At 72.0% G+C, this 55,329-nt stretch carries 55 protein-coding genes (1 of these 55 only partly in view); 29 read left to right on the top strand and 26 right to left on the bottom strand.

The genetic code is table 11. From position 1 onward, the window contains the following. Nucleotides 1-821: the 3' portion of a DUF6597 domain-containing transcriptional factor gene (locus ABFX46_RS35935; RefSeq protein ID WP_346048423.1), read on the top strand. Its footprint begins 19 nt before the window's first position; the window shows 821 of its 840 coding nt (coding positions 20-840); its start codon lies beyond the left edge, outside the window; it ends in the stop codon at nt 819-821. Continuing rightward, nucleotides 818-1,465 carry an NUDIX hydrolase gene (locus ABFX46_RS35930; RefSeq protein ID WP_346048422.1) on the top strand — a complete coding sequence of 216 codons (648 nt, stop codon included), beginning with the start codon at nt 818-820 and terminating at the stop codon, nt 1,463-1,465. Before ABFX46_RS35935 ends, ABFX46_RS35930 begins: the two co-directional genes overlap by 4 nt. Before the next feature lie 3 nt (nt 1,466-1,468). On the opposite strand, the gene ABFX46_RS35925 is transcribed toward ABFX46_RS35930, so the two are convergent. The 3 genes from ABFX46_RS35925 to ABFX46_RS35915 form a co-directional block, all read right to left on the bottom strand. Next, complete coding sequence (locus ABFX46_RS35925) at nt 1,469-2,230, bottom strand: SDR family NAD(P)-dependent oxidoreductase (protein ID WP_346048421.1); 762 nt, start codon at nt 2,228-2,230, stop codon at nt 1,469-1,471. 84 nt (nt 2,231-2,314) lie between these two features. After that, nucleotides 2,315-3,325 (bottom strand): methyltransferase, encoded by a 1,011-nt coding sequence (locus tag ABFX46_RS35920; protein WP_346048420.1) that lies wholly within the window; start codon nt 3,323-3,325, stop codon nt 2,315-2,317. Between the two features lie 103 nt (nt 3,326-3,428). Continuing rightward, entirely contained in the window at nt 3,429-3,929 is a 501-nt protein-coding gene (locus tag ABFX46_RS35915; protein ID WP_346048419.1) for an HAD domain-containing protein, read from the bottom strand. Nucleotides 3,930-4,022: 93 nt separating this feature from the next. Between ABFX46_RS35915 and ABFX46_RS35910 the strand changes: the two genes are divergently transcribed. Both ABFX46_RS35910 and ABFX46_RS35905 read left to right on the top strand, forming a co-directional pair. Continuing rightward, nucleotides 4,023-4,877, top strand: a complete 855-nt coding sequence (locus ABFX46_RS35910; RefSeq protein ID WP_346048418.1) for a class II glutamine amidotransferase — start codon at nt 4,023-4,025, stop codon at nt 4,875-4,877. A gap of 55 nt (nt 4,878-4,932) precedes the next feature. Beyond that, nucleotides 4,933-5,745 carry a PIG-L family deacetylase gene (locus ABFX46_RS35905; RefSeq protein WP_346048417.1) on the top strand — a complete coding sequence of 271 codons (813 nt, stop codon included), beginning with the start codon at nt 4,933-4,935 and terminating at the stop codon, nt 5,743-5,745. Nucleotides 5,746-6,106: 361 nt separating this feature from the next. Here the strand turns inward: ABFX46_RS35905 and ABFX46_RS35900 are convergent, their stop codons facing one another. After that, nucleotides 6,107-6,628: a GNAT family N-acetyltransferase gene (locus ABFX46_RS35900; RefSeq protein ID WP_346048416.1), complete on the bottom strand. Its 522-nt coding sequence runs from the start codon at nt 6,626-6,628 to the stop codon at nt 6,107-6,109. A gap of 68 nt (nt 6,629-6,696) precedes the next feature. Here ABFX46_RS35900 and ABFX46_RS35895 point away from each other — a divergent pair, with 68 nt between their 5' ends. Continuing rightward, a complete protein-coding gene (locus ABFX46_RS35895; protein WP_346048415.1) occupies nt 6,697-7,776 on the top strand; it encodes an amidohydrolase family protein in 1,080 nt (359 codons plus the stop codon). On the opposite strand, the gene ABFX46_RS35890 is transcribed toward ABFX46_RS35895, so the two are convergent. The 3 genes from ABFX46_RS35890 to ABFX46_RS35880 all read right to left on the bottom strand — a co-directional run bounded on the left by ABFX46_RS35890 (nt 7,764) and on the right by ABFX46_RS35880 (nt 10,129). Then, on the bottom strand, nt 7,764-8,126 hold the full coding sequence (locus ABFX46_RS35890) for a VOC family protein (RefSeq protein ID WP_346048414.1): 363 nt from the start codon (nt 8,124-8,126) through the stop codon (nt 7,764-7,766). The genes ABFX46_RS35895 and ABFX46_RS35890 overlap by 13 nt on opposite strands. Before the next feature lie 85 nt (nt 8,127-8,211). Next, a complete protein-coding gene (locus ABFX46_RS35885) occupies nt 8,212-8,844 on the bottom strand; it encodes a TetR/AcrR family transcriptional regulator (RefSeq protein ID WP_346048413.1) in 633 nt (210 codons plus the stop codon). Further along, a complete protein-coding gene (locus ABFX46_RS35880; protein WP_346048412.1) occupies nt 8,837-10,129 on the bottom strand; it encodes an acyl-CoA dehydrogenase family protein in 1,293 nt (430 codons plus the stop codon). The genes ABFX46_RS35885 and ABFX46_RS35880 overlap by 8 nt, the downstream gene beginning before the upstream one ends. 105 nt (nt 10,130-10,234) lie before the next feature. Between ABFX46_RS35880 and ABFX46_RS35875 the strand changes: the two genes are divergently transcribed. The 3 genes from ABFX46_RS35875 (at nt 10,235) to ABFX46_RS35865 (ending at nt 12,928) form a co-directional block, all read left to right on the top strand. After that, nucleotides 10,235-11,302, top strand: coding sequence for a phosphotransferase family protein (locus ABFX46_RS35875; protein ID WP_346048411.1), 1,068 nt, complete (start codon nt 10,235-10,237; stop codon nt 11,300-11,302). After that, the gene (locus tag ABFX46_RS35870; RefSeq protein ID WP_346048410.1) at nt 11,302-11,850 is read left to right on the top strand and encodes a GNAT family N-acetyltransferase; all 549 of its coding nucleotides are present in this window, start codon (nt 11,302-11,304) and stop codon (nt 11,848-11,850) included. Before ABFX46_RS35875 ends, ABFX46_RS35870 begins: the two co-directional genes overlap by 1 nt. A 139-nt stretch (nt 11,851-11,989) precedes the next feature. Next, entirely contained in the window at nt 11,990-12,928 is a 939-nt protein-coding gene (locus ABFX46_RS35865; RefSeq protein ID WP_346048409.1) for a TIGR03621 family F420-dependent LLM class oxidoreductase, read from the top strand. On the opposite strand, the gene ABFX46_RS35860 is transcribed toward ABFX46_RS35865, so the two are convergent. From ABFX46_RS35860 to ABFX46_RS35850, 3 genes are read right to left on the bottom strand one after another with little or no spacing between them, the layout of a single operon-like run. Beyond that, nucleotides 12,925-14,418, bottom strand: a complete 1,494-nt coding sequence (locus ABFX46_RS35860) for a sugar ABC transporter ATP-binding protein (protein ID WP_346048408.1) — start codon at nt 14,416-14,418, stop codon at nt 12,925-12,927. The genes ABFX46_RS35865 and ABFX46_RS35860 overlap by 4 nt on opposite strands. Before the next feature lies 1 nt (nt 14,419). Then, the gene (locus tag ABFX46_RS35855; protein WP_346048407.1) at nt 14,420-15,496 is read right to left on the bottom strand and encodes a sugar ABC transporter substrate-binding protein; all 1,077 of its coding nucleotides are present in this window, start codon (nt 15,494-15,496) and stop codon (nt 14,420-14,422) included. Next, nucleotides 15,493-16,536 carry an ABC transporter permease gene (locus ABFX46_RS35850; RefSeq protein ID WP_346048406.1) on the bottom strand — a complete coding sequence of 348 codons (1,044 nt, stop codon included), beginning with the start codon at nt 16,534-16,536 and terminating at the stop codon, nt 15,493-15,495. Before ABFX46_RS35850 ends, ABFX46_RS35855 begins: the two co-directional genes overlap by 4 nt. 102 nt (nt 16,537-16,638) lie before the next feature. On the opposite strand from ABFX46_RS35850, the gene ABFX46_RS35845 reads away from it, so the two are divergent. The 3 genes from ABFX46_RS35845 to ABFX46_RS35835 all read left to right on the top strand — a co-directional run bounded on the left by ABFX46_RS35845 (nt 16,639) and on the right by ABFX46_RS35835 (nt 19,972). Next, nucleotides 16,639-17,391: an SDR family NAD(P)-dependent oxidoreductase gene (locus tag ABFX46_RS35845; RefSeq protein ID WP_346048404.1), complete on the top strand. Its 753-nt coding sequence runs from the start codon at nt 16,639-16,641 to the stop codon at nt 17,389-17,391. 62 nt (nt 17,392-17,453) lie between these two features. Then, nucleotides 17,454-19,115 carry a thiamine pyrophosphate-binding protein gene (locus tag ABFX46_RS35840; protein WP_346048403.1) on the top strand — a complete coding sequence of 554 codons (1,662 nt, stop codon included), beginning with the start codon at nt 17,454-17,456 and terminating at the stop codon, nt 19,113-19,115. Between the two features lie 62 nt (nt 19,116-19,177). Next, nucleotides 19,178-19,972 (top strand): IclR family transcriptional regulator, encoded by a 795-nt coding sequence (locus ABFX46_RS35835; protein WP_346048402.1) that lies wholly within the window; start codon nt 19,178-19,180, stop codon nt 19,970-19,972. A 73-nt stretch (nt 19,973-20,045) separates the two neighbouring features. Here ABFX46_RS35835 and ABFX46_RS35830 read toward each other — a convergent pair whose 3' ends face one another. From ABFX46_RS35830 to ABFX46_RS35815, 4 genes are all read right to left on the bottom strand, one after another. Then, entirely contained in the window at nt 20,046-20,708 is a 663-nt protein-coding gene (locus tag ABFX46_RS35830; protein WP_346048401.1) for a hypothetical protein, read from the bottom strand. A gap of 598 nt (nt 20,709-21,306) precedes the next feature. Continuing rightward, nucleotides 21,307-21,825: a hypothetical protein gene (locus ABFX46_RS35825; RefSeq protein ID WP_346048400.1), complete on the bottom strand. Its 519-nt coding sequence runs from the start codon at nt 21,823-21,825 to the stop codon at nt 21,307-21,309. A 148-nt stretch (nt 21,826-21,973) separates the two neighbouring features. After that, nucleotides 21,974-22,738, bottom strand: coding sequence for a siderophore-interacting protein (locus ABFX46_RS35820; RefSeq protein ID WP_346048399.1), 765 nt, complete (start codon nt 22,736-22,738; stop codon nt 21,974-21,976). Nucleotides 22,739-22,775: 37 nt separating this feature from the next. Further along, nucleotides 22,776-24,311, bottom strand: a complete 1,536-nt coding sequence (locus ABFX46_RS35815) for an MFS transporter (RefSeq protein ID WP_346048398.1) — start codon at nt 24,309-24,311, stop codon at nt 22,776-22,778. 171 nt (nt 24,312-24,482) lie between these two features. Between ABFX46_RS35815 and ABFX46_RS35810 the strand changes: the two genes are divergently transcribed. Together ABFX46_RS35810 and ABFX46_RS35805 are read left to right on the top strand one after the other, a co-directional pair. Continuing rightward, nucleotides 24,483-25,397: a LysR family transcriptional regulator gene (locus ABFX46_RS35810; RefSeq protein ID WP_346048397.1), complete on the top strand. Its 915-nt coding sequence runs from the start codon at nt 24,483-24,485 to the stop codon at nt 25,395-25,397. Then, nucleotides 25,394-26,488 (top strand): winged helix DNA-binding domain-containing protein, encoded by a 1,095-nt coding sequence (locus ABFX46_RS35805; RefSeq protein ID WP_346048396.1) that lies wholly within the window; start codon nt 25,394-25,396, stop codon nt 26,486-26,488. Before ABFX46_RS35810 ends, ABFX46_RS35805 begins: the two co-directional genes overlap by 4 nt. A gap of 19 nt (nt 26,489-26,507) precedes the next feature. Here ABFX46_RS35805 and ABFX46_RS35800 read toward each other — a convergent pair whose 3' ends face one another. Next, entirely contained in the window at nt 26,508-26,969 is a 462-nt protein-coding gene (locus ABFX46_RS35800) for an AMP-binding enzyme (RefSeq protein ID WP_346048395.1), read from the bottom strand. 255 nt (nt 26,970-27,224) lie between these two features. On the opposite strand from ABFX46_RS35800, the gene ABFX46_RS35795 reads away from it, so the two are divergent. Then, entirely contained in the window at nt 27,225-27,497 is a 273-nt protein-coding gene (locus tag ABFX46_RS35795; protein WP_346048394.1) for a hypothetical protein, read from the top strand. A gap of 143 nt (nt 27,498-27,640) precedes the next feature. After that, nucleotides 27,641-28,984: a DUF2786 domain-containing protein gene (locus ABFX46_RS35790; protein WP_346048393.1), complete on the top strand. Its 1,344-nt coding sequence runs from the start codon at nt 27,641-27,643 to the stop codon at nt 28,982-28,984. An 83-nt stretch (nt 28,985-29,067) separates the two neighbouring features. Here ABFX46_RS35790 and ABFX46_RS35785 read toward each other — a convergent pair whose 3' ends face one another. Further along, nucleotides 29,068-29,280 carry a helix-turn-helix domain-containing protein gene (locus tag ABFX46_RS35785; RefSeq protein ID WP_067638627.1) on the bottom strand — a complete coding sequence of 71 codons (213 nt, stop codon included), beginning with the start codon at nt 29,278-29,280 and terminating at the stop codon, nt 29,068-29,070. A gap of 422 nt (nt 29,281-29,702) precedes the next feature. Further along, nucleotides 29,703-30,704 carry a class II glutamine amidotransferase gene (locus ABFX46_RS35780; RefSeq protein ID WP_346048391.1) on the bottom strand — a complete coding sequence of 334 codons (1,002 nt, stop codon included), beginning with the start codon at nt 30,702-30,704 and terminating at the stop codon, nt 29,703-29,705. 182 nt (nt 30,705-30,886) lie between these two features. Between ABFX46_RS35780 and ABFX46_RS35775 the strand changes: the two genes are divergently transcribed. The 4 genes from ABFX46_RS35775 to ABFX46_RS35760 all read left to right on the top strand — a co-directional run bounded on the left by ABFX46_RS35775 (nt 30,887) and on the right by ABFX46_RS35760 (nt 35,681). Next, complete coding sequence (locus tag ABFX46_RS35775) at nt 30,887-31,420, top strand: 2,4'-dihydroxyacetophenone dioxygenase family protein (RefSeq protein WP_131938998.1); 534 nt, start codon at nt 30,887-30,889, stop codon at nt 31,418-31,420. 55 nt (nt 31,421-31,475) lie between these two features. Continuing rightward, nucleotides 31,476-32,417 carry a helix-turn-helix domain-containing protein gene (locus ABFX46_RS35770; protein ID WP_346048390.1) on the top strand — a complete coding sequence of 314 codons (942 nt, stop codon included), beginning with the start codon at nt 31,476-31,478 and terminating at the stop codon, nt 32,415-32,417. Nucleotides 32,418-32,508: 91 nt separating this feature from the next. Further along, entirely contained in the window at nt 32,509-33,465 is a 957-nt protein-coding gene (locus ABFX46_RS35765) for a hypothetical protein (protein ID WP_346048389.1), read from the top strand. Between the two features lie 1,361 nt (nt 33,466-34,826). Further along, the gene (locus ABFX46_RS35760) at nt 34,827-35,681 is read left to right on the top strand and encodes a hypothetical protein (protein ID WP_346048388.1); all 855 of its coding nucleotides are present in this window, start codon (nt 34,827-34,829) and stop codon (nt 35,679-35,681) included. A gap of 1,147 nt (nt 35,682-36,828) precedes the next feature. On the opposite strand, the gene ABFX46_RS35755 is transcribed toward ABFX46_RS35760, so the two are convergent. After that, nucleotides 36,829-37,614, bottom strand: a complete 786-nt coding sequence (locus ABFX46_RS35755; protein ID WP_346048387.1) for a hypothetical protein — start codon at nt 37,612-37,614, stop codon at nt 36,829-36,831. 176 nt (nt 37,615-37,790) lie between these two features. Here ABFX46_RS35755 and ABFX46_RS35750 point away from each other — a divergent pair, with 176 nt between their 5' ends. Beyond that, complete coding sequence (locus ABFX46_RS35750; protein WP_346048386.1) at nt 37,791-38,720, top strand: aldo/keto reductase; 930 nt, start codon at nt 37,791-37,793, stop codon at nt 38,718-38,720. A gap of 76 nt (nt 38,721-38,796) precedes the next feature. Further along, a complete protein-coding gene (locus ABFX46_RS35745; RefSeq protein ID WP_346048439.1) occupies nt 38,797-39,693 on the top strand; it encodes a serine/threonine-protein kinase in 897 nt (298 codons plus the stop codon). A gap of 9 nt (nt 39,694-39,702) precedes the next feature. On the opposite strand, the gene ABFX46_RS35740 is transcribed toward ABFX46_RS35745, so the two are convergent. Beyond that, nucleotides 39,703-40,365 carry a thiaminase II/PqqC family protein gene (locus ABFX46_RS35740; RefSeq protein WP_346048385.1) on the bottom strand — a complete coding sequence of 221 codons (663 nt, stop codon included), beginning with the start codon at nt 40,363-40,365 and terminating at the stop codon, nt 39,703-39,705. 128 nt (nt 40,366-40,493) lie between these two features. Here ABFX46_RS35740 and ABFX46_RS35735 point away from each other — a divergent pair, with 128 nt between their 5' ends. The 3 genes from ABFX46_RS35735 to ABFX46_RS35725 all read left to right on the top strand — a co-directional run bounded on the left by ABFX46_RS35735 (nt 40,494) and on the right by ABFX46_RS35725 (nt 43,674). Then, on the top strand, nt 40,494-41,777 hold the full coding sequence (locus tag ABFX46_RS35735; RefSeq protein ID WP_131943889.1) for a citrate synthase: 1,284 nt from the start codon (nt 40,494-40,496) through the stop codon (nt 41,775-41,777). 144 nt (nt 41,778-41,921) lie between these two features. After that, complete coding sequence (locus ABFX46_RS35730) at nt 41,922-42,827, top strand: hypothetical protein (protein WP_346048384.1); 906 nt, start codon at nt 41,922-41,924, stop codon at nt 42,825-42,827. A 124-nt stretch (nt 42,828-42,951) separates the two neighbouring features. Beyond that, nucleotides 42,952-43,674: a nucleoside triphosphate pyrophosphohydrolase gene (locus ABFX46_RS35725; RefSeq protein ID WP_346048383.1), complete on the top strand. Its 723-nt coding sequence runs from the start codon at nt 42,952-42,954 to the stop codon at nt 43,672-43,674. Between the two features lie 73 nt (nt 43,675-43,747). Here ABFX46_RS35725 and ABFX46_RS35720 read toward each other — a convergent pair whose 3' ends face one another. Beyond that, nucleotides 43,748-44,338 carry a DUF4291 domain-containing protein gene (locus ABFX46_RS35720; RefSeq protein WP_346048382.1) on the bottom strand — a complete coding sequence of 197 codons (591 nt, stop codon included), beginning with the start codon at nt 44,336-44,338 and terminating at the stop codon, nt 43,748-43,750. Between the two features lie 35 nt (nt 44,339-44,373). After that, nucleotides 44,374-45,135 (bottom strand): TetR/AcrR family transcriptional regulator, encoded by a 762-nt coding sequence (locus ABFX46_RS35715; protein ID WP_346048380.1) that lies wholly within the window; start codon nt 45,133-45,135, stop codon nt 44,374-44,376. Nucleotides 45,136-45,469: 334 nt separating this feature from the next. On the opposite strand from ABFX46_RS35715, the gene ABFX46_RS35710 reads away from it, so the two are divergent. Further along, entirely contained in the window at nt 45,470-46,372 is a 903-nt protein-coding gene (locus tag ABFX46_RS35710; RefSeq protein ID WP_346048379.1) for a TIGR03620 family F420-dependent LLM class oxidoreductase, read from the top strand. 120 nt (nt 46,373-46,492) lie between these two features. On the opposite strand, the gene ABFX46_RS35705 is transcribed toward ABFX46_RS35710, so the two are convergent. From ABFX46_RS35705 to ABFX46_RS35695, 3 genes are all read right to left on the bottom strand, one after another. Then, nucleotides 46,493-47,887 carry an IS256 family transposase gene (locus ABFX46_RS35705; protein ID WP_428831348.1) on the bottom strand — a complete coding sequence of 465 codons (1,395 nt, stop codon included), beginning with the start codon at nt 47,885-47,887 and terminating at the stop codon, nt 46,493-46,495. A gap of 392 nt (nt 47,888-48,279) precedes the next feature. Then, a complete protein-coding gene (locus ABFX46_RS35700; RefSeq protein ID WP_346048376.1) occupies nt 48,280-48,936 on the bottom strand; it encodes a response regulator in 657 nt (218 codons plus the stop codon). A gap of 8 nt (nt 48,937-48,944) precedes the next feature. Then, on the bottom strand, nt 48,945-50,075 hold the full coding sequence (locus tag ABFX46_RS35695) for a sensor histidine kinase (protein ID WP_346048375.1): 1,131 nt from the start codon (nt 50,073-50,075) through the stop codon (nt 48,945-48,947). A gap of 157 nt (nt 50,076-50,232) precedes the next feature. On the opposite strand from ABFX46_RS35695, the gene ABFX46_RS35690 reads away from it, so the two are divergent. From ABFX46_RS35690 to ABFX46_RS35680, 3 genes are read left to right on the top strand one after another with little or no spacing between them, the layout of a single operon-like run. Further along, nucleotides 50,233-51,138 carry an ABC transporter ATP-binding protein gene (locus ABFX46_RS35690; RefSeq protein WP_346048374.1) on the top strand — a complete coding sequence of 302 codons (906 nt, stop codon included), beginning with the start codon at nt 50,233-50,235 and terminating at the stop codon, nt 51,136-51,138. Beyond that, nucleotides 51,135-52,025, top strand: a complete 891-nt coding sequence (locus ABFX46_RS35685) for an ABC-2 transporter permease (RefSeq protein ID WP_346048373.1) — start codon at nt 51,135-51,137, stop codon at nt 52,023-52,025. Before ABFX46_RS35690 ends, ABFX46_RS35685 begins: the two co-directional genes overlap by 4 nt. Beyond that, complete coding sequence (locus tag ABFX46_RS35680) at nt 52,025-52,804, top strand: ABC transporter permease (protein ID WP_346048372.1); 780 nt, start codon at nt 52,025-52,027, stop codon at nt 52,802-52,804. The genes ABFX46_RS35685 and ABFX46_RS35680 overlap by 1 nt, the downstream gene beginning before the upstream one ends. A 120-nt stretch (nt 52,805-52,924) precedes the next feature. On the opposite strand, the gene ABFX46_RS35675 is transcribed toward ABFX46_RS35680, so the two are convergent. Then, on the bottom strand, nt 52,925-53,239 hold the full coding sequence (locus tag ABFX46_RS35675) for a hypothetical protein (RefSeq protein ID WP_346048371.1): 315 nt from the start codon (nt 53,237-53,239) through the stop codon (nt 52,925-52,927). Between the two features lie 588 nt (nt 53,240-53,827). Between ABFX46_RS35675 and ABFX46_RS35670 the strand changes: the two genes are divergently transcribed. After that, nucleotides 53,828-54,694 carry a helix-turn-helix domain-containing protein gene (locus ABFX46_RS35670; protein WP_239067321.1) on the top strand — a complete coding sequence of 289 codons (867 nt, stop codon included), beginning with the start codon at nt 53,828-53,830 and terminating at the stop codon, nt 54,692-54,694. A 25-nt stretch (nt 54,695-54,719) separates the two neighbouring features. Here ABFX46_RS35670 and paaI read toward each other — a convergent pair whose 3' ends face one another. Beyond that, on the bottom strand, nt 54,720-55,250 hold the full coding sequence (paaI, locus tag ABFX46_RS35665; RefSeq protein WP_346048370.1) for a hydroxyphenylacetyl-CoA thioesterase PaaI: 531 nt from the start codon (nt 55,248-55,250) through the stop codon (nt 54,720-54,722). Between the last annotated feature and the right edge of the window lie 79 nt (nt 55,251-55,329).

The raw sequence follows: 55,329 nt of genomic DNA, 5'->3' as shown, positions 1-55,329 counted from the left end.
GCGGGACGCGGGGCATCCTGCGGGCGCGGGAGGCGCTGGAGCGCTTCCGGGTGGAGCGGATCGCCCCTCCCCCGGCGCTCGCCCCCTTCGTGGACAACTTCTGGGTGCTGCGCTGGGACCTGCGCGGCAAGGCCCCGCACCGCCAGCAGGTGCTCACGCGGCCGTCCGTCCACATGACGTTCACGAGCTACCTGACCGGCGGGGCGACGCGGGCGCGGATCGTCGGCGTGGTGCGGGACGACTTCGTCGAGGAGATCCACGACGAGGGCCGCGTGGTCGGCGTCGCCTTCCGGCCGGGCGGGTTCCGGCCCTTCACGGACACCGCCGTCTCCAAGCTGACCGGCCGGTTCGCGGGCGTCGACGAGGTGTTCGGCGCGGCGGGCCTCGCGCTCGCCGGCGAGATCTTCGCGCTGGCCGACGCCGGGGAGGCGGTCGGGCGGCTGGAGGCGTTCCTCACCGGGCTGGCGCCCGAACCCGATCCGGCGGCCGAGCGGGCCGCCGCGATCGTCGGGCGGATCGCGGCGCGGCCGGGCCTCGTCCGGGTGGACGAGCTGGCCGCCGATGTCGGGCTCGGCACGCGCGCGCTGCAGCGCCTCTTCCAGGAGTACGTCGGGATCGGCCCCAAGTGGGTGATCCGGCGGTTCCGGATGCAGGAGGCCGCCGAGCGGGCCGCGTCCGGCGCCGGCGAGGACTGGGCCCGGCTGGCCGCCGAACTGGGCTACGCCGACCAGGCGCACTTCACCCGCGACTTCACCGCGGCGGTGGGGATGCCGCCCGCGCGGTACGCCCGCGAGGCGGGCCCTGGCAGTATCGATGCATGACCGCCCCCCTCGACCCCCTCGACGACCCCCTTGACGACCTGGACGCCTTCCGGACGGTGGCGGCCGGCCGGCTCGGCTCGTTCGCGTACACGTCCGTGCCCGACGCGCCCGGCCTGCGCCGGGCCGGGGTCGTGCTGTGCGCGGTGCGGCACGGCGGCGTTCCCGCCGTCATCCTGATCAAGCGCGCCTACCGGGGGCGGAACGCGGGCCAGTGGGGGCTGCCGGGCGGGCGCATGGAGGACGGCGAGACGCCCGAGGACGCGGCGCTGCGGGAGCTGCACGAGGAGATCGGGCTGGCCGCCGGATCGGCCGACGTCCTCGGCCGGCTGGACGACTTCCCGGCCAGCTCGGGCTTCGCGATCACGCCGGTCGTGGTGGCGCTGGAGGATCCCGGGCCGCTCCTGCCGAACCCGGACGAGGTCCACTCCGTCCACCACGCGAGCCTGCGGCGGCTGGCGGCCGACGACACGCCGCGGTGGGTCCCGCAGCCGGACGGCGGCAGCCTCCTGCAGATGCGGCTCGGGCCGAACTGGCGCGTCCACGCGCCGACCGGCGCGATGCTGTGGCAGTTCCGGGAGGTGGTGCTGCTCGGGCGGCAGGTCAGGGTCGCCGACTTCCTCCAGCCCGACTGGACGCGCCACTGACCGTCAGAACGTCCCGCCGTCCACGACGACGCGCTGCCCGGTGACGTAGGACGCGCCGTCCGAGACGAGGAACCGGACCACGTCGGCGACCTCCTCGGGCGAGCACACGTGCCCGTAGGGCGACACGGCGTCCTGCTGGCGGATGTCCTCGACGCCGGCCGTGGCGCGCACGAGGCGGCGCCCCATGTCGGTGTCGACGAGGCCGGGCGCGACCACGTTGACGTGCATGCCGTTGCCGCGCTCCTCCTTGGCCAGGACCCCCGCCAGCGCCTCCATGGCCGCCTTGCCCATCGCGTAGGGGCCGCCGAACGCCGGCATGAGGTCGGTGATCACGCTGGACACGAACACGATGTCGCTGCGCTCGGCGCGGCGCAGCAGCGGCAGCAGCACCCGGCTGACGTGGTGGGGCCCGAACGCGTGCACGCGCAAGACCCGCTCCAGCTCGGCGGGATCGGTGTCGGCGACGCTGTTGCCGCGGCTGGCGATCCCGGCGCTGTGCACGAGGATGTCCAGCGCGCCCAGTTCCGCCTCCACCTGCGCGGGCAGGCGCTCGCACTCGTCCGCGCTGTCGACCGAGACCTGGAACGCGCGGCCGCGCACGCCGGCGGCCTCGATGTCGGCGACGGTCTTGCGGGCTGCCTCCTCGTCCCGCCGGTAGGCGATGCCCACCGACGCCCCGTCCGCGGCCAGGGCGAGCGCGACGGCCCGCCCGATCCCGCGGCCGCCTCCGGTGACCAGGGCGGTACGGCCGGCGAGAGGACTCATGGGGCACTCCTTCGTCAGGGGACGCTGACAACGGTCCCATCCTGCACGTTCACGGCCCTCCGCAGGAAGCGCCCCCGGCGCCCGCTACCTCCCGGGCCCCGCCTCGATGACGTGGTACGCCGAGGGAGGCAGCGGCCCGGTGAACGAGACCCCGGTGAAGCCGGCCGCGTCCAGCAGGTCGCGGAAACCGGCCTCGGTGCGCTCGCACCCGCCCGTCGCGACGAGCATGTTGAGGTCGTTGCGGACGATCCCCGCCGTCTCGGGCGTGACCATCTCCGGCATCACCTGCTCCAGGATCACCAGCCGGGCGTCCGGGCGCATCGCCCGGCGGACGTTCCGCAGGATCGCGGCGGCCTTCTCGTCGTTCCAGTCGTGCAGGACGCTCTTGAGGACGTAGGCGTCCGCACCCTCGGGCACGGACGCGAAGAAGTCGCCCGGGACGATCTCGACCCGTCCGGCGGCGTCACCGAGCGTCCCGGCCGCGGCGGCGAGGCCGGCGGGCAGGTCGAACAGCAGGCCGCGCACGCTCCCGTGCGCGCGCAGGATCGCGGCGAGCAGCGTGCCGTCGCCGCCGCCGAGGTCGGCGACCGTCCCGTAGCGGGAGAAGTCGTGGGCCCCGATGAACCCGGGCGCCACCGCGCGGGTGTGCTCGGCCATCGCCTCGTTGAACGTCGCCGACAGCTCCGGGTCGGACGCGAAGGACTCGAACGACGTCCTGCCGGTCACGCGTTTCCACGCGTACTCCCCGGTGCGCACGGTCTCGGCCATGTCGCCCCACGACCGCCACACGTCGGGGCCGCAGAACAGCCTGATCAGCGCGCGGACCGAGTCGGGCGCGCCAGTGCGGAGCCGGCGCCCCTCGGCGGTCAGCGCGAACAGGTCCCGCTCGCGCTGCTCCACGGCGCCGAGGGTGGCGAGGCCCCGCAGCAGCCGGTGGAGGGACGGCGCGTGCGCGCCGATCTCCTTCGCCAGGTCCTCGCTCGATCTCGGCCCGTCCGCCAGCGCGTCGGCCAGCCCCAGCTCGGCGGCCACGTGGACGATCTGCGCCGGCATGTATCCGAAGGCCAGGTCCATCAGCGGTGATCTCGACATCATCGGCTCCCCTCGTCGTCGCCGCCGACGCTACGGAGCCCCGCCGCACGCCGTCTTGGACGAATGAAACCTCCGCGCCCGTCCGTCGAAGGGCGGGGCGCCCCGGTCAGCGGGCGAGGGCGCGGAGCCAGGTCGCGGCGATGTCGAGGTGCTCGTCGGTCAGCCCGGTCAGCGGGTCGATCTCCACGAGCAGGTGCTCGGCGACGCCGGGCTCGCCGGCGATGCACTCGGTGGCGTCGGGCTCGTCCTCGAACCAGACGAACGGGCGGCTCTCCGCCCACGCGGCCACGTGGCGGGCCTTCCACGCGCCGAGCGAGCGGCCCTCCTCGCTGCCGGGGTACTGCGGGATGGGGACGAAGGGCAGTTCCGGCAGCCCGACCCTCGGAGCGATCCAATCGTTGGCGTTGCCGCACCAGTAGCTCGCCCAGGCCAGTTCCGCCCCGGTCGACTCGGCGAGTTCCAGCAGGGCCGGGCCGTGCGCCCGGTTGAGCCACAGCCGGAACGTCCTGCCGTCCGGCGAGCACCTATGCCGCTTGAAACCGCTGTGGGGCCTTTCGAAGGGATTGAGAACTCCGTCCACGTCCAGCAGCACCACAGGCGACCCCATACACCGGACGGTACGTCATGGAGGCCCCGCCGTAGAAGGCCCTTTCCCGGGTGCCCGAGTCATAGAGGGCGCCCGGGTGGGCATCCTCCAGTCATGTGCCGCCTCTTCGGTATGACGACCGGCAGTGCGCGCGTCCGCGCCACGTTCTGGCTGCTGGACGCGCCGCTCAGCCTCAGCCTGCAGAGCCGCCGCATGCCCGACGGGACGGGGCTCGGCTGGTTCTCGCTCGGCGAGGAGCCCGTCCGCGACCGCGCGCCCATCGCCGCGTTCAAGGACGCCGACTTCAACGCCGAGGCGCGCAACGTCGTCTCCCACACCTACGTCTCCCACGTCCGCTACGCCTCGACGGGCGCGGTCGACGTGCACAACTCGCACCCGTTCGTCATGGACGACCGGCTGTTCGCCCACAACGGCGTGGTGCGCGACCTCGACGTCCTCGACTCGTGGCTCACCGACGTCGACCGGGCGCTGATGCAGGGCGAGACCGACTCCGAGATGGTCTTCGCCTACATCACGGCGGAGATCCGGCGGCACGGCGACACCACCGCCGGGCTGATCGCGGCCGTCCGGCGCATCGCCGCCGAGCTGCCCGTCTTCGCCCTCAACGTGCTGCTGGCCGAGTCGGGCCGGCTGTGGGCGCTGCGCTATCCGGAGACACACGAGCTGTGGGTGCACTGGCCGCGGCTGGGCGAGCCCGGCGACACCCGGCATCTGGACTCCGACCGCGAGCCCGGCCACGTGCGGGTCGCCTCGCACCGGGAGGCGTGCTCCGCGCACGTGGTGGCCAGCGAGCGCATGGACGACGACCCCGGCTGGCGGCTCCTCGCGCCGGGCGAGCTGCTCGTGGTGGACGGCGCGAACGCGGCCTCGCAGTTCCCGTTCGACCCGCCCGCGCGGCCGCTGACGCTCGCCGACCTCTCCCCGGCGGAGTCGACGTCCCAGACCTGATCAACCCCGGGATCGGGGACGTAGGGTGGACGGCCGAACCCTTTGAGGAGCCCGGATGACGCACGAACTCACGCTGATGGCCGTCCACGCCCACCCGGACGACGAGGTCCTCGGAACCGGCGGGCTGCTCGCCCGCAGCGCCGCCGAGGGCGTCCGGACGGTCCTGGTCACCTGCACCAACGGGGAGCAGGGCGACGACTCCGGCGGAGTGAAGCCCGGCGAGCCCGGCCACGACGCCGAGGAGGTCGCGCGGCGCCGCCTCGCCGAGCTGCGCGAGTCGGCCGCCCTGCTCGACATCGGCCACGTGGAGCTGCTCGGCTACCGCGACTCCGGCATGGACGGCTGGGCGGCCAACGACGACCCGCGCGCGTTCGCGAACATCCCGCTCGACGAGTCCGCCGGGCGGCTCGCCGAGCTGATGGAGCGCTACCGCCCGCAGGTCGTCGTCACCTACGACGAGAACGGCGGCTACGGGCACCCCGACCACATCCGGGCGCACCGCATCGCGCTGGCCGCGGCCGAGAAGAGCGGCGTGCCGGACAAGCTGTACTACACCGCCATTCCCCGCTCGGGCATCAAGCAGATGTTCGACGCCGTCCGGGAGTCGGGCGTGGAGATCGACTTCGACCCGCCGGACGACTTCGGCACCCCCGACGAGCTGATCACCAGCGTGGTCGACGTGTCCGCGCACGTGGACGCCAAGCGCAAGGCCCTGGAGGCGCACGCCAGCCAGGGCGAGAACATCTTCCTGCTGCGCATGCCGGAGGAGATGCAGCGGGCGGCGTTCTCGTTCGAGGCGTTCGTCCGCCACTTCTGCCGTGTCGAGGCCCCCGGCAAGGAGGAGGACCTCTTCGCGGGCCTCAGGTAGCGCGCCGCTGCGCCCGGGAGTGGTCGAGGACGTACCAGCAGGTACCCCGGCCCGTTCCAGGCGCAGCACCAGGCGCGGCCTGGCCCCGGCCACTCGTCGCGCGGCGGTACGCGTTGTCTGTGACAGTTCGGCCCGTCGCCCGGCCCGCTCGTGCAGCGGGAGGGACAGCGCGTACGACGCGAGCCTGGTGAGCGGCATCGGCCCCAGGTCGGCCTCGACGCCCCCGCCCTGCATGCGCAGCCGCTCCGGCCGCGTCATCCGGTGCTCGATGCGCTCCTGGAACACCTCGCACCGAAGTCCCGCGGCCGGCTCCCGAACCGTAACACCGGGCCCGGTCCCGCGGCCTTCCGATAACGGCGGATCAGCGGCCGCCGGTCGCGGCGGGGTCGATGGCCCAATGGTTCGCCCGCAGGGCCCTGCCGGCGAACACGACCTCTTCCTCCGCGACGAAGGTGAAGCCGAGGGAGCGGCATATGCCGTTGGACGGGCCGTTCGCCGGCGCCGGGAACGCGTGGACGAGGCCCCAGCGGCCGTCGTCGCCGGCGGCTTCGAGGAGCGTGCGGACGGCGTGCTTGGCGACGCCCCGGCCCTGCCATTCGGGCAGGACCATCCACCCGATCTCGGAGAATGCCTCGCCGTCCCCGGCATGGGACCAGAGCGACACCGTCCCGGCGACCGCGGCGCCGTCGCCGGCGGGGACGATCATCTTGATCCAGGACCTGTCGGCCTCGGCGTCGGCGACATCGCGGGCGACCTTGGCGGCCATGCCCTCCGGCGGCAGCGGGCCGCCGAGTTCGGCCATCATGACCGGATCGCAGCGCATCCGGATATAGGCGTCGAGGTCGCCGGGGCGGACGTCCCGCAGGTTCAGCGCCGGATTCATGGTCCTCGATCATTCCAAATGATCGCGGCGTCTTCCGGCGGGCCGGACATGGTCCTAGATTCGACGCCATGGCGGGGTGGCGGATCGAGGGCGTGTTCCTGCCCGACGGACGGGCGGGTGCCGGCGGGATCGACGAGCGGGGGCGGTGGACGACGGCGCCGCCGGACGGCGGCGAGCCGGTCCCCGGGCGGTTCTTCCTGCCCGGCCTGGTCGACGCCCACTGCCACCTGACCGTGGGCACCGGCTCGGACGGCTGGCCGCGCCCGCTCAGCTTCGGCGAGGCCCGCGCGAACCTGCACGCCGCGCGGGAGGCGGGGATCACGGTCGTCCGGGATCTCGGCAGCCCCGGCAGCATGACGCTGCGGCTGCTGGAGGACCCGGAGGGCGTGGGCCTGATGGCCTGCGGGCGCTTCCTGGCGCCGGAGGGCCAGTACTTCCCCGCGCTGCACTCGCCGGTGTCGCCGGACGGGCTGATCGAGGCGGCGCTGGCGGAGATCGGCGCCGGAGCGCGCTGGGTGAAGCTGATCGGCGACTTCCCGCTGATGGAGAGCGGTGCGCTGCGGCCGAGCGACGCGGTCCCGACGTACTCGGTGGACGACGTCCGGAGGCTGGTGAGCGCCGTCCACGAGGCCGGGGCGAGGGTGGCGGCGCACACCACCACCGCGTTCGCGGGCGCGCTGGTCGCCGCGGGCGTCGACTCGATCGAGCACGGCGACGGCATGAGCGAGGCGGACATGGCGGCGCTGGCGGAGACGGGCGGGGCCTGGACGCCGACGCTGTGCGCCGCGCTCGCGCCGCGTCCCGGCGAGGACGCCGAGCGCCGGGAGCGGCGCCTGCGGCAGCGGGAGCGGACGGCCGCCCTGCTGCGCGTCGCCGACCGGCGCGGGGTGCGGATCCTGGCCGGCACGGACGTCGTCGGCAGCGTCCCCGAGGAGGTCGCGCTGCTCGTCGAGCTCGGGCTGCCGCCGGAGAAGGCGCTGGCCGCGGCGAGCACCGCCGCCTGCGAGTTCCTCGGCGTGTCGGGGCTGCGGCCGGGGCTGCCGGCCAACCTCGTGGCCTACCGGGACGACCCGCGCGACGATCCCGGGGTCCTGGCGCGTCCGGCCGCGGTGTTCGTGGCCGGGCGGCGCGTCGTTCAGGGCCGGTAGGTCCCGAAGTACCACTCGTTGCCGTCGGGGTCGCGGGCCGCGTAGTCGCGGGAGCCGTAGTCCTGGTCGGTGAGCGGGCGGATGATCTCGGCGCCCGCCGCCCTCGCGCGGTCGTGGTGGGCGTCCGGGTCGTCGACGGCGACGTAGACGGCCGCCGCCGGGGTCTCGGCCGCGCCGAGCATGACGATGCCGGTGTCGAACACCAGCTCGGCGTGGACGATGTTCCCGGCGTCGTCCTTGTGGGCCGCGATCTCGGTGAAGCCGAACGCCTCCTCCAGCCACGCCATCGTCCGCGCCGGGTCGGCGGCCCTGATCAGCGGGTAGAAGGTGCGGCGGATCTCGCTCGTCATGTCGTCCTCCCTGTGACGTCGGCGGCGGGGTGAGACATGCCCAGTCTGCGGCGGGCGGACCCGCGCGTCTTGGACGAATGGCACCTCAGCGGCGCGCGGCGTCGCGTTCGGCGGCGAGGCGGCGGGTCTCGGGCGAGACCGGGGCGCCGAGGATCGCGGCGACGACGTCGACCAGGTAGCTGGTGAACAGGCGGTCGTCGGTGCGGGGGCCCGAGCGGGCGCGGCGGGCGAGCTCGATCGACGCGTACAGGATGGCGGTGAAGCGGCGGTGCAGGCGTGCCGCGTCCTCCTCCAGGAGCGGCTCGACGAGGGCCCGCCACCGGCACAGGCTGTCGCGCGGGTCATCGAGCACGGCGACGGGGACGATCGGGTCGGGGCGGTTCACCGCGTCCGCCCAGATCTGCAGGTAGGCGCGGCCCGACGGGTCGCCGAGGCGCGCGGCGAGGGGGCGGACGAGGGCGGCGGCCAGCGGCCGGACGCCCGGCTCGCCGTCCTCGTAGGCGTCGAGCAGGGCGTGCCGGCGGGCCTCCACGTCGGGGGCGTGCCGGGCGAAGATCGCGCGGAGGATCCCGGCGCGGTCCCCGAAGTGGTACTGGACGGCCGTGGCGTTGCGGGCGCCGGCCTCCTGGAGGATCTCCCGGAGGCTGACGGCGTCCACGCCGCGCGCGGCGTAGAGGGCCTCGGCGGCGTCCAGTAGCCGTTCGCGGGTGTCACTCATCGCCGATCGCGAGCTCCAGGGCCTCGGCGAAGCGCTCGCGGGCCGCCTCCCGCAGGGTCGGCAGGTGCTGGGACGGCCACAGGCCCTCGACCGGCTCGGCATCGCGCAGCAGCTGCCGCGCGACGGTGATCTTGTGGACCTCGGTGGGGCCGTCGGCGATGCCGAGCGCCTCGGCGGCGAGCAGCATGCCCGCGAACGGCATCTCGTTGGAGACGCCGAGCGCGCCGTGCAGGTGCATCGCGCGCTGCACGACGTCGTGGTAGACCTTCGGCATCGCGGCCTTCACGGCGGCGATGTCCTTGCGGACCTTCTTGTAGTCCTTGTGCTTGTCGATCAGCCAGGCGGTGCGCAGCACGAGCAGCCGGAACTGCTCGATCTCGATCCAGCTGTCGGCGATCTTCTCGCGGGTCATCTGCATCTTGGCGAGCGGCCCGAACCGGGTCTCCCGGGACACCGCCCGTTCCAGCATCATGTCGAACGCCCGGCGGACCTGCGCGATCGTCCGCATCGCGTGGTGGATGCGGCCGCCGCCGAGCCGGGTCTGCGCGATGGCGAACGCGCCGCCCTCGTCGCCGAGGAGGTTCTCGGCCGGGACGCGGACGTCCTCGTAGCGCAGGTAGCCGTGCGAGCCCTCGCGCTCGCCGCCGACGCCGACGTTGCGGACGGTGGTCAGGCCCGGCGCGTCGGCCGGCACGATGAACATCGACATGCCCTGGTAGGCCGACACGTCGGGGTTCGTCACGGCCATCACGATCAGGAAGGTCGCGTGGCGGGCGTTCGAGGAGAACCACTTCTCGCCGTTGACGACCCAGCCGTCGCCGTCCCGGACGGCGCGGGTGGTGAACAGCGTGGGGTCGGCTCCCCCGTGCGGCTCGGTCATCGAGTAGGACGAGGAGATCTCGCCGTCCAGCAGGGGCCGCAGGTAGCGCTCCTTCTGCCCGGGCGTGCCGAAGTGGGCGATGATCTCCGCGTTGCCGGAGTCGGGCGCCTGGCACCCGAACACCGACGGCGCCCACCGGGAGCGTCCGAGGATCTCGTTCAGCAGCGCCAGCTTCACCTGGCCGTACCCCTGCCCGCCGAGCTCGGGGCCGAGATGACACGCCCACAGCCCCTTCTCGCGCACCCGGTCCTGCAGCGGGCGGACGAGCCGCTTGTAGCGGGGGTCGTCCTTGTCGTACGGGCTGCCGAGGACGAGGTCGAGCGGCTCGACCTCGTCCCGGACGAAGGCGTCCGCCCAGTCGAGGAGTTCCTGGTAGTCGGGGTCGGTCTCGAAGTCCCAAGCCATCGCGAGCCTCCTGCGTCGTCTCCCCCGATAATCGGCACACCTCAGTAAGTAATGCAAGTGCATGACTGTTACTCTCCGGGTGACCTTGTCGGAAAGGGACCCGCCGTGCAGCCTGAGCAGATCGACCGCGCCCTCGTGGACTTCGACGTCCTCGCCGGGTGGATGGACGGCCGGGACCTGCCGGGCGGCCCGTTCGAGGACGTCCGGTCCCTCGCGGGCGGCACGCAGAACACGCTGATCCGGTTCTCCCGGGGCGGCCGCGACTACGTGCTGCGGCGCGGGCCGGCCCATCTGCGCGCGCGGACGAACGACGTCCTGCGCCGCGAGGCCCGGGTGCTGGCGGCGCTCGACGGCACCGACGTCCCGGCGCCGCGCCTCATCGCGGCCTGCCCGGACGAGTCGGTGCTGGGCGGCGCCGTCTTCTACCTGATGACGCCGGTCGAGGGCTTCAACGCCACGGTCGCGCTCCCCGGGAAGCACGCCGGCGACGCGTCCGTCCGGCGGGAGATGGGCCTGAACGCCGCACGCGCGCTGTCGGCGCTGGGCGCGGTCGACCACGAGGCCGTCGGCCTGGGCGACTTCGGCAAGCCGGAGGGGTTCCTGGAGCGGCAGGTGGGCCGCTGGATGTCCGAACTCGACTCCTACGGCGTGCTCGACGGCTACCCGGGCCCCGACATCCCCGGCCTGGACGACGTCGCCCGCTGGCTGGAGGACAACCGCCCCAAGGTGTGGCGGCCGGGGATCCTGCACGGCGACTACCACCTGGCCAACCTGATGTACTCCTTCGACGGCCCCGAGGTCGCCGCGATCGTCGACTGGGAGATGTGCACGATCGGCGACCCGCTGCTCGACCTCGGCTGGCTGCTGGCCACCTGGCCGGACCGCGACGACCAGAGCGCCGCGCTGGCCGGCCCGCTGGGCGCGGCGGGCGGCCTGCCCACGGCGGACGAACTGGTCGCGACCTACGCCGAACGCTCCGGCGCCGTCGCCGGACGCGACCTGTCGTCCATCACGTGGTACGCGGTGCTCGCCTGCTTCAAGCTCGGCATCGTCCTGGAGGGCACGCACGCCCGCGCGTTCGCCGGGAAGGCCCCGAAGGAGACCGGCGACCTGCTGCACGCGATCACCCTGGGCCTGTTCCAGCGCGCCCACGGCTTCATCGGGTCGTCGTGATGGAGATCCGCAGGGGCGGCGCGGGCGACGCGCCGCTGATGCTCGCGATGCTGGACGGCGCGGTGGCCTGGCTCGCCGCGAACGGCCGGACGGGGCAGTGGGGCAGCGAGCCCTGGTCGCTCGACCCGGCCCGGGTCGAGCGGATCAGCGGCATCGCCCGCGACGACGAGATCTGGGTCGCCGAGGTGGACGGCCGTCCCGCCGGGGCCATGGCGGTCTCCTCCCGCCCGCCGCGCTACATCGACCCGGTCGACGAGCCCGAGCTCTACATCACGCTGCTGGTGACCGACCGCGCGTTCGCCGGGCACGGGGTGGGCGGCGCGCTCATCGCCAAGGCGAAGGACGAGGCGCGCGTGAAGGGCGCCGGCCTCCTGCGCGTCGACTGCTACCGCGGCGGCGACCGGCGGCTCGTCGAGTACTACCGGCGCCACGGCTTCGAGCCCGCCGCGGAGTTCTCGGTCGGCGACTGGCCGGGGCAGCTGCTGTCGCAACAGGTGAAGCCCGCGATGCTTGAAAATCCGGGCGGCCGGACGCAGCCTGGAGAGTGACCGGCGCGAACGGGGCAGTCGGTGACGCCCTTACGCCGCACGGACGGCGACCGAGCCGCTCGCCCCGTTCCGCCGGTCGACGAGGCTCACGTCGGATTCCCGCCAGCGGACACGCCCGGTGCGCGGGCAGGCTCGGGGAATGGCAGAGAACTTCCGCTTCGGCGTGGTCGGCGAGTCGATCCGGTCGGGCGCCGACCTGGCCGGGACCGCGCGCCGCGCCGAGGAACTCGGATACGACGTCCTGACGCTGCGGGACCACTTCGTCGCCGAGCCGTTCGGCGACCAGCTCGCCCCCATGGTGGCGCTGGCGTCCGCCGCGTCGGTCACGAGCGCGCTGCGGCTGGGCACGATGGTCCTCGCCAACGACTACCGGCATCCGGTGCTGCTCGCCAAGGAGGCCGCCACCCTCGACCATCTGTCGGGCGGGCGGTTCGAGCTGGGCATCGGCGCCGGCTGGCTGCGCGAGGAGTACGAGGCCGCCGGGATGCCCTTCGACCCCGCCGGGACGAGGGTCGGGAGGCTGGAGGAGTCGCTGCGGATCCTGCGCGGCCTCCTGGACGGCGAGGAGACCGCGTTCACCGGGGAGCACTACCGGGTCGGCGGGCTGACGGTGTTCCCGCGTCCCGCACGGCGCCCTCCGCTGGCCGTCGGCGCCGGCAGCAGGCGCATGCTCGGCATCGCGGGGCGGCTCGCCGACACCGTCGGCGTCCTCCCCCGCGCCCTCCCCCACGGGGCGATCTCCGACGAGGTCGCCGAGCGGCTGCCGGACACCATCGCCCGCAAGGTGGACTGGGTGCGGGAGGCCGCCGGGGAACGCGACATCGAGCTGAGCATGATGGTGACGCCGACCTTCGGCGCCGATCCGCGGCGCACCGCCGCCCGGGTCGCGGTGACGCGCGGCTGGGGCACGTCGTCGGCCGATCTCGTCCTGGACATGCCGTCGCAGTTCGTCGGCCCGCCCGAGCACATCGCCGAGCAGATGCTGGCCCGCCGCGACCGCTACGGCTTCACCTACTACCAGGTCCCGGACGCCTGCATGGAGGAGTTCGCCCCCGTCATCCCCCTGCTGGCCGCCTAGACGGGGTCGGCGAAGCCCGCGTTCATGGCGAGGCTCAGCTCCGGCTCGGTGAGGCGCTCGCCTTCCAGCGCGGCGACGATCCGGCCGTGCTGGAGGACGACGACCCGGTCGCACAGCTCGACCAGCTCGGCGAGGTCGCTGGAGGCGATCAGCACCACCTTTCCCTCGGCGGCCAGGCCCCGGACGATGCCGTGCAGCTCGCTGCGGGCGCCGACGTCCACGCCGCGCGTCGGGTCGTCCAGCGCGAGGACGGCAGGGTCCGCGTCGAGCCACTTGGCGAACACGGCCTTCTGCTGGTTGCCTCCGGACAGGCTGCTCGCACGGGCGTGGACGTCGCCGCGCACCCGCAGCCGCTCCAGGTGGCCGCGGGATCGTGCGACGAGGCGGGAGCGGCGCGGCAGGAGGCCGCCCCGCCCCTGCCCGAGCCAGCTCACGGACGTGATGTTCTCCCAGAGCGTCGTGTCGAGCATCAGCCCGCGGCCCTTGCGGTCGCCCGAGATGAAGGCGACGCCCTCGGTGACGGCGTGCCGGGGCGAGCGCGGCGACCGGCCGCCGGGAAGACGGACGGTCCCCGCCGACGGGCGGGCCCGGCCGCAGACGGCGTCGAGCACGGCGAGGTGGCCGGAGCCCTGCAGCCCGGCCAGCCCGACGATCTCGCCGCCCGCCGCGGTGAGCGACACGCCGCGGAGCCGTCCCGGCACGGTGACCGAGGTGAGGGCGACCGCCGCCCCGCCGGGGCGGCGCGGGGCGGCGGTCGCGGGGGCCGCGTGCCGGGCGGGCTGCCCGAGCATCGCGGTGACCAGGGAGTCCAGGCCGACGGCCGCGGCCGGTTCGCCCGGCAGCACGACCCGGCCGTCGCGCAGGACGGTGATCCGGGTCGCGACGCGCATGACCTCCTCCAGGAAGTGCGAGATATAGAGGACGGCGAGGCCCCGCCCGGCCAGCCGCCGGGTGACGGCGGCGAGCCGCGCGGCGGCGTCGCGGGGCAGTGCCGAGGTGGGCTCGTCCAGGATCAGGACGCGGGGGTCCTGCAGCAGCGCCCGGCAGATCTCCAGGAGCTGCCGGTCGGCGAGGGGCAGTTCGCCGGCCCTGGCGTGCGGCGGCGGGTCGAGGCCCAGCTCGTCCAGGACCGGCTGGGCGAGCCGCCGCATCTCCCGGGTGCTGACCAGCCCGCGGCGGCGGGGCGCCCCGTACGGGAAGAGGTTCTCCAGCACGGTCAGGTCGTCGTAGGTCATCAGCTCCTGCGAGACGATCGCGACGCCCTGCGCCGCCGCCCGCCGCGCGTCGGTGAACCGGACGGGCGCGCCGTCCAGCTCGACGGTGCCGCCCTCGGGTCGCACCACCCCGGAGAGGATCTTCACCAGGGTCGACTTGCCGGCGCCGTTCTCGCCGACGAGGGCGTGCACCTCCCCCGCGTCCAGGGTGATGCCGACCCCGTCGAGCGCGGTGACGCCGCCGTAGTGCTTGACCAGCCCCGACGCGACCAGCATGTCAGCGGGCTTCCTTCAGCGGGCGGATGCTCGCGTCCGGGTCCGCCAGGAGCCGGTCGAGCTGCGGCTTGTACCACTGGTAGGCGTTCTGCACCGACTGCTGGCGCTTGAGGATCTCGTCGATGTTGGACACGTCCATCACCAGGCCCGGTGTCTTGAACCAGCCGTCCGGCAGCTCGCCGTCGTGCTTGCGCACCGAGGTGATCAGGGTCGCGGTGGCGATGTAGCCCTTCAGGTAGTGCTCGGGGTCGATCCCGGCGAAGTTCGTGCCCCTCTTGATGTATTCGAGGGTCTTCGGGTCGACGTCGAATCCGGCGGTGAGGTACGCGCCCTTCCTCTGCTCCTTGAGCCGGCCGAGGTTGTAGCTGTCGGCGTCCCCGACGCCGAGGAAGGCGAGGGCGTCCGGATTGGCGTTCACCTGCGACTGCCATGCGCCGTAGTTCTGCGCCGGATCGCTGTAGGTCTGGAACGGGCCGAGGACGCGGATGCCGGGCGCCAGCTTCGCGAACGTGTCCTTGATGCCCTTCGCCCGGCTGTCGAGGACGGGCGTGCCCGGGTTCGGGACGCCGACGACCACGGTGCCCTTCGCGTCCTTGCCGAGCTTCTTCACGGTCGCCTCGGCGAGCATCCCGCCGAGCTCGTAGTTGTCGTTGCCGACGTAGAACGTGACCTTGCTGCCGTCGGTCGGCGCCGTGTCGAGCGCGACGATCGGGATGCCCTTCTCCACGGCCTGCGCGGCGGGACGGGTGAAGATCGGCGGGTCGAGGTTCTCCAGCACGATCCCGTCCGGGTGGGTGACGGTGAGGTTCTGGAAGAGCTGCTGCTCGGCGGGCCCGTCGGTGTTGGGCGGGCCGACGACCTTGAAGTCGATGCCGCCCGCCTTGCCGGCCGCCTCGGTCGCGCCCTCGTACATCTCGCGCGCGAAGTTCAGGCTGTAGTTGGCGACGGCGATGCCCATCCGGAGCCGGCCGCTCGTGCCGCCGGAGCCGCCGCCGTCACCGCACGACGCGGTGCCGAGGGCGACGCCGAGCACGAGGGCGACGGCCGCCGCGACGGGCCCGCGGGGACGCGGGATCATGGGTTCCTCCCTGGAGAGCGCAGGTCACGGACGCGGCGCAGCAGCGGCGCGGCGCCGACGGCGGCGAGGATCACGCCGCCGGTCGCGAAGGTCGTCCAGTTGATGGGGACCTCGAAGAACACCAGCGCCGCGGTGACGGCGCCGAGGATGAGGGTGCCCGCCGCGGCGCCGACGACGGAGCCGGTTCCGCCGCTCAGCGGGGTGCCGCCGATGATGGCCGCGGCGATGGCGGTGAGCTCGTAGCCCTGGCCGATCGTGGGGTCCCCCGCGATGAAGAACGCCAGGGCGAGGACGGCCGCCACCCCCGCCATCAGGCCGGACAGCGCCAGCGCGGCGATGCGGGTGCGGGTGACGGGCAGACCGCCGAACGCGGCGGCCTCGGGGTTGGAGCCGATGGCCCGCACCCGCGCGCCGAACCTCGTCCGGGTGAACACGACGGTCAGCACGGCCACGGCGGCGGCGAACACCCACACGGCGTTCGGGACGCCGAGCGACTCGCCGCCGCCGAGCACGCGGAAGAACGCGTGGTCCTGCGGCAGGTCGGTGACCTGCCTTCCCTCGGCCAGCGCCAGCCCGATCCCGCGCAGCAGCATCAGCGTGGCGAGCGTCACGATGAACGACGGCAGCCGCAGATAGGTCGTGACGGCGCCGTTGGCCGCGCCGAGCAGCGCCGACAGCGCGAGGACGGCGAGCGCCGCGAGCCACGGGTTCCAGCCGTCCCGGATGAGCAGGGCCCCGACGACGATCCCCATGGCGTACATGCCGCCGACCGACAGGTCGACCTCCCGCATGGCGAGCGCGAACACCATCCCGCACGCCATCAGACCGACGTAGACGGAGTTGTGCGCGGTCGTGAGCAGGTTCCCGGTCTGCAGGAAGTCCGGCTTGAGCAGGCCGACGCCGAACACCAGGAGCACGAGGACGCCGACGACCCCGGCCTCGTCGGGGAAGGGCCGCCGCGGCCGGGCGCGCCGGGCCGGGGTGCCGCCCTCGCCGTCGTTCTCCGAGGCCGGCCTGGCCGCGGGCTTTCGTACGGGCATGCGGCGAGCATGTGACCCGCGCCACGGCGCCACAAGGAAGCCGTTTCACCCAATGAAAACGGGGTCTTGCCGGGGTGGCGGGGACGGCGCACGCTGCGGTTCATGAGCGAGACGCCGTCCAGGGACGGAACGCGCCGGGTCGCGCTCGTGACCGGTGCCGCGGGCGGGCTGGGGCGGGAGTTCGCCGTCGCCCTCGCCGCGCGCGGGCACCGCGTCGCGGGCCTCGACCTCGCCGACATGTCGGGCACCGCGGAGCTGGTCGGCGGCGGCTTCCATCCCCTGCGCGCGGACGTGACGGACCCCGGCGAGGTCGAGGCCGCGGTCGCGGAGGCCGCCGCCCGGTTCGGGGGCCTGCACATCGTCGTGAACAACGCGGGGATCTACCCGCCGCTGGAGTTCGAGGAGACCGCGCTGGAGGACTGGCGCCGGATCATGCGGGTGAACCTCGACGGCCCGTTCCTGGTGTCGCGGGCCGCGCTCCCCCACCTGAAGGCCGCGGGATGGGGCCGGATCGTCAACATCACCTCGGCCGTGGTGTTCCTCGGGCCGCCCGATCTGGTCGCCTACACCACGTCCAAGGCCGGGCTCGTCGGGTTCACGCGGGCACTGGCGAGCGCGGCCGGCCCGTACGGGATCACGGTCAACGCCATCGCGCCCGGCCTCACCCGGACCGCGACCGCCGCGCGCACCACGGGCGCGGACGGCGGGTTCGAGCGGGTGCGGGACCTGCAGGTCGTCCGGGCCGTGGAGGAACCCCGCGACGTGGTGTCCACGCTGCTGTACGTGTGCGACGAGGGCAGCGGCTTCCTCACCGGGCAGACGATCAACATCGACGGCGGCTCCGCCATGCACTGACCACCGGGCACTGCACACCGGGCACTGCACACCGGCCCCCGCCGGCAAGGGAGAGGCAGGACATGAGGCCGATCGAGGCGCTGCTGGAGATCGCGCGGGACGAGGGCGTGACGCGGATCTTCGGCAACCCCGGCACGACCGAGCTCCCCCTGATGGACGCGCTGGCCGAGGCTCCCGGCCTGCGGTACGTGCTCGGCCTGCAGGAGGCGTCGGTGGTGGCGATGGCGGACGGGTACGCGCGGGCGTCGCGGCGGACGTCCCTGGTCAGCCTGCACGTGGCGGCCGGCGTCGCCAACGGGCTGATCGGGATGCTGAACGCGCGCCGGTCCCGGACGCCGATGGTGGTCGTGGCGGGCCAGCAGGACCGGCGGCATCTCCGCCAGGACCCGATGCTGTCGGGCGACCTGGTCGGGCTCGCGGCGGCCGCGACGAAGCAGGCGGTGGAGGTGCAGCACGCCTACGACCTCCCGATCGTGCTGCGGCGGGCCTTCGCGCTCGCGGCGCGGCCCCCGGCGGGGCCGGTGCTGGTGTCGGTCCCCGCGGACCTGCTGGAGGAGGACGCCGACGTCGCGGTGCCGGCCCGCTCGCCGGTGACGGGACCGGGCCCGGCCGACACGGCCGACGCGGCGGCGCTGCTGGCGGGCGCGGAACGTCCGGTGGTGATCGCCGGCGACGGGGTGGGACGGGCGGGTGCCGTCGCCGAGCTGGTCGCGGTCGCCGAGCGGCTCGGCGCGGCCGTCCACCACCATCCGATGAACGACGGGATCGACTTCCCCACCGGGCATCCGCTCTACGCGGGGATGCTGCCGCCGCGCAACGCGGCCATCCGGGAGACGCTCGCCGGGCACGACGCGGCGCTCATCGTCGGCTGCCACGCGTTCACGCCGCACCACTACACGCCCGGCCCGCCCGTCCCCGCGGGGCTCGCGATCGTGCAGGTCGACGAGGACCCCGCCGAGATCGGCCGGAACTTCGCCGTCCGGCACGGCCTGACCGGCGACCTGGCGGGGACGCTGCGGGCGCTCGCCGACCGGCTGGACGGGCGGGTCCCCTCCGCGCGGGACCGCATCGAGCGGCTCGGAGCCCGGCACCGCCGGGCGCGGGACGAGGCGGACGCGGCGGCGCGCGCGGCCTACGGGCCCTCCCCGATGGATCCGGGCGCCGCCGCCCACGCGGTCGCCGCCGGCCTGCCGGACGGGGCGGTCGTGGTCGAGGAGGCGATCACCACCGGCCTGAGACTGCGGACGGTCCTGCGGCAGAACCTGCCCGGCTCGTACGTGCACACGGTCGGCGGGGGCCTCGGCTGGGGCATCGGCGCGGCCGTCGGCACCCGGATGGCGGCACCGGACCGCCCGGTCGTCGCGGTCCTCGGCGACGGGAGCGCGGTGTTCGGCGTGCAGGGCCTGTGGAGCGCGGCCCGGTACGAGGTCCCCGTCGCGTTCGTCGTCATGAACAACGGCGAGTACCGGACGCTCAAGGACACCCTCGACGAGGACGGCGGAACCTCCGCCGAGCACGGCCGCTACGTCGGCATGGACCTCGCCCCGCCGGCGATCGACTGGCGGAGCGCCGCGCGGGCGTTCGGCGTCGACGCGCTGCGCGCGGGCTCGGCGGCCGAGCTGCGGGACGCGGTCGCCGGGGCCCCGTACCTCGCCGCGCCCCTGCTCATCGAGGCCCCCATCACCGGGCACGGCCCGGGCGGCGGCGCCGGGCACGGCGGATGAGCGCGGCGCCCGCCCGGTTCCCGGCCCTTGCCGACCGGCACGATCGCGGACACCATCGGGGCATGGACGCTCGCACCCCGGGCGAGGAGCCGCCGAGGTCGGTACTGGCGCGCGGACTCAGTCTGCTCGACGCCTTCGGCTCCGCCGACACCGAGCTGACCCTCACTGAACTGGCGGGCCGCACCGGGCTGCCGAAGCCGACCGCGCACCGCCTGCTGGGCGAGCTGGTGCGGTGGGGCGGCGTCGAGCGGACCGCGGGCGGCTACCGGCTGAGCATGCGGCTGTTCGTGCTCGGCCAGCGGGCGCCCCGGCCGCGGGGCCTCCGCGAGGCCGCGCTCCCCTACCTGGAGGACCTGTACGAGGCGACGCACGAGAACATCCACCTGGCCGTCCTCGACGGGACGGACACGCTGTTCCTGGAGAAGGTGAGCGGGCGGCGCTCGATGCCGATCGTGTCCCGGGTGGGCGGGCGCCTGCCCGCGTACTGCACGGCGACCGGGAAGCTGTTCCTCGCGCTCGGGCCGCCCGCGCGGCTGGAGGACGTGCTCGCGCGCGGGCTCGTCCGCCACACCCCGCACACGATCATCATGCCGGGGCTGCTGCGGCGGGAGCTGGACCGGACGGTCGACCGCGGCTACGCGGTGAACCGGGAGGAGTCGGAGGCCGGGGTGTCGGCCGTGGCCGCGCCGGTCCTGGACCACCGGCGCCGCGTCATCGCCGCGATCTCCATCACCGGGAACGTGTGCCGGCTGGACCTCGACCGGCTCGCGCCCGCGGTGCGCACCGCGGCGCTGGCGCTGTCGAGGGAGCTGGCGCGGGAGGCGGCCGGAGAGCTGAAAATGGGGATCCCCCGGTGATCTCGCGATACCGGGGGATCCCCTTTTCCCATGCACCGGCAGCCCTGTGCCGGGTCTGTGCGGGACGTCCGGGTCAGGAACCGAAGGGCTGGGGCTTGCCCTTCTCGCCGGCGCCCTTGCCCCAGGAGAGGACCTCCCACTTGACGTTCTTCAGGTGGCCCTCGCCGGTTCCGGCGTTGTACTTGCTCTTCGGCTTCCCGCCGTCCAGCAGGTAGCGGAAGGTGTAGGTGTCGAGGTCGAGCATGACACCGCGGTGCGACGGCTTCCCGGGCCCGCGGTCGCCGACGAAGCCGGTGACGCTGCGGCCGTCGTAGCTGACCTTGACCTTGGTGTGCAGGGGCCAGCTCGGGCTGGCGAACAGCCCCTTCTGCATCGGCTTGCCGCCGGCCGGGGCGCCGGTGTCGCCGTTCACGCCGGAGCCGTCGTCCCAGAAGTAGGACGCGGTGGTCCTGCCGCTGAGCAGGACCTTGGAGTCCTTCTTCTCGCGCTGGGCGTCGGACTTGGAGCCGGTCTCGGACTCGGCCTTCGAGCCGGAGCCGGCCGTCGCCTTGTCGACGCTCTTCTGCGGGTGGTCCGCGGGGGTCTGGTGCTCCTGCGAGGCCACGGCCTGCTGCGCCAGGAACTGCTTCTCCGGAGCGGAGTCGTCGCTGGCCGCCGCGACGCCTGCGACCAGCATGCCCGCGAGGGCGGTACCGGTCACGCCGGTCAGGACGACATTGATCGCTCGCTGCTGCATGGATTTCCTTCGTTCGGGGTACAGGGCTGCCGCTCCGCGCCGGTGGCACCGCCGTTCCGTACAGGAGGCGACGCGCTGTTTCCGGGCAGGGGAGAGCGGCTCCGAGACTCGGGACTCGGGAGATGCCGCCGCGGGGAAGGACCCGCTTGGAACGATCCACGGGCATGGCGGATCGCGCCCGCGCTCACTGGCGCACGACCGTCCTCGGGCGTGCGTGTGTCACGGACTCAGATGAAGCGGAAGGATGCCGACCGGGGGCTCACGGGCCCGACTCGGTGTACGGCCGGTGCATGGTACGGCCGCGATTCGGCGAAGGATCCCGCCTGGCGGGCGGGAGGCGACGGCTATGCGATTGGCCAGGTCAAGGGTTCTTTGACCCGAACCTGAGCTTGACTATATACGGCATTACCGTGCTTTCGCCAAACTCGGGTTTTCTTTACCTTTGCCCAGGTAGATCCTTTTCTCGGGTGGTCCCGAGCTGGGCGGTGGGCCGGGGAGACGCTGGACCATGCGGTCGCAGCATCACCACGACAGCGTAAAGAACACCAAGACCCTCACGGGCATTCCAGCCCGCACCCCAGGGAAGGTAAAGCCTCGCTCAGTGCGTGCGGTAGACCGTCGGCACGAGCGGCGTCGGGCCGGTGCCGCCGGTGAAGACCGGGGCGTCCGGCTGCTGCGGCACGAACGGCGCCTCGGCGTAGCCGGGGCCCTGGTACACGGTGTCCTGGTACGCAGGGTCCTGGTACGCGCTGTCCTGGTACGCGGTGTCCGGGTACGCGGTGTCCGGGTAGGCGGGCCCGCCGTAGGGGCCGGCCGCCGCCACGATGGGCCCCTGCGCCGCCGGCACGGCCTGCGCGACGGGCGGTGGAACGTGGGAGCCGTCCGCCCGGCGGGGCTCGGCTCCGGGCACGCCGCCCTGCGCCGCCCGGCGCTCGGCCAGCACGGCCATGAGCGCGTGGGCGGTCTCGGCGTCCATCTTCAGCAGGACGCTGGGCATCCCGGACTGGTCGACGAACGGGGAGACCGAAGGGGCGGCCGGCAGCTGCGGTAGGGCCGCCAGCATCTCCTCGCGGAGATCCTGGGCCAGCCGCAGCGCCTGTCGGTCACTGTCGCTCAAGTGTGCGTTCATCGCGATCTCCGGGGAGTTCACGTGCGGGGGTCCGGGGATCATCCTGCTAGGGATGGCGTGCAGGTGCAAGGGCTGATGCACGTGCATTTCAAGAAATATCACCCCGTAACCCCCGCCCTCCTCGATCGTTCCAGGGTCACTCCATCCCGCGCCTGCCCGGCGTCCAGAACGGCTTGACCAGCACAGATCTGCGCGGCCAGCCCCGTTCGCGGACGAGATGGGCACGCACCGCCTGCACGGTGCGTGCCTCTCCGGCCACGTAGGCGATTCCCGGCTCCGCCGGGAGATCGAGACCGCGCACGGCCTCCACGAGCGAGGCGGAGCCCGCGGCGGAGGCGTCCCCGCGATGGCACCAGGTCAGGTCCCCGCCCCTCGGCACGGGGAGCCCGTCCTCGGGGCGGGAGACCTCGATCACACCGTGCACGACATCGTCGGCCTTTGTGGCGCGCAGCATGGCGCCGAACGGGACGGAGGCCGTCTCCTCGCCCGCGAAGAGGTGGTAGGCGGCCGGGCGAAGGCCGAAGTCCCCCTCCGGCTTGCCGAAGACGACCTCCTGCCCAGGCCGGGCGTCCCGTGCCCACCGCTCGCCGGGCCCGCCCTCACCGTGGTTGAGAACACACAGCTCCATGAGGCCGGCGGACGCGTCGTAGTCCCACACCGAGTAGGTGCGCAGTGCGTTGCGGACCGCTCCGCTGACCCATGTCCGGACGGACGTGATGTCCGCCACGTGCACCCTGACCTGCTGGCCGGGCGTCCAGTTCAGGCCCGGCACGCCGCCGATCCGGATCCAGCGCATGCGGCCGGGCGCGGGGCGGACGTCCTCGACGCGGCCGCGCACGAACACCAGGTCGAGCAGCCGGCCCCGCACGCCCCGCGCCTGCGCGCTCTCTTCCGTGGGCACCCTCACACCTCCGAGCATTCGCGATATATCTCGTGAGTCACGATATATCTTCTTTACCCTGCGAACCAGGCGTCTGGCGTGCACGCCCCGGGAGTCCCAGCGCGACCAGGACGGCGCCGAGCGCGACGGTCGCGGCCACCACCTGGAAGCCGGCCCCCATCGCACCGGTGAACGCCTCGACCACCCGCGCGTGCGCCCCGGAACCGGCACCCGCCGCCTCGGCCGCGGCCAGGGCCTCCCCCGCCGAGTGCGCGTGCCCGGCCGGCGCGGGCGGCAGGCCGTCCGCGAACCGCCCGGTGAGGACGGTCCCCAGGACCGCGACGCCGAGCGCGCTGCCGATCTCGCGGGCCGCGCCGTTCAGCCCGGACCCGAGCCCCGCCCGTTCGGGCGGCAGCGCCGCCATCACACCGACCGACAGCGGCGGGACGCAGAGGCCCATCCCGACGGACACCACGAACAGGTCCGCCGCGTAGAGCGCGTAAGGGGTCGACGCGTCCGCCAGCGACAGGAGGCCGAGGCCGGCGGCGAGCGTCAGCATGCCCGCGGCGCACACCGCCCGGCTCCCGAAGCGCCGGGCCAGGCCGACGCTCCGCCTGGAGACCGCGATCATCCCGACCACGAGCGGAGCGATCGCTGCGCCGGTGAGCAGCGGCGAATACCCCTTGGCGTACTGCAGGTACTGGGCGTTGACGAAGAAGAGCGCGAACAGGCCGAAGAACGCCACCGCGATCCCGAGGACCCCGCTGCGCAGCGGGGCGGCCGCGAACAGGCGCGGGTCCAGCAGCGGGTGGCGGGCCCGCGGGGCGTACCGCGCGAACCCCGCCAGGAGCAGCGCCGCCCCCGCGAAGGCTCCCAGCACCGGGAGCGAGGACCAGCCGCGCTCGGGCCCCTCGATGATGCCGAAGAGCAGGGCGAACAGGGCCGCGGTGAGGAGGGCGGCCCCCGGCGCGTCGAGGTCGGCCCGGTGCCGCTCGCCCCGCGGCGCCAGCCGGGCGACGAGGACGGCGAGGACGGCGGCGAGCGGCGCTCCGGCCAGGAAGAGCCCCTGCCAGGGCAGCCACTGCAGCACCGCTCCCCCGCCGAGGTTCCCGGCCGCGCCCGCGACGCCGGTGGCGGCCGTCCAGGTGGCGATGGCGTGCGGGCGTCCCCGCGGCGGGGTGACCTGCAGCAGCAGCGACAGGCTCGCGGGCATGATCAGGGCCGCGCCGGCGCCGGTCACGACCCGTCCGGCCAGCAGGACGGCGACATCGGGCGCGGCGGCCGACAGCAGGCACCCCGCCGCGAAGGCGGCGAGCCCGGCCAGGAGCGCGCCCTTGCGGCCGAGGCGGTCGCCGAGCGCGCCCGCGGGGATCAGCAGGCAGCCGAACACCAGGACGTAGGAGTCGACGATCCACAGCAGTTCGGTGGAGGACGGGCTGAGCGGACTGGCCGACAGCTTGGGGATCGACAGGTTGATCGCGGCGACCATGGCCACGACGAGCACCACGCACGCCGACATCAGCGGCGTCATTCCCCGCGGTGTCCGCGGGACGGGTCCGGGCGGCGCGGCACCGCGGACGGCATCGAGCGTCATGAGGGATTCCTCGCGAGTGGTGGAGAGGGAGTTGAGAGGGACGCGTCTCGACACGTCCCGTCGGAAGGCGGAGGGGGGATATCCGGGCCGCGCGCCGCCTCCGCGATCTCCACCGTAGGCTGGGGGTGACTTGCTTTCAAATGCATCTTTTGCACGTGAGGAGTGCGTCTGGTGCAATCCAGAATGGACCTGAACCTGCTCGTCGCGCTCGATGCGCTGCTGGACGAGGGCAGCGTGACGGGCGCCGCGCAACGGCTGCACCTGTCGGGTCCGGCGATGAGCCGGACGCTCGGACGGATCCGGAAGGCGCTCGGCGACCCGGTCCTCGTCCGGTCCGGCCGGGCGATGGTGCCGACGCCCCGCGCGCTGGCGATCCGGGCCGAGGTGCGCGAACTCGTCCGGCGGGCCGAGACGCTCTTCTCCCCCGAGGAGGAACTGGACCTCGCCTCGCTGGCGGCGAGCTTCACCCTCCAGGCCGACGAGGGGACCGTCGCGTTCCTCGCGGGTCCGCTGCTGGAACGCGTCGCCCGCGAGGCGCCCGGGGTCACCCTGCGGTTCCTCGGCGAGGGGCCGCGGGACGACTACCTGCTCCGGCGCGACACGGTGGACCTGGAGATCGGCGTCATCGGCCCCGGGCAGCCCCCGGAGACCCGGGTCGAGCCGCTGCTGCGGGACCGGTTCACCTCGGTCGTGCGGCCGGAGCATCCGCTGGCCGGACGGGAGGAGGTGACGCCGGACGACTGGGCGGGCGCGGTCCAGCTCACGTCCACGAGGCGCGGCCGCATGTCCGGTCCGATCGACGAGGTCCTCGCCGGGAGGGGCCTGGCACGGCGCCTGGCGGGGACGGTGCCGACGGTGACCGCGTCCCTGTTCATCGTCCAGGAGACCGATCTGATGGGATTCGCCGCCGAGCGGCTGCACCGGCGGCTCGTCGACCGGCTCGGGCTCGTCCGCGTCCCCATCCCGTTCGAACTGCCTCCGCTGGTGATCTCCCTGGCGTGGCACGCGCGGTACGACGCCGACCCGGCCCACGCATGGCTGCGGCGGTGCGTGAAGGAGGAGGTTGACGGCATCCTGGACGGATGACGGAGACTCTCAGCGTCCGGGCGCTCAACCGGGCCACGCTGGCACGACAGATGCTCCTCGCCCGGGAGGCCGTCCCGGTCGCCGACGCGGTGGGCAGGCTCTGCGGGATGCAGGCGCAGGAGCCCAAGCCGCCGTTCCTCGGCCTGTGGACCCGGCTGGACGGATTCGAGGCGTCCGATCTGCATGCCGCGTTGCACGGCCGGTCGCTCGTGCGCGCGACGATGATGCGCGCCACCCTGCACCTGGTGGCGAGCGCCGACTACGTCGCGTTCCGTTCGGCGATGCAGCCGATGCTGGACGGCGCCCTGCGCGTCCTCGGCGACCGCGCCAAGGGGCTGGACCTGGAGAAGGTCGTCCCTGCCGCACGGTCGCTCCTGGAGGAGGCGCCCCGGACGTTCAACGAGGTGCGCGCGCTGCTGCAGGAACAGTTCCCGGACGTCAACGACCGCGCCCTGGGCTACACCGTGCGTCTGTGCGTGCCGCTCGTCATGGTCCCGACGCAGGACAGGTGGGGTTTCCCTCGCACGTCGCAGTTCACGCCGGCCGAGACCTGGCTCGGAGCCGCTCCGGCGTCCGACGCCGCGACCGATGAGCTGATGCTCCGTTACCTGGCCGCCTACGGGCCCGCGTCTGCGGCCGACGCGCAGACGTGGTCGGGGCTGCAGTCGACCGCTGAGGCCCTGGAGCGCCTGCGTCCCGTCCTGCGGGTCTTCGCCGACGACAAGGGGCGGGAGCTCTTCGACCTGCCGGACGCGCCCCGCCCCGGCGAGGACGCCCCGGCGCCGGCCCGGTTCCTGCCCGAGTTCGACAGTCTCGTCCTCGCGCACGCCGACCGCAGGCGCGTCATCTCCGACGAGCACCGGCCCATGCTGACGACGAAGAACCTGCGCGTCCGCGCCGTGTTCCTCTGGGACGGCTTCGCAGGCGGCATCTGGGAGACGGAGTACAAGCGCAAGGTCGCGACGCTGCGGATGCGTCCCTTCGAGCCACTCCCCCAGGCGGCCGTCGACGCGTTGACCGTTGAAGGCGAGGCGTTGCTGCGCTTCCTGGAGCCCGACGCCAAGTCCACCGTCGTCACCGTCGAGACCTGACGTCGAGCCCTGTCACGGGTCACGCGATGGTGCGGCCCAGACCTTCCCAGTAGGGGGCGCGGAGGTCCTTCTTCAGGATCTTGCCGCTGGGGTTGCGGGGCAGGACGTCCACGAAGTCGACCGAGCGGGGGCGCTTGAAGCCGGCCAGGCGCTCCCGCGCGTAGTCGAGCACCTCGCCCTCGGTCAGCCCGGCCTCGGGCCCGCGCACCACGACGCCCTTGACCGTCTCGCCCCAGCGCTTCGGGACCCCGGTCGTGCCGGAGGTGTAGAGCTGGACGACGATGTCGTCCGGTTCCCCCGCATAGCCCGGGTCGTCGGCGGGATGCGCGGCCAGCCACCGCTCGTGCTCGCCGCCGGTCGGGACGACGGTGCCGGGAAGCCCGCCGGCGAGGGAGGCGAACCCGGCGTCCAGCACGGTCACGGGCGCGCCCGCGTCGGCGACGACCGCCGCGATCTCGGCGGGGGTCAGCCGCCAGTTCACCGGGGCGACTCCACCGCGACCCCTTCCGAATCCATTCGGTTCTGTGCGGCCGACCTTGTCGATCCGGGACAGGCGCGCGGAAGGACCGGTCCCCCACCACATGCGGTCATGACGCTGCGAGCGTGGACAACTTCGAATAGTGATCAATCCGATACCTCGGATGATTGAAAGATCCACCAAATGGGCGCAAGCTGTGTCCGACGTCTGGAATGCCCCGCCCGTTCCTTCCACCCGACCGCCGACAGGACAGCACCGATGTTCGAGATATGGGAGACGAGCGAGCCGGCGCGGCTCATCAGCGACGCGGGGAGCCTCAAGGTGGCGCTGGAGAAGGTCGACACGATGTGCCGGCTCCGGCACGACCAGGCCGTCGCCCACGTCGGCGAGGCCGGGGACGGCTACCACTTCGAGATCAGGGACCACGACGGCAGGGCCCTCGCGCGGCTCAGCTACGTCCCCGACACCTCCCGCGCCTACCAGAGCGTCGTCGTGGACGAAATGCGAGGCGACGAGGACGGCGTGCCCTGACGACGGCCGGAGCGGCCCCGGCCCTGGCGGCCGGGGCTCTTCCATGTGGCGGGTGGTCGTACCTCTTCCCGGCCGCGGCCGGCCGGGTTCGGATGGCAGGATGCATCGTGGCGTCGTGATGTCGGGACAGTGGGAGGTGGCCGGTGCCGAGGTCGTGGCGACGCGGGCCCGGTTCACCGGAGCCGCCGGCGGACCTCCCCGCGGACGCCGCCGCGGTGACCGCCGAGGCGGTGAGGTCGCTCCACCGCGGTGACGGCGCCGCGTTCGGCCGGTACGTGGCCGACCTCGTAGACCGTCCGGGGACGCCCCAGTGGACGCTCGCCGCCGACCGGTGCCTCGCCGCGCGGCTGCGGCAGGGGGTCGCCACGGCTTGGGACCGCGGCTGGCAGCCCGCCGATGTGGTCCGGTTCGCGGCCCGCCGGCACACCGTCCGGCACGCACGGCTGGCGACGGACGCGATCGCCGGGGAGATGCGCGCCTACTCGTCCACCACCGTGGACGGCCTGTGGCAGGAGCAACTCGCCTCCCTCGACGCCTCGGTCTGGTGGGCGGACGAGGACACGTTCCCGGCCGAATGGTGCGAACGCGAGCATGTGGAGCGCGCGGGCTACATCGCGACGGCGATCGAACTGATCCGCCTCCTGGAGGCCCTCCCGATACTCCCCCAGCTGATTCCGCCTCCCGGGGCGTCCGCCAACGCAGGCACGTCCGGGACGGGAGGGGGCGCGGCGCATGGATATGCGCGGGAGGCGGCGCGCGGGTACGCGCGGGAGGGCGATCAGCGGATGCTGGGCAAGGTCCGTGCGCTGCTCGCCAAGGCCGAGTCGACCGAGTTCCCCGAGGAGGCGGAGGCGCTGAGCGCCCGCGCCCAGGAGCTGATGGCCCGGCACAGCATCGACCGTGCGCTGCTCGCCGCCGAGACCGGCGACGTCAGCGGGTCCGCCGGACGGCGCATCGCGGTGGACAACCCGTACGACGCCCCGAAGGCGGTGCTGCTGACAGTCGTCGCCGACGCGAACCGCTGCAGGGCTGTCTGGCACCGTGAGCTGGGCTTTTCCACGGTGCTGGGTTTTCCGGACGATCTCGCCGCGGTGGAGATTCTCTACACGTCGCTGCTCGTTCAGGCGACGTCCGCCATGGTGCACGCGGGTCCGCGGCGGGACGCGCTGGGGCGGTCAAGGACGCGGTCGTTCCGCCACGCCTTCCTCAACGCCTACGCCGCCCGCATCGGCGAACGCCTGCGCGACGCCGCGGGCGAGGCCGCGGACAGGGCGGCCGCGGACGCCGGCGGGAAGGATCTTCTTCCCGTGCTGGCGGCGCGCGACCGGGCCGTCGAGCGGGCCGTCGACACGATGTTCCCGAACCTCGCCAAGGGACGGGCGGGCTCGGTGTCCAACTATGAGGGCTGGCTTGCCGGGCGGGCGGCCGCCGACCTCGCCAGCCTGAACGGGCGCTCCGAGGTCACCGGGGCGTCCGACCGTTCGTAGCGCACGGGGTCCCCCCGGGGGGCGAGGGGGACGTCCGGTCATGTGCTCGCTTCTTCCTGGTCCTCGGTGGTTACGGGAGCCGGTCAGTCCTTCTTGCGCCGGGTGTTGCCGCCGCGGCCGCGCAACGGCACCCCCGCCTCCTTCAGGACGTTGTAGATGAACCCGTACGACCGCCCGGTCTCGGCGGCCAGGTCGCGGATGCTCTCGCCGGCCGCGTAGCGCGGGGCGAGCTCGGCGGCGAGCTGCGTGCGTTCGGCACCGGTGACCCGGGTGCCCCTCGACAGTGTGCGTGCCACGGGGACCTCCTGTTCGAAGGCTGGGCGGCGGGGCCCGTCCCCGCAGCTCACAGCAGTGTTGATCTCCCCAACGTACACATTCCCCCTGATTACGCCGTCGATGCCGCGCGAATCACCGCGAATTCGGCCGAAGCTGGTCTTTTCCATGGTCAACGGCGTGTCGGAACTAGACAGACGGGCCTCGAAGCGCTGCCGTCCGCCCGATCCACACGACCACCGTCCGCACCGACCCCCAGACCGGAACCCCCCTTTTCCGCCCCGAACCCCCGAGCCCGCCGCCCCGGCACCACCCGACCGCCCGAGACGGCACCGCCACCAAACGCCCGACCACCCCTCACCTCACCCGCTGACCACAGCCGCCTCGACGCCACCTGACCCCTGGAGACGGCAGCACCACCGAACGGCCAGATCAAGGCCTCACCTCAACCAGTGACCACGGCGGGTTCGGTGTTGCCTGAGCTGTTCGAACCGGCGCCGGCCGGGATCTGGACGGCCGCGCCGGTGTCGACGGAGGTGCCTTCATCAGCGGCCGAGCCACGCACCAGGTCGGAGTCGCCGTGGACGGCATCGGAGGACGCGGCCGAGGCAGGGCCGGTCGGGGCCGTGGCCTGGGAGGCGGCCTCGCGGAGGGACAGATCGGAGCGGCGCAACGGGTGCCGCAGGGGCTCGAACGGGAAGAGCGAACTCTCGGCGAGCCCGTCGACGACCAGCAGTTCGCCGGGGTCGAGAAGGCGCCAGCCGGGACTGTCGTCCATCGGTTCGCTGGCAAGGACGACGGCGGGCACGGGCCCGGCGGCACCGGCACGATGTCCGGGCCGGTCCGCACCGCCCCGGCCCGGTGACAGGACCCACAGTTCGTTGCTCTCCGGATAGCGCAGCGCCCAGAGCCGTCCGGCCTCGGCGGTGAGCAGGTTGAGCGCGAACACGGGGAGTTCCGCGCCGATGCGGCGCACGGCCTCGATGATCCCGGACGTCGTGTCGCCGCGACGCCTGATCTCGGCGGTGAGGTAGGCGAACACCAACTCCGAGTCGGTCTCGCCAGAGACATGGGCACGCTCGACGTCCGTCAGCCACGTCCGGAGCGTGTCGAGGCCCTTCACCACGCCGTTGTGGGCGAACAACCGGTCGTTCATGACGAAGGGGTGGCAATTGTGCACCGTCAGCCCGCCCACGGACGCGTCGCGCACGTGCGACACGAACGTGTGGGACGGGATGTTGCGGGCGTGCAGGTCGAAGTCGGCGTTCTCGAAGGCGGCCAGGGGCGCCCGGTCACGGACGGGTTCGCCGCCGAGCGAGAACCAGCCGAGGCCCGCGCCGTGCTGCATCCGGTGACTCTGCGCGCGCAGGCTCCGGGGTGCGTCGAGCAGCCAGTGGTCCGCCCTGACGCGCGGACCACCCGTGCTCATCCCGAAAAGTCGGCACATCTCGTCACCTTTCCAATGATCTTAACTGCGAGTGATCATGATTTTACCCAACGTCGCGACGTCCGTCCGGCGAATCGGCCGTGTCCTCAGCAGGCAAGCCCGGACGTCCGCCACGGGGAAGACGGCGCGGCTCGAACGCGGTTCACTGCTGGTCAACGCACCCGACGCGGTAGGAGGACGCCATGCCGGAGGACGCGACCACCGAGTTCTGGAAGAACCTGAAGCCGATCCAGAACTCCCAGAAGCCGGACGCCCTGCCGGAGGTGTACCTGCCGAAGGTCGCCACCGACGACGACCGCTACTACGTGCCGTTCACCGAGACCGTCGGCTCGCGCCCGCTCTGGATCAACGTCAAGGACAACTCGTGGGCGGACATCCTGCGGGCCACCAGCGCAGGCCTGGTCAACAGGCACTACCACCCGCACGAGGTGTTCGCGTACACCATCTCCGGCAAGTGGGGCTACCTCGAACGGCCGTGGACGGCGACCGCGGGCGACTTCATCTACGAGGCACCCGGTGAGGGCCACACACTCGTCGCCTACGAGAGCGGTGAACCCATGAAGACGATGTTCATCGTGAAGGGTCCGCTCATCTGGCTGGACGAGAACGGTGACACGGAGGGGTACTTCGACGTCCACGACTACATCGCGATGTGCCGCGAGCACTACGAGAAGGTCGGGCTGGGGTCCGACTACGTCGACTCGCTCTTCCGCTAAGGGACGATGGCTAGACTCGGCCTCCCCGCCTGCGAGACCACGCTGGGAGGTCGAGATGGCCCCTTCCGTGCTGGAGTCGTTCGTATCGACCGAGGACGTGCCGTCCGGTGACCGCATCTCCTACTGGGAGGAGCACAACGCGCGAGCGCTGGTCGGGCTCGCCTGTTCCTCCTACGCCGAGGACGGTCTGCTGGCCCGGCAACGCAACCTCCGCGTCGGCGATCTGCGCTTGGCCGACATCCAGGGGAACGAACACGTCATCGAGCGGACGCCGGGCATCTGCCGTGACCTCCCCAAGGAGTCGGTGTTCGCCAGTGTGGTCCTCAAGGGGCAAGCTGTCTTCTACCACTCCGGTGGCTGCTTGACGGTCGGCGCTGGGGACATCGTCCTCTACGACACGGCCCGTCCATACCTCTTCGGTTTCTCCAACCCCATGCGGAAACTCCTCCTGGACGTCCCGCGTGAGGTGTTCGCCGAGCGATTCCGTTCGTCCGCACTGCCGGGGCCCATCACCCTCAGCGCGTCCCAGATCACTCCGGCCTCCCGCACGCTGCGGTCACTCCTCCTCGGCCTGGCCTCATGCGAGGGACCTGCCCATGCCGACGACCTGGCCCTCGAACTCCTCTGCCTGCTCGTCGCGGAACGAGCCGGCGACCGCCCCGCCTCCCCCACGCGCCTACTCCACCTGCTGGTGGCGAAGGACTTCATCGACCGGCATCTCCACCATCCGGGGCTGAACGCTCGACACGTGGCGGCCGCTCTGGGCATCTCCGTCCGGCACCTCAGCCGCGTCTTCGAGCCGGAGGGCCTCACACCCGGCCGCTACGTCATGAACCGCCGCCTGGCGAAGGCGAAGGCGGACCTCGCCGACCCGGCGATGGCCCGGGCGACCGTCGCCGACATCGCTCACCGCCATGGATTCGCGAGCCAGGCGCACTTCACGCGGGTCTTCCGCGAGCGCTTCGGCCGCACTCCCGGCGCCGTCCGGGCCCGCTGACGGAGGGTTATCCCCAGAATCACGTTCTACTGCTCCGGGAGCGGGCGGCCGCGCATGCTGGCCGTAGTCCCGCCCAGGAAGGAGCAGCTCCATGGCCCAGATCACGTTCTCGGTCCCGGCGACCACGACCTCGCGATTCGCCGTCGCCGCCAGCAGCGTCCCGCACGACCTCGCCGGCCTCATCGGCCGGGCCGAGCCCGGCCCGTACCACGCCCACATCGCCGGACGGCTCGGCTCAACGCAACTGCAGGTCACCCGCGAGGACCTCACGACCCTGCGCTGGGATCCGAGCCGAATCCGCGCCGCGAGCCCCGAAGACCGGCAGGCCGCGCGGGCCTTCAACGACGCCGCGGAGTTCGCCGTCGTCACGGCCTGCGCCCCGATCACCGACCAGCCGCGCGCCGTCCAGGTCGCCCGCGCCACCGCCTACGCCATCGCCAAGGCGACCGGCGGTATCACCGCCGACCTCGTCACCGGCCACGTCCTGTCGCCGCCCGCCGCCGAGCGGACCCGCTTCGTCCTCGCCGACCGCTGGCTGGGCGACGTCCTCCCACCGTTCCGCGCCAACGGCCGCTGCACGGCCCCCGATCCCGACCTGGACCCGGAGGGCGTCAACGGGTGCTCCTGCGTCCACCTGCGCACCCGTGGCCTCCGCCGCTTCGGCCTCCCCGAACTCCAGATCACCGACATCGCCTGCCCCCACGACCTGGCGGCCCTGAACGTCCTGCGCACCGCCGCCCGCCGCCTCCTGACCGATCACTGGTCCTGGCTCGCCACCGGCCCCGCCGCCCGCACCCGCACCGCCGCGTCCGCCCTCGACCTGACCCACCGCGACTTCAACGACTTCTGGGGCACCACACGCCGCGTCCCCCTCGTTCCGCCGAACCCGTTCCAGATAACCCTGACCCCGCTGACCTCCCGCCTCCTCACAGTCAGCCCACCCACCGACTTCGACGGCACGATCAACGACTGGCTATGCGGCGACACACTCCCCATGGGCATGTACGACGTCCTAAAGGCCCCCGCAGACCTCCCCCAAGCCGCCTGACCCCCACCCCAACCAAACCCAAACAACCCCGCCCAACCCACCCCGCCAAACCCCCACCAACGCGGCCGCACCGCCCCAAGCACCGCGCGGGCCACCACAACGCCGGAACGCTGCCAGCCGAGATAGCGAATCCGAACACGGCATTGCCTCCAGACAGCACCACAGCACCACATCACGCAGCCCAGGCACCCCAAAGGCGACCAGCCCGCGCACGCCGTAGCGCTTCGTCAACACACCGCAGGGTCACCTGGGCCGCACCCCGCAGCAGCGCCGGGTCACGTTGGGCCGCACCTCGTAACTGTGCGTGGTCACGTTGGGCCGCACCTTGTAGCTGCGCGGGGTCACGCTGGGGCGCACCCCGCGGCGGCGCCGGGTCACCTTGGCCGCACATCGCAGCGGCGCGGGTTACCTGGGTCGCGTGGCGCGGTGGGCAGGTAGGGCGGAGTGCGGCTGAGCGGCGGGCGAATGGGGCGGTCGACCCTTTTTCGTCTTCACTCCTCTTAAGTGCTGCGGGCTCCACCGTTGCCTAAAGTCGACGCACGCATGCCGACCAGCCCGGAAAATCCAAAGCGGGCGGCAATTCGACCCTCAAGTCTCCCGTGTCGCCCATAGCGGCACGTTGATAACCCGGAGTGAGACTTATGACACCGGGCGGCCAGCTACGAGGGACCACGCCGCCACGCCTGGTGGCCTACACCTTCCATGGGTCCACTATCTGAGTCCGGAGTCCATAGCCTCGGAAAGCGCATGCCGGGCAGGCCGATCGCGAATTTCCGTCGTCCGCCCGTGCCAGCCGGCCGACGTCAGCCGGGTCACCCACATCTCGGTTCCATCTAGGACGTACTGCTCATTTGAGCCATGGTGACCGTGGAGCCGGACGCCCGAGGTCACCCAGGTCAGTGTGAGCAATGTTCAACGCTCCGTAGCCAAATTGACTACGATCGGCATTTACACGGTGACCGACGTGATCCCCCGGGGCGAAGATGAACCGTTTTCTGGCACATCCCAGGCTCGCCGTCCTGCTCGGCGGCTGGCTCCGCTGCACCTGCGGCGTACTGGGATGTACCGCGATGGCCGGCGCCATCTCCATCGGCGCGGCGGCGCATACGGACGCCGCCGCTCAACAGGAACCCGGGCCGCGCAGGTCCGTGTCGCCGATCTGCCGCCACGCTGTGAGCATCGGCGACTGGCACACCGCGCAGAAGTGCAAGGAGGCATGGCGCTCGATGTACGAGAGGTCTCGCAGAAGGTCCGGACGCGGTCGGGACTTCCCCCGTCGGCCGCATCGGCACACCTGGAAGCCCAAGATCGACCAGGACCGCCCCTCGCCCGTACCGCCCGAAAGACCCACTCCGCGCACCGTGCTGCCGGATCCTCCGAACTCCGAGCCCACGCGGACGACGACCACGACCCGGCCCACTCCGCCGTCCCCCAAACCGCCTCGCACCCACAAGCAGGTGGAGGAGGCGGAGTCGCGTCCCCCTTCGTTGCAGCCGGTCCTGCTGCTGAGTCTCCTCATCCCCGCCGCGGCGGCCATCTGCTACCCCTTCCGGCACCGTCTCTATGCCGTCGCCACCGCGGGCACGCCCGCCCCTTCCATCCCCGAACCTCCGAAACCGACGACGGTCGTCGGCTACCGGCCCGCGCTGGACCCCTTCGCGACCTCGGCCATGGGCCTGTCCGGCCCAGGCGCTCTCTCCACCGCCCGCGTACTCGCCCTGACCGGCCTCGACGAGCACGGCGCCGACTCACTGGTCGTCATCCCGCGTCCCGATGCCACGGCCCTGTTCGGTCTGGCGGAGGACGAGCTCCTCGACGATGACACGGACGGGCTGTTCATCCCCGGCAACCTCGACGCCGCCCTCGCCTACCTGGAGACGGAACTGGCGATTCGTCGGAACACCGGTGTTACGCAGGCACGCCGACTCCTGCTCGTAGCCGACTGCGCGCAGGAGATCGACAGGATCCAGGCACTCCTCACCCAGCACGCGGGAAGCGTCTCCGCAATCCTCCTCGGTTCCTGGACGGGCGACGCGGCATCAGTCGACGACAGCGGCCAGGTCAGCGCCCCACCAGCGCTGGCTGCCACCCTGCCCGACCGCGTCCCGGCGCTCTCCCGCACCGAGGCCCGCGACCGCCTCCTCGCCGTCCTCGCACGACACAAGGAGACCAAGAAGCCATCGTCCAAGCGCCGCTCATCCCCCCGTCGCCCCTGATCACACACCATCGTTCACGGGCTGGTCGCTTGCATCGTCGACGGACATGCAGTCCCTCATTTCTTCAAGGAGTCGTTCAGGAACGCCGTCAGTACCTGGTCGGAAACGGACCGCCGACCCACCTCGTCGCACGCTCTCGTTCGAGCTTGTGCCCGGCTGCCCACCTGTCCGGGCGGACAACGGGCACCGCTCATGGACGCTCGCGTCCGCTGCCGTACGCATCCTCCGCCGCCCTCCCTTGCCCTGAGCCCCTGCGTCAGGACTGATTGCCTGCTGCGGCTGACACCCGACCTCCAGGCGGATCCGCAAACGCCAACCGCGATTGGAAACGGTCCCTCTGGTAACCCTCGGAGTGCGTTCAGCCAGTGTCGATCGCACCTTGCAACGGAGAATCGCCCTCCCGCGACGGCTGCGCTAGCACCGGCCTCAGTCACGGGACGGAGCGCTCCTCCCCCTGAGGCCCCTCAGCCGGTGTTGATCGCCTCTTGCGCGGAGCCGTGCTTCTGTCGGGTGCAATGGCGCTGATCGCTGTCACGGGACGGGGGCCGCTCTTGGCACTGCGGAGACCTCCGGCCCGTCTCGATCGCCATCCGCGTCGGGCACCCGCCTCCCGACGGGTCCGCCGGTGCCGACCGCGAGCAGGAGCATGCACGCTCGCGGATTTGTGGGGTTCTTCGGCTCGTTATTGATCGCCTGCTCTGGTGGACGCAGTCATCGTCCTCGACCGGGTGCGCTCGTGTCAGCCACGGTCATAGGAGGTGACGCGCCTGGCACCGAGCCCGTCGACACGGTGTTGATCGCCTCATCAGCGGAGAGCTGTGCTCTGGCAGGTGCATTGATGCTGGTCGCTGTCACGGGAGGGGGGCCGCTCTTGGCACTGCCGGAGCCCTTCAGCCCGTCTTAATCAACTCCTGCGGCAGAGAGTCGCGCTCCTGACCGGTGCGTTGGTGGTTCCCGGGACGGGGCGCTCCTGCCCCTGCAGCCGCTGTTGATCGCCTCCTGCTGTGGAGAGCCGTCGCTCTGACGGGTGCGTTGGTGCTGGTCGCGGTCACGAAACCGGGTGCCCGTGGTCCGGGGGCCTTCGGCGAGTGTTGATCACTTCCTGGCGTGGAGAGTCGTGCTCCTGACGGGTGTGTCGGTGGCGGGGTCAGGGGGCGGGGCGTTCGTGTTCTTCGATTTCTGCTCTGACCGTGCTGAGGTTTCGGAGTGCCCGGCTGAGGGGGGCGATGTCCGGCGGCTGGTCGGCGTCGCGGTCGACGTAGGCGGAGCAGCGCAGGATCCAGGCGTGGACGACGTCTTCGAAGTGCGCCTCGGATCGGTGTGTCCTGGCCAGGGTGAGGCGGCGTTTCTCCTCCGCGATCTCGCGCGCCAGGTCGTCGTCGGCTTTCAGTACTTGGACGTCCGAGAGGGCGTAGCGGCCGAGTCGGTCCGTTTCGAGGTCGCGTTCGGAGGCGACGCGGTCGAACGTCCGGCGGGGCCAGCCGAGGATCGCCGCGGCCCCGCCCGCGTCGACGGTGTCGGTGAGCGGGCCCTTCCTTGCGGAGACGACCTTCCGCACGGCCTCGGGGGCGAGTTGGTCGAGGTCGCGCATGAGGTAGACGGGGTGTCCGCGAAAGCTGCTGACGACGTCGAGGGCACCCTGGGCGACGAGGACCTCGATGTCCCGGCGTTCGACGTCGAGGCTCACTCGGGTGGCCAGCCTGGCGGCCGCGCGGGCGGAGCCGATCGGCGGGTCGTCGCCGAATCTCCTGATGACCTCCTTGCCCGCGTCCCGGGATTCTTCGGCGAGGTCGGCGGACCACTGCTCCCCGCCCAGGTCGGGGCCGGGGAGGATCCCGTGCTCCAGTCCGACGCGCAACTGCCATCGGGTGAGCCCCAGGTGATCGGCGAACTGGTTGGCGCCGTACCGGGTGCGATTGGTCTGTGCAGGCATTGCCCCGTCCTTCGTGCCGCGATCGACATTGACGCGACACAGCCTCGCCGACAAGGCCGCTACAGAATAGTAGAACGCAATTCTGTGGATAATCACTGGCGAGATCTGGTCTTATCGGGCAATTGCTCCGAATTCGAGCGCATGGCACGGCATGCGAGGCTGGGAGCGTGGACGCTATGGATCGCTTGGGCATCGGGCTCGCGGCTTTGGGACGGCCCGCCTACATCAACGTCGGCAGGGCCGCCGAACTACCACCTGGCCGAAGCGTGGAACAGATGCGCGAGGCTACCTGGGACGTCCTCGACACGGCTTACGCTGCCGGCGTCCGATGGGTGGACACGGCGCGCTCCTACGGCAGGGCGGAGGAGTTCCTCGGCGCCTGGCTCGGCGCACGCGCCCCGGACGATGTGACCGTGTCCAGCAAATGGGGTTACGCCTACGTCGGTGAGTGGAAGACCGACGCGGCGGTGCACGAGGTCAAGGAGCACAGCCTCGGCCGATACCGCGCCCAGTACAGGGAGACCCGCGAGTTGCTTGACGGGCATCTGTCCGTCTACCAGGTCCACTCGCTGACCGAGGACAGCCCGTTGTTCCAGGATCTTCACCTGCAGGAGGCTCTGGCAGAGCTGCGTGCCGAGGGGATTCGCGTTGGGTTCTCAACCTCGGGCCCAAGGCAGGCTGACACGATCCGTCGGGCGATGACGCTGGACGTGTCCGGCCAGAGGCTCTTCAGCTCCGTCCAATCGACCTGGAACATCCTGGAGATGTCGGCTGAGGAGGCGCTACGCGAGGCGCATGAAGCGGGGCTGCACGTCCTGCTCAAGGAGGTGCTGGCCAACGGCAGGCTCGCCGTACAGCCGCCCGCAGTCGCGGAGGCCCTCGCAGCGGAGCACGGCGTGGCACCAGACGCCGTGGCGTTGGCCGCGGCACTCAGCCGCCCTTGGGCGGACATCGTGCTCATCGGCGCGGTGAGTCCAGGGCAACTGGAGTCGAACCTCACGGCGTCGAGGGTGCTCCTGGGCGAACGTGACCTTGAGTCGCTGGCGGATGCGAGTGTTCTCCCAGAGCGCTACTGGGCCGAACGGAGCGCGCTGCCCTGGACCTGACCGCGTACGTTGCCGGACGAGCGTCCGCCTCATGGCACGATTGAGCGCGCCCCACCATGATCGGATCCGCGTGCCCATGCAGCCAGAACTCCCCGAGATGATCGGCCCCTACCGAGTGGTCGCCCGGCTGGGCGCCGGCGGGATGGGCGAGGTGTTCCTCGGAGCGTCGCCGAGCAGGCGCCTCGTCGCCGTGAAGGTCATCCGTGCGGAGCTTCTGGACGACCCCAGGTGGCGGGTGCGGTTCCGCCGCGAAGTGACGTCGGCGCGCTCGGTCAGCGGCTTCTACACCGCGCCCGTCGTCGACGCCGATCCGGACGCGGACCGGCCCTGGCTCGCCACGCAGTACATCCGCGGCGTGAGCCTCGCCAAGGTCGTCCAAGAAAGGGGGCCGCTTCGTGAGCAGGCCGCCTGCCGGCTGGGCGCCGGGCTCGCGGAGGCCCTGATCGCGATCCACCGTGCGGGCATCGTGCACAGGGACCTGAAGCCGTCGAACGTTCTGCTCGCCTCAGATGGGCCGAGGGTCATCGATTTCGGCATCGCGAGGCCGCTGGACGCATTGCCGCTGTCCCATACGGAGATCCTGGGGACGCCGGCGTACATGTCGCCGGAGCAGGCTCTGGGTGAGCCCGTCCACCAGGAGAGCGACGTGTTCTCCCTCGGCGCGACCCTCGTGTTCGCGGCGACGGGTGCCGCGCCCTTCGGCACCGACCACAAGGTCCGTGGCCGGATCGTGTACGGCGAACCGGACCTCACCCGGCTGCCCGATCCCATGCGCGGGCTCGTGACACGGTGCCTGGGCAAGGAGGCCGGGGAACGCCCCACACCGGAGCAGATCCTCGTCGCCTTGTCCACGCTCCTGGACGCGCACTACGGCGAGGAGTGGCCTCCCGTGGACGTCGAGCAGCTCATCGGCGTCCAAGACCGGACCTTGGTCGAGATCACCGCCGAACTGCCGACGCTCAGGGAGCCTTAGGACGACCGGTCACGGCAGGCCATCGGCGAGGACGTCCCAGAAGGCGGTCTCGTACGCGTGCAGGAGGCGTGCCGCGCGAGCCGCCTCGATCGGGTCGTCACCGGAGGCGAGCCCGGACGCGATCACATCCAGGGCCTGTTCCTCGAAGCCCGGTGGTGACTCGGCGAAGAAGTCGAAGAACCCCACGGCTTCGTCGGGGAATCCGTACCGCGCGCGTAGGGCGGCTGCGATGCGGGCGCAGTAGGCGCCCCACTCCTCCAGGTTGGCCAGCATGGCCAGGGCGACCTCCGTGGCCGTCCCGAACGCGGCCCTCTGCGCGAGATAGGCCGGATATGCCTGCGCGAGGGGCTTCGGCTCGTACGCTTTGAGATTCTTCTCACCTTGACCGAGCGCGCCGGCGAAGTCCCCGAGCAGGGCCAGCGCCTGCCCCTCCCCTTGCGCAAGCCCCAGAAAGAGCTCACCGGACGACGAATCGGGATACCTGGCCGCGAGCAGGGCGAAACTGCGCCGATCGCTGCTGACGATGCGATACTCCTCGCCGGCCAGCCAGACCAGGCGTTCCCGGGGCATCTCCCCCGTTTCCAGCATGTCGACGAAGCGGTTCCCGGTCGCCCCGGCGGCGAGGTCCCCGCGGGTGCGTGCGGCGAGTTCGGCGGCCTCGTGGTCGGTCATGACTCCACCGGAGCACCTGGGCCCCTCCCCCGTCAACGGGACCGGCCGGATCAGCCCGGGTGATCACGTGGATACGATGAAGAGCGGAACGTCTACGCAGGTGTGGACGCAGTTGGGAGTGAGCGAGTATGTCGGATTTCGAGCTCGACCACGCGAGCGGCCGGATGCCTCTGGAGGTCACGGAGGCGACCGAGGGGCCGTCAGGGCTGGTCGTCGGCAGCCTCCTGAAGGAGACGGGGCATGTCACGCTCGATCCCGGCTTCACCAACACCGCGTCCACCACGTCCGCCATCACCTACATCGACGGTGAGGCGGGGATCCTGCGGTACCGGGGCTACCCCATCGAGGAACTGGCGGAGAAGTCGTCCTTCCTTGAGGTGGCCTACCTGCTGATCTACGGCGAGCTGCCGACGACCGACCAGCTGAACGCGTTCACCGACAACGTGCGCAACCACACGCTGCTGGACGAGAAGTTCCGCGCGTTCTTCTCCGCGTTCCCGCGCCGGGCCCACCCCATGGCCGTGCTGTCGTCCGCCGTCAGCGCCCTGTCGACGTTCTACCAGGACAGTCTCGATCCGTTCGATCCCGAGCAGGTCGACCAGTCGAGCATCCGGCTCATCGCGAAGCTGCCGACCATCGCGGCCTACGCCTACAAGACCTCCAACGGCCAGCCGCTCCTCTACCCGGACAACTCCCTCGGGTACGTGGAGAACTTCCTCCGCATGATGTTCGGCCTGCCCACGCAGCCCTACGAGATCGACCCCGAGATCGCACGCGTCCTGGACATGCTGTTCGTCCTGCACGCCGACCATGAGCAGAACTGCTCGACGTCGACCGTGCGGCTCGTCGGGTCCAGCCAGGCGAACCTGTTCTCGTCCGTGTCCGCGGGCGTGGACGCGCTGTTCGGCCCGCTGCACGGCGGCGCGAACCAGGCCGTCCTGGAGATGCTGGAGCGCATCCACGAGAACGGCGACGACATCGACTCGTTCGTGGCGCGCGTCAAGAACAAGGAGCCCGGCGTCAAGCTGATGGGCTTCGGGCACCGCGTCTACCGCAACTACGACCCGCGCGCCGCCGTTGTGAAGAAGGCGACGGGCAAGGTCCTGGACGCGCTGGGCAAATCCGACCCGCTGCTGGACCTCGCCATGCGCCTCGAAGAGGTCGCGCTGAGCGACGACTACTTCGTAGAACGCAAGCTCTACCCCAACGTGGACTTCTACACGGGCGTCATCTACAAGGCGATGGGCTTCCCCACCAACGCCTTCACGGTGCTGTTCGCCCTCGGCCGGCTCCCCGGGTGGATCGCCCAGTGGCGCGAGATGATGAACGACCCGGCCACGAAGATCGGACGTCCGCGCCAGGTGTACGTGGGCCCGGGCGAGCGCCACTACGTGGAGGCCTCCGCCCGGTAACCGCACCCGGCGATATCGGAAAAGGCGGCCGCTCGCTCGATCGAGCGGCCGCCTTTTTCCACAGAATCCTGTTCTAGTGAAAGTGCTCGGCCTCCTCCTCGAATCTGGACTGCGAACACCGGTCCACCGCCCGAGGAGGCTGCAATGCGCGTCACCATCACGGTTCCCGAAGAGACGACGGCCGGCTTCGCCGTCGCGGCCGACCGGGATCCCGGCGACCTCGCGGAGAAGGTCGGGCGAGCGCTGCCCGGCCCGCTGGGCGCGGCGGCGGCGGGCCGTCTCGGTACCCCGCATCTCATGCTTGCCTGCCATACCGCCGACGACTCGCCCTGGAACCTGCGCGAGGTGGCCGGCGACGACGAGGACGACGCGGAGAGGGCCCGCCAGGCCGGATGGCACATCAGCGTCACGTGCGTCCTGCCGGCCGGCGACCTTCCGTCCGGGCCATATCTTGCGCGTGCGACCGCCAAGGCGATCGCAGAATCGCTCTGCGGAGTGCCGGTGGATCTCGCCACCGGGAGGACGCTGCCGGTAGCTCGCCCCGGCCGCTTGGACGACTTCGTCCTCGCCGATGACTGGCTGGGGGCCGTCCTGCCGCCGTACCGGAACTCGGGCCGCTGCACGGCCGACGAGGACGACATCGACGGCTGCGCGTGCGTCGCGCTCAGCACTCGTGGGTTGGGGCGCTTCGGCCTGCCCGAACTCGAGATCAGGGACGTGGCGTGCCCGCATGACCTGGCGGCGCTCAACGTCCTCCGCACGACCGCGCAGCGGCTGCTCCCCTTGGGCAGGCACCCGGGCGACCACACCCTCCCCAGCGAACTGCTGCTCACGAGTGCCGACTTCTCCGCATTCTGGGGCAACCGAGAGTCCATATGGGACGACGGGCCGATCGCCGTGCGGCTGACCGAGAACGCACCCGATCGTCTGGGCATCGCCGCTCCCGCGGCCTTTCCCGGCACCTTGAACGAATGGCTGTGGGACGAGCTCCCGCCCGTCCTGCATGAAGTGCTCAGCTGCGAACCCGAACGCACCGCCCCGCCGGGCTGACGACCAGCGGCACAACCGGCCATCGCCATGCCTAGATGGAGCCACCAGATGCCCGAACTCACCGAGCGCAGGCAGTGCCGCGCGCGACACGGTCTTACACCCTTCCAGTGAAGGCGACCAGGGGATGACGACGGAAGCAGTGGGTGAGGAAGCAGGGGGCCCGATGGGTGACCGGGGGCTAACGTCGTTCGGCATGGAGGACCATGAACAGCCCGGAGGGCTGGCGAGAGTGCTCGCGGACGTCAGGGCCGAACGCGAAGCCCAGGACCGCATGTGGGGAGTTCAGGAGTTCCCGGACGGGAGCGGACCCGAATTCGCCGAGCACGCGGAGGCGGCGAAGCGGGAGTGCGCCACCGCCTACCAACAGGGAGAACTGACGTGGCGGCACGTCCTCACCGAGGAGTTCTTCGAGGCTCTCGCCGAATCGGATCCCGCCGCTCTTCGGACGGAGCTGGTGCAGACGGCCGCGGTCGCCGTCAAATGGATCCAGTCCCTCGATCGGCGGCATGGTGCAACCGTCCATCCCGCGAAGGACGGCGGCGGGGCGGTCGAGAAACTGGTCCGGGACCGGATCCCTGAGATCATCCGGGCCGCCGGCGGACGGCCGGAGACGCGTGTTGCCGACCCGGCCGAGCATGCCGCACGCTTGCGCGCCAAGCTCGTCGAAGAGAGCGGGGAGTACATCGCGAGCGGCGACCCGGAGGAACTCGCCGATGTGCTCGAAGTCGTCCACGCTCTGGCAGCAGCCCATGGCATCAGCCCGGCAGAACTCGACCGTCTCCGGTCCGCCAAGGCCGCCGAGCGAGGTGCTTTCGACGAGCGCCTCGTCCTGCGCCTCCAACAATGATCTTCATCAATGACCTGAAGGCCCATCAGCGACGGAAGGTGGTCAAAGACCCTGGGCGCAGATCGAGCGGTGGTCAGAACATTCCTAGGCGGGCGGTCAAGGCCGGTGGCAGCGGATAGGGACGCTCCTCCGGGAGCAGCGCCTTCGCCTGCGCCGTCCGGCCGGAGAGGAGGAGAGCACGGATTCTGCGGGCCAGCGGTGTGCGGTCTTCTATGCCCAGGATCCAGTCGTCGACATAACGGTCGATGATGTGCCGGCTCAGACCTATCTGGATGCTCCGCGCTTCGAGCTTCGCGCCGCGGATGGACCTTTCCGGGTCCCACTGGACGTGCACCACGGCCTTCGCGAAATGGCGGCGCCATTCATCAGAACTGCGGAAGACGCGGCGGTCGGGGTCCGTCGGCACTGCCAGTCCGAGGGCCTCCTCCCATCCGCTGCGGCTGATCCGGACGGCGAGAATCGTCTGCTGCCCCGGCTTGCGCGCCCAGTCGCTGCGAGCCATGAGCCACAGGAAGGACGGTTTTATCCACGTCATCCGCCGACGGGAGAAAGGAGGGACGAAGGTGCCCTGCTCGGCGGCGAGCAGGCCGATCTCGGGAGCGTACGCCTGGTAGACCGTGATCGAATCGCGGTCGTAGGAGGCCCTGACTTCTCTCGTGCCCATGGTCCGCCCAGGCTGACGCGTCGAGCCGACCGGCCTCAACCCGTTTTCGGCGTGGCCTTCCTGCGGCGATGGGCCTTCTGCCGGCAGGACGCGCTGCAGAAGCGGGCGGGTCGTCCGGTCGCGGCCGGGGAGATCGGGGTCGCACAGACCTCGCAGCGAGTTTCGTTACGCAGGTTCTCCGTTTCGTCGTGTTTCGTCTCGGGACGGAGCGCGTCACGGCCGAGCTTCGTCCCAGGACGGAGCGCGTCGCAGATGAGGGACGTCATCCGGCCTGGACTGCCGCCGGGACCGCGCCGGCGCTCCATGTACATGGCCCCCGTCATGAGGGCGCGGACATCGTGGACATCAACGTCAGGCCGTACGGCGCCTGCGGTCTGCGCCTTCCGCAGCAGGTGGTCCAGGGACGCGGTGAACCGAGCGTCTACCCCATCCTCGTCAAAGCCCTTCACGTCGGCTGCCAGGGCGTCGCAGACGGCATGGTTGAACATGGCGCGGTCGACGACCCGCACGACGAAACCGTAGAAGGCCTCGGCCGGGTCGTCCGCGGCCTCCAAGGCCACCGCCTCGTCCACGATCGCTTCGATGCGCTCTGCGACGACCGCCCGGAACAGCGCCTCCTTGGTCGCGAAATTGCGGTACACCGTGCCGGCCCCGACACCGGCGCGGCGGGCGATGTCGTCCAGCGGGACGAGCCGGCCGTCGGCGGCGAACGCCTCACACGCGGCCTCGAGAATGCGCTCGCGGTTCCTGCGCGCATCGGCTCGACGGGGCGGATTACTCAAGCGAACCTCCTCCATTCGTCGACAACCTCAAGCCCTGACACCCCACGCGTGGCCCCCACACGTTGGCGACTGCAGCGCCATGACGACTCGACGCACTGGCACCCCCACTCGCTGGCACCCCCACTCGCTGGCACCCCCACTCGCTGGCACCCCCACTCGCTGGCACCCCCACACACTGCCAACCCACGCACTGGCACCCCCACACACTCGCAACCCCACGCACTGGCACGCCCGCGTCGGCAAACCCCACGCAGAGCTTCATGTGCTGGCAGCTCCAGGCGTTGACAAGCGGGGTGGGCGTTCCGGTAGCGTTCTAAGCGGGTTGTTCGTTCCGATTATAGGAGGGCCGATGGCGGTCACGGCGGTGGAGGAGACGCGGGGAAGGCTCGGCAGGGTCGGGGCGGTGCTCATGACGCCGATCGCGCCCGCGGACGAATGGCGGCGTGCCGCCCGGCGGGTGGAGGAGGCCGGCTATGGATCGATCTGGACGAACGAGTCCATCGGCGGCCGCGAAGTCTTCACGCAGCTGGGCGTGGTGCTCGCGGCGACCGAGCGCATCGTTCTCGGATCCGCGGTCGCGAATCTGTGGGCGCGGCATCCCGCCACCATGCAGGGTGCGGCATCCGTCCTCGCGGACGCGTATCCCGGCCGGCTGGCCGTCGGCGTGGGTGTCAGCGTGCCGGAGAGAGTTAAGCAGAGCGGGATGAAGTGGACGAGCCCACTGAATCGGATGCGCGAGTACCTCGACGGGATGGACGCGGCCGTCGACGCCGCGCCCGTCCCCGAGGTTCCGTTCCCACGCCTGCTGGCGGCGCTCGGCCCGAGGATGCAGGGCTTGGCGCGTGACCACGCGGACGGTGCGCTGCCCGCCTCGATGCCCGCCGAGCACACCAGGACGGCCAGGGAACGCCTCGGCCCCGGCAAACTCCTGGTCGTCATGCAGGTCGCGCTCCTCATGACCGACCCCGAGAAGGCGCGCACGGCCGCGAGGCAGACTCAACTGCTCAGCCTTCCCGGTTCGCCGTACCTTCGTGCGCTGAAGGAACTCGGGTACACGGACGAGGCACTGGCCGCCGGCGGCTCGGACGAGGTCTTGGACGCGTGCTTCATGTGGGGCGACGAGGCCGCGATCGGCAAGAGGGTCCAAGACCATCTGGACGCGGGCGCCGATCATGTGGCCGTCGCGGTGCTCGCTCCAGACCTGGGAAGCTCCGCCGACCTCTTCGAACGCCTCGCCCCCACCCTCCTGTAACCGACCCGCACCGAGCAGTTCCTCTTTCTGCCCACCGTCCCGGTTCCTGGGGTCATCTGGCCTCGCCGAGCCTGTAACTCAAAGTGTGTAAAGATGATCTTGTTGTGGGTCTGGTTGTCTTTACTGGATGCGGCCTGGGTAGGCGTCGGCGAGTTCGTTGAGGGCTTCTGCCCACCCGTAGGTCTTCTGGCCCTCGATGAGCCGTGCCGGATAGCCGGCGCGGACACTGTCCATGTCGGCTCTGGCGGCGCGTTCGCGTGCGCGTTTGTCCTCGATGTTGAGGATGGCCAGCCAGAGCAGCTTGACCACCGCCTCGTCGGTCGGGAAGTGGCCGCGGGCCTTGGTGACTTTTCGGAGCTGGTAGTTGAGGGACTCGATGGCATTGGTGGTGTAGAGGAGCTTGCGGACGGCGGGGGTGAAGGCCAGGAATGGGATGAACCGCTCCCAGGCGGTCTCCCAGACCTTCACTGCCTGGGGGTGGCGTCTGCCCAGGTCGGTGTCGGCGAAGCAGGCGAGTGCGTCCAGGGCGGCGTCGGCGTCGGGCGCGGTGTAGACCTTCTTCAGTTCGGCGGCCACGGCGGCGCGGTGCTTGCGGGGGACGGGGCGCAGGCTGTTTCTGATCAGGTGCACCACGCACGACTGGACGGTGGTGTGCGGGAACGCCGAGCAGATGGCGTCCTCGAATCCGGTCAGGCCGTCCACGCAGGCGATGAGGATGTCGTGGACGCCGCGGTTGCGCAGGTCGGCGACCACGCCGCGCCAGAACGCGGCGCCCTCCCCGATCCGGTTGGTGCCGGGCGGGCCGGCCGGGCCGTCGCCGGCTTCGGGCACCCAGATGCCCAGGACGTGCTTGTCGCCGTCGGTGTCGATCCCGACCGCCAGGTAGGCGGGCTTGTTGTGCACGACGTGGTTGTCGCGCACCTTCACCGTCAGGGCGTCCAGGAACACCACCGGGTAGACGGGGTCGAGCGGGCGGCGCTGCCAGGCCTTGACCTCCTCCATCACCTGCTCGGTGATCCGCGACACCGTCTCCGGGGACAGCTGAGTGCCGTAGACCTGGTCGAGGTGGTGGACGATGTCGCGCACCGTCATGCCGTGCGCGTACAGGCTGATGACCATGTCGTCCAGCCCGCCCGACACCCGCCCGGCGCGTTTGGGCACCAGCACCGGCTCGAACGACCCCTTCCGGTCGCGCGGCACCGCCAGCCGCACCGGACCGACCCCGGTCTGCACCGTCTTGGAGATCTTGCCGTTGCGTGAGTTGCCCGTCCCGTACCCGTCGCTGGCGTGCTTGTCATAGCCCAGGTGCGCGGTCAGCTCGGCCTCCAACGCCCGCTCCAGCACGGCCTTGACCAGGTCGCCGAGCATCGAGCCCTCGCCGGTCAGCCGCAACCCGCCGGCCTCGTCGCGGGACCGGGCCAGCAACTGGTCCAGCAGCCGGTCGTCCAGCAGCTCCCGGATCGGACGCCGCGTGTCCTGTGCGCTGTGGTGCTCGGGCTCGCTCACCTCCGCCACGGTAGCCGGAAGATCGCTTACGGTAGTTGACGTGGTGCCTTCGACACGGTCGATCACGGACATGACGTGTGGTTCTCCCCCCGAAGAACGTGGGTGCTTCACCCACTGATCACTTGCTCCCCAGCAAGATCACTTTCCACACCTGAGGAAATACCCCCGCCTCGCCGTCGGGTCAGCGTAGGGAACCCGCGGCAGCAGAGTCCCAGTCGAAGGCTGCGGAGCTTTGGCGTTGGCCGGGGGGTGGCGGTCGTCGTTTGTCGGTTCGGGTGGTCGCTTTACGTCGCCACCGGGTCGGCAAAGGGCGGCGGGGCCTCCACCTGCAGCGGGATCAGCAAGGCTCTGCCGGGGCGTCTTGGCTGGCCGGGGAGGCGTTGGGGCGGTGGGGTGCGGCCTTAAGCGGGGTGGATTAGGCGGGTTTCGTAGGCGGCTATTACCAGTTGTGCTCTGTCGCGGGCCTGGAGTTTGGAGAGCAGGTGGCCTACGTGCGTCTTCACCGTGGCCGGGCTCAGGTGCAGGTGTTCGGCCAGTTCGGTGTTGGACAGGCCGCGGGCGATGAGGGTGAGGACTTCGCGCTCCCGGTCGGTCAGGGCGTCCAGGGCGGCGGGCGGCGGCTGGACGGGGGCCGGGCGGCGGACGAACTCGGCGATCAGGCGGCGGGTCACCGTGGGGGCGAGGAGCGACTCGCCGGCGGCGACGGCGCGGATCGCCGACAGCAGGTCGGCGGGCGGGGTGTCCTTCAGCAGGAAGCCGCTCGCCCCGGCCTTGAGCGCCGAGTACACGTAGGAGTCCAGGTCGAACGTCGTGAGGATGAGGACGCGGACGTCCGGGAGGTCGGAGCAGATCCGCCGGGTCGCCTCGATGCCGTCCATCTCGGGCATCCGGACGTCCATGAGGACGACGTCGGGGCGCTCGCTCGCGGCCAGTTCGACGGCCTCGGCGCCGGTACCGGCCTCGCCGACGGTGCGGAGGCCGGGCGCGGTGTCGATGAGGACGCGGAAGCTGCCGCGCAGCAGGGCCTGGTCGTCGGCGACGAGGACGCGCAGTTCCACCGGGTTTCCTAGGTTTCGTACGGGAAGTCGGCCGATACGGCGAAACCGCCGGACGGGCGCGGCCCGGCGGTGAAGTCGCCGCCGTACATCATGACGCGTTCGCGCATGCCGATGAGCCCGTGCCCGTCGCCGCCCGGCAGGACACGGACGCCGGGGCCGTCGTCGGTGACCTCGATGCGGACGCGCTCGCCGTCGGCCTTGACGCGGACGCGGCAGCGGGCCGGTGCCGCGTGCTTGACGACGTTGGTGACCGCCTCCTGGACGATGCGGTAGGCGGAGAGCGCGACGCCCTCCGGGAGGGTCGGCGCGTCCACGTCCAGGTCGACGTGGACGCCGGCCATGGCGGCGCGTTCCGCGAGGGCGGTGAGATCGGCGAGGCCGGGCGCCGGGCCGAGGTCGGCGTCGGTGCGCAGGACGCCGAGGAGGTGCCGCATCTCGGCGAGGGAACCGCGGCTCGTCGTCTCGATGACGCGGAGGGCGTCGAGGGCCTCGTCCGGCCGGGCGGCGGCGACGTGGACGGCGACGCCGGCCTTGACGGCGATCAGGCTCATGCTGTGCGCGACGACGTCGTGGAGTTCGCGGGCGATGCGCAGCCGCTCGTCCGAGACGGCCTGGTCGGCGAGCCGCCGGGCGGAGCGGGCGGCCTGCGCGCGGCGTTCGCGGACGACGCGGCCGAGCGTCCAGGACGCGCCGAGGACGGCGAGGCCGAGCAGCAGCTCACCGGCGGCCTCCGCGTGCCGGCCGCCGGGTCCGGCGATGGCGCCGCCGAGGATGACGGCGGCGCTGACGGCGCCGATCAGCGGGGTGGGGATCCAGCGGCGGCGGCGCCGGGCGAGCGCGACCGGGTAGAGGGCGAACCCGGCGGCGGCATAGGAGTCGAAGGGCAGGCCGAGCACGAGCGAGGCGGTCGAGGCCGACAGGATCGCGGCGAAGACGGGGACCGGCCACAGCCGCCGCACCGCCAGGGGCAGGCCGGCCGCGGCGGCGAGCGGGACGGCGGCGAGCGCGGAGACGCCGGGATCGGCCGGGAGCACCAGGAGCAGGAGCGTGTAGACGACCGCGAGGCCGGCGTCCAGTCCGATGAGCGCGCGTCGGCCGAGCCGCATGAAGAACGGGGAGCGCAGCTCGGATTCGTCCACGTCACGAAGGTACCGGGACGGCGCGGAGCGGCGCCTCCTCCCGGCGGCCGTCATACCGGGGTCGGAGCCGGGCGGGCGCCTCGGAGCAGGGGTGGACGTCCGGGTCCCGCCCACGTTCCGATGCGCGGGGAGCACGTTCGGTACGAGCGTTGTCCGCATGATCGAAGTGTGCGAGCTGACCAAGCGCTACGGCGGGACGACGGCCGTCGACCGCCTGTCCTTCGCGGTGCGGCCGGGGACAGTGACCGGCTTCCTGGGTCCGAACGGCGCGGGGAAGACGACCACGATGCGCGTCCTGCTGGGGCTCGACCGGGCGACGTCCGGCGAGGCGCTGGTCAACGGGGCCCGGTACGCATCGCTGCGCCGCCCCATGCGGGAGGTCGGGGCGCTGCTGGACGCGGGCGCCGTGCACGGCGGGCGCCGGGCGTTCGACCATCTCGGATGGCTGGCGCGCAGCAACGGCATCGGGACGCGGCGGGTCGCGGAGGTCCTGGAGCGCGTGGGCCTCGCCGGCGCGGCGCGCCGGCGGGTCGGCGGCTTCTCGCTCGGCATGCGGCAGCGGCTCGGGATCGCGGCGGCGCTGCTCGGCGACCCGGGGGTCCTCCTGTTCGACGAGCCGGTGAACGGCCTCGACCCGGACGGCGTCCGCTGGATCCGCGAGCTGATGCGGTCGCTGGCCGCCGAGGGGCGGACGGTGCTGATCTCCAGCCATCTGATGAGCGAGATGGAGCTGACGGCCGACCGGCTGGTCATCATCGGCCGCGGGCGGCTGATCGCGGACACGTCGGTGCGCGAGCTCGCGGACCGGTTCCGGCGCGGCACCATCGTCCGCTCGCCGCGGGCGGCCGAGCTGACCGCGGTGCTCGCCGCCGCCGGCGCCGGCGTCGACTCCATGCCGGGCGGCGCCCTCGCGGTGACCGGGCTCGACGTCGCCGCCATCGGCGACGCGGCGGCCGCCCACGGCATCCCGCTGCACGAGGTGACGCCGCACAGCGCCTCCCTGGAGGAGGCGTACATGGAGCTGACCGCGGGCAGCGCCGAGTTCGGAGCGGTGACGAGGTGACCGACACGTCCAACGCCGACTGCCCGGCGGACAGCGGCCAGCGGGAGACGAGCGGTGGCTACGCGGCGCTTGGCGGGAGCGACGGGAGATCGGAGAACAGGATGGCCGGGGTGGGGGACACCGTGGCGGCGGAGTGGTGCAAGTTGCGGAGTGTGCGGTCGACCGGGGCCGTCCTCGGGACGGTCGGCGGGTTCATGGTGCTGTGCGCGCTCTGGTCCTGGTACGTGGCCCGCTACTGGGACGGGCTGCCGGCGGCGCGCAGGGGAACTGCGCAGACGGCCCCGGCGGAGCAGCCGCTCGCGGTGTCGCTGCCGGTGTGCGCGGTCGTGCTCGGGGCGCTGACGCTGACGTCGGAGTACTCGTCCGGGATGATCCGGGCGACGCTGGCGGCGATGCCGCGCCGGCGTGCGCTGTTCCTGGCCAAGGGCGGCGTCGCGGCGGGCGTCATGGGCGCGGCGGCGCTCGCGGCGCCGGCCGCCGGATCGGTCGCGGGCGCGGTCATCATCGGCGACCGGCCGGTGGCCGCGTTCCAGGCTCCCGCGGCCGATGTCGCCGTCCATCTGCTGTGGCTCGGGCTGACGACGGCGGCGATCACCCTCGTCGCGTTCGGGCTCGGCGGGGTGCTGCGCTCGACGGCGGCGACGATCACGTCCGGTATGGCGGTGCTGTTCGTGCTGCCCGCCCTCGCACGGCTGCTGCCGTCCCCGTGGGACGAGCGGATCTGGTCGGCGCTGCCCGGCAGCCTGGCGAACCAGATCGCGGGGCCGCCCGGTTCGTCCGGAGACCACGGTGCGCTGTCGCCGCCGGCGGCGGTGGCGCTCCTGGCGGCCTACACCGTCATCGCGCTGGGAGCCGGCGCGTACGCGTTCACAAGGAGGGACGCGTGATGGGCGGCGCGATCGCGGCCGAGTGGTGGAAGCTTCGTTCGGTCCGCTCGACCTACCTGGTGACGGCGGTGACGGCGGGGTTCACCGGGTTCCTCCTGCTGCTGGCGTTCCAGATGGCGCATGTCTGGGACGGGCTTCCGGCGGACCGCAGGGACGACCTCCTGCTGCGCCCGCTGCAGGAGCTGGGCGGCTGGGGCGCGTCGCTGTGCCTGGCGATCCTCGGGGTCGTGTCCGTGACGTCCGAGTACCGGACGGGCATGATCCGCACCAGCCTCGTCGCGGTGCCGGGGCGCCGGACGCTGCTCCTGGCGAAGGCCGCGGTGGTCGGGACGGTGGCGCTGGCCGCCGGTGAAGCGGTGACGGTCGGGACGTTCCTCGGGACGCGGCTCATCGTCGGCGACCGGCCGTTCACCGATCAGCAGGCGTCCATCGCGCACGACCTTCCGGGCTTCGTCCTCGCGGGGACGATCGTGCCGGTGTTCGCGCTGCTCGGCCTCTCGCTCGGCGTGCTGCTGCGCTCCACGGCGGGTGCGATCGTGTCGGTGGTGTTCGTGTGGCACGTCCTGCCGCTCCTCGTCTACCAGCTGCCGGAGCCGTGGAGGGAGCGGGCCGGATCGGTGATGCCCGGGGGCCTGCCCACGCAGATGGCGGGGCTCAGCGCGGAGAACTCCGTGTACGGCGATCTGCTGTCACCGGGCGCGGCGGCGGCGGTGCTCGTGGCCTATGCCGTTATTCCGCTCGGTTTTGCCGCATTTGTCATGACCCGGCGCGACGCCTGACGGCGTGGGGCCTCAACACACGAACGGCGGCGCCCCGCCACGGGGCTCCGCCGTTCCACGGACCCGCCGGGCCCCGCGCTCCTGCATGGGCGCGTCCGGCGGGAGGAGGCGTCCGGCCTGTCAGGTGAGGCCGACCTGGAGGGAGTTCGCGCGGAGCGCCAGGCGCTCGCGCAGCATGTCGGTGGCCTCGTCGATGCGGGGCGCGGCGGCCTGCGCGCGGACCTGCCGACCGTCCAGTTCGACGACGGCTTGGGCCAGCGCGGGGCGCGGCAGCGACGGGTCGTTGACGACGCTCAGCGTGACCCGGACGGACGTGACGCCGCCGGCCCCCGACAGCGCCTCGCGGATGGCCCGCTCCGCCGCGGCGCGCTCGTGCGCCGAGACGTCGCCCGAGGTCAGGAAACGGATCTCTGGTCGCTCACGGGTAGCGTTCATGGATTCCCCCAGGATGCGCGATGGTGGTCGCCTCTCGGCGGAGCGGCGGTCGCGACCGCCCTCTGACCAATGAACGTCCCGGCCGCCGGAGATCTTGCCCGTCCGGCACGAGAGCTTCGTCACTCGCCCCTCCGCCCGGCCGGCGTCGGCCCGCACCGGCCCGCGAAAATTCACCAAAACGCGCGACGTGCGACATTCACGCGTCATACGACCGATCAAGGAATGGCCTGTCAGGATTGGCCGCAGCAATGCCGGAGAACGGCGGCCAATTGGCGCCCCGGCGGCCGCGCGGGCAGCGGCGAAATGCCGTCCCGGCCGAACCCGCAGCGGCGGCGGCACCACGTTCCGCAGCCGCACCGCCACCGACAGCACTGGTCACCGAACGTCCCCGCCCGCCCGGCGCGACCGGACCGGGGCGCGGCTCCGATTCCGGACGCGTTTTTCATAGCTCCCAAAAACGCGCCGGGATCCTCTAACATAGTGCGGTGCCGTTCAGCCTCCGCGCAGACCCATCGACTGGCTGGTGACCCCTTGTCCGAGGATTCTGCTGCCCCGAGACCTCCGGCCGAAGACGATCCGGCCGGGCGGCTGATCGATTATCCCCGGCGCGGCGGCCCCACCGTCCTGCGCATTCTGCTCGGCGCGCAACTGCGCCGGCTGCGCGAGTCCCGCGGGATCTCCACCGAGCAGGCGGGCTATGAGATCCGCGGCTCGCACTCCAAGATCAGCCGGATGGAGCTCGGCAGGGTCGGGTTCAAGGAGCGCGACGTCGCCGACCTGCTCACCCTCTACGGCGTCTCCGCCCCCGGCGAGCGCGAACCGCTGCTGCGGCTCGCCAAGGAGGCCAACAACCCCGGCTGGTGGCACCAGTACGGCGACATCCTGCCGAGCTGGTTCGAGGTGTACCTCGGCCTGGAAGAGGCCGCGTCCATGCTGCGCGCCTACGAGCTCCAGTTCGTCCCCGGGCTGCTGCAGACCGAGGACTACGCCCGCGCCGTCGTCCGGCTCGGCTACTCCGACGCCTCGGACGAGGAGGTCGAGCGGCGCGTCCAGATCCGCACGACGCGGCAGGAGCGGTTCACCTCCCCCGAGGCGCCGACGCTGTGGGCCGTGCTGGACGAGGCGGTCGTGCGCCGTCCGCTCGGCGGCCGCGAGGTGATGCGGGCCCAGATCCGGCACCTGATCGAGGTGTCCGAGCTCGCCCACGTGACGCTGCAGATCGTGCCGTTCGGCGCGGGCGGGCACGCGGCGGCGGGCGGCCCGTTCACGATCCTGCGCTTCGCCGAGCCGGGCCTGTCGGACGTCGTCTACCTGGAGCAGCTCACCAGCGCGCTCTACCTCGACAAGCCGACGGACGTCGACACCTACATGCGCGCGATGAACAACCTGTGCATCACGGCGGCTCGCCCCGACGACACCGCCCGCTTCCTCACCCGCATCCTGAAGGAGCTCTGACGCTCCGGGCCTCCCCCGGCGGCGGTCAGGGCGCGTCGCCGCCGAGGACCCGCAGGTCCCTGCTGCGGCTTCCGCCGCGGAACTCCGCGATGACCTCCCCGTCCGGGACGCGGCGCACCGTCACGTCGTAGATCCCGCTCCGGCCGTAGCGGACGCGCTCGACCGCGGTCGCCTCCAGGACGTCCCCGCCGCGCGCGCTCGCGACGAACACCACGTCGGCGGACGCGGCGACCGTCACGGCGTCATGGGTGTTGCACGCGTAGGCGAACGCCGAGTCGGCGAGCAGGAACAGGTAGCCGCCGTGCGCGATCCCGAAGCCGTTCACCATCGTGTCGGCGACCGCCATGCGCAGGCGCGCCCGGCCGGGCGCGACCTCGGCGATCTCCATGGCGAGGTCCTGCGCCACCTTGTCCCGCGCGTACATCGTCTCGGCGCACCTCCGCGCCACGTCCGCCGCGTCCTCCGCCGCGTCCATCGCCATGCCGTCCGCCATGCCCATGCCGTCCGCCGTGCCCTCAGTCGTATCGTCCACCCTGCTGTCCACCCTGTCGTCCACCGGCTCAGCGTAGTGACCCGGCCGCGCCGGCACGGCACGGCTTTGAGGGCCGCGCCCCTGGGAAGGGCATCGAGGGTTC

The organism is Actinomadura chokoriensis, assembly GCF_039529475.1.
GTDB classification, from domain to species: Bacteria; Actinomycetota; Actinomycetes; order Streptosporangiales; family Streptosporangiaceae; genus Spirillospora; species Spirillospora bangladeshensis.
This window is presented reverse-complemented; position numbering and strand designations above follow the sequence as displayed.

Coding starts and splice junctions, on each gene's coding strand:
- ABFX46_RS35930 (WP_346048422.1), top strand. CDS start 818: ATGACCGCCCCCCTCGACCCCCTCGACGACCCCCTTGACGACCTGGAC.
- ABFX46_RS35925 (WP_346048421.1), bottom strand. CDS start 2,230: ATGAGTCCTCTCGCCGGCCGTACCGCCCTGGTCACCGGAGGCGGCCGC.
- ABFX46_RS35920 (WP_346048420.1), bottom strand. CDS start 3,325: ATGATGTCGAGATCACCGCTGATGGACCTGGCCTTCGGATACATGCCG.
- ABFX46_RS35915 (WP_346048419.1), bottom strand. CDS start 3,929: ATGGGGTCGCCTGTGGTGCTGCTGGACGTGGACGGAGTTCTCAATCCC.
- ABFX46_RS35910 (WP_346048418.1), top strand. CDS start 4,023: ATGTGCCGCCTCTTCGGTATGACGACCGGCAGTGCGCGCGTCCGCGCC.
- ABFX46_RS35905 (WP_346048417.1), top strand. CDS start 4,933: ATGACGCACGAACTCACGCTGATGGCCGTCCACGCCCACCCGGACGAC.
- ABFX46_RS35900 (WP_346048416.1), bottom strand. CDS start 6,628: ATGAATCCGGCGCTGAACCTGCGGGACGTCCGCCCCGGCGACCTCGAC.
- ABFX46_RS35895 (WP_346048415.1), top strand. CDS start 6,697: ATGGCGGGGTGGCGGATCGAGGGCGTGTTCCTGCCCGACGGACGGGCG.
- ABFX46_RS35890 (WP_346048414.1), bottom strand. CDS start 8,126: ATGACGAGCGAGATCCGCCGCACCTTCTACCCGCTGATCAGGGCCGCC.
- ABFX46_RS35885 (WP_346048413.1), bottom strand. CDS start 8,844: ATGAGTGACACCCGCGAACGGCTACTGGACGCCGCCGAGGCCCTCTAC.
- ABFX46_RS35880 (WP_346048412.1), bottom strand. CDS start 10,129: ATGGCTTGGGACTTCGAGACCGACCCCGACTACCAGGAACTCCTCGAC.
- ABFX46_RS35870 (WP_346048410.1), top strand. CDS start 11,302: ATGGAGATCCGCAGGGGCGGCGCGGGCGACGCGCCGCTGATGCTCGCG.
- ABFX46_RS35865 (WP_346048409.1), top strand. CDS start 11,990: ATGGCAGAGAACTTCCGCTTCGGCGTGGTCGGCGAGTCGATCCGGTCG.
- ABFX46_RS35860 (WP_346048408.1), bottom strand. CDS start 14,418: ATGCTGGTCGCGTCGGGGCTGGTCAAGCACTACGGCGGCGTCACCGCG.
- ABFX46_RS35855 (WP_346048407.1), bottom strand. CDS start 15,496: ATGATCCCGCGTCCCCGCGGGCCCGTCGCGGCGGCCGTCGCCCTCGTG.
- ABFX46_RS35850 (WP_346048406.1), bottom strand. CDS start 16,536: ATGCCCGTACGAAAGCCCGCGGCCAGGCCGGCCTCGGAGAACGACGGC.
- ABFX46_RS35845 (WP_346048404.1), top strand. CDS start 16,639: ATGAGCGAGACGCCGTCCAGGGACGGAACGCGCCGGGTCGCGCTCGTG.
- ABFX46_RS35840 (WP_346048403.1), top strand. CDS start 17,454: ATGAGGCCGATCGAGGCGCTGCTGGAGATCGCGCGGGACGAGGGCGTG.
- ABFX46_RS35835 (WP_346048402.1), top strand. CDS start 19,178: ATGGACGCTCGCACCCCGGGCGAGGAGCCGCCGAGGTCGGTACTGGCG.
- ABFX46_RS35830 (WP_346048401.1), bottom strand. CDS start 20,708: ATGCAGCAGCGAGCGATCAATGTCGTCCTGACCGGCGTGACCGGTACC.
- ABFX46_RS35815 (WP_346048398.1), bottom strand. CDS start 24,311: ATGACGCTCGATGCCGTCCGCGGTGCCGCGCCGCCCGGACCCGTCCCG.
- ABFX46_RS35805 (WP_346048396.1), top strand. CDS start 25,394: ATGACGGAGACTCTCAGCGTCCGGGCGCTCAACCGGGCCACGCTGGCA.
- ABFX46_RS35795 (WP_346048394.1), top strand. CDS start 27,225: ATGTTCGAGATATGGGAGACGAGCGAGCCGGCGCGGCTCATCAGCGAC.
- ABFX46_RS35780 (WP_346048391.1), bottom strand. CDS start 30,704: ATGTGCCGACTTTTCGGGATGAGCACGGGTGGTCCGCGCGTCAGGGCG.
- ABFX46_RS35775 (WP_131938998.1), top strand. CDS start 30,887: ATGCCGGAGGACGCGACCACCGAGTTCTGGAAGAACCTGAAGCCGATC.
- ABFX46_RS35770 (WP_346048390.1), top strand. CDS start 31,476: ATGGCCCCTTCCGTGCTGGAGTCGTTCGTATCGACCGAGGACGTGCCG.
- ABFX46_RS35765 (WP_346048389.1), top strand. CDS start 32,509: ATGGCCCAGATCACGTTCTCGGTCCCGGCGACCACGACCTCGCGATTC.
- ABFX46_RS35755 (WP_346048387.1), bottom strand. CDS start 37,614: ATGCCTGCACAGACCAATCGCACCCGGTACGGCGCCAACCAGTTCGCC.
- ABFX46_RS35750 (WP_346048386.1), top strand. CDS start 37,791: ATGGATCGCTTGGGCATCGGGCTCGCGGCTTTGGGACGGCCCGCCTAC.
- ABFX46_RS35745 (WP_346048439.1), top strand. CDS start 38,797: ATGCAGCCAGAACTCCCCGAGATGATCGGCCCCTACCGAGTGGTCGCC.
- ABFX46_RS35740 (WP_346048385.1), bottom strand. CDS start 40,365: ATGACCGACCACGAGGCCGCCGAACTCGCCGCACGCACCCGCGGGGAC.
- ABFX46_RS35735 (WP_131943889.1), top strand. CDS start 40,494: ATGTCGGATTTCGAGCTCGACCACGCGAGCGGCCGGATGCCTCTGGAG.
- ABFX46_RS35730 (WP_346048384.1), top strand. CDS start 41,922: ATGCGCGTCACCATCACGGTTCCCGAAGAGACGACGGCCGGCTTCGCC.
- ABFX46_RS35725 (WP_346048383.1), top strand. CDS start 42,952: ATGACGACGGAAGCAGTGGGTGAGGAAGCAGGGGGCCCGATGGGTGAC.
- ABFX46_RS35720 (WP_346048382.1), bottom strand. CDS start 44,338: ATGGGCACGAGAGAAGTCAGGGCCTCCTACGACCGCGATTCGATCACG.
- ABFX46_RS35715 (WP_346048380.1), bottom strand. CDS start 45,135: ATGGAGGAGGTTCGCTTGAGTAATCCGCCCCGTCGAGCCGATGCGCGC.
- ABFX46_RS35710 (WP_346048379.1), top strand. CDS start 45,470: ATGGCGGTCACGGCGGTGGAGGAGACGCGGGGAAGGCTCGGCAGGGTC.
- ABFX46_RS35690 (WP_346048374.1), top strand. CDS start 50,233: ATGATCGAAGTGTGCGAGCTGACCAAGCGCTACGGCGGGACGACGGCC.
- ABFX46_RS35680 (WP_346048372.1), top strand. CDS start 52,025: ATGGGCGGCGCGATCGCGGCCGAGTGGTGGAAGCTTCGTTCGGTCCGC.
- ABFX46_RS35675 (WP_346048371.1), bottom strand. CDS start 53,239: ATGAACGCTACCCGTGAGCGACCAGAGATCCGTTTCCTGACCTCGGGC.